The organism is Paenibacillus sp. CFBP13512 (genome assembly GCF_005233705.1).
GTDB classification, from domain to species: domain Bacteria; phylum Bacillota; class Bacilli; order Paenibacillales; family Paenibacillaceae; genus Saccharibacillus; species Saccharibacillus nuruki.
This window is the reverse complement of sequence record NZ_QGAD01000003.1, coordinates 57,672-115,342: the sequence shown is the minus strand read 5'-3', so window position 1 is coordinate 115,342 and position 57,671 is coordinate 57,672. Positions and strand designations below refer to the sequence as shown.

Annotated in this window: 53 protein-coding genes, 1 pseudogene and 1 riboswitch (1 of these 55 only partly in view); of the genes and pseudogenes, 7 read left to right on the top strand and 47 right to left on the bottom strand. The window is 38.8% G+C overall.

The genetic code is table 11. From position 1 onward, the window contains the following. Positions 1–152 precede the first annotated feature (152 nt). Entirely contained in the window at positions 153–1,337 is a 1,185-nt protein-coding gene (locus PaeCFBP13512_RS04970) for an MFS transporter (RefSeq protein WP_342671971.1), read from the bottom strand. A gap of 244 nt (positions 1,338–1,581) precedes the next feature. Between PaeCFBP13512_RS04970 and PaeCFBP13512_RS04965 the strand changes: the two genes are divergently transcribed. Then, positions 1,582–2,499, top strand: a complete 918-nt coding sequence (locus PaeCFBP13512_RS04965; protein ID WP_069325956.1) for a winged helix-turn-helix domain-containing protein — start codon at positions 1,582–1,584, stop codon at positions 2,497–2,499. A 12-nt stretch (positions 2,500–2,511) separates the two neighbouring features. Next, the gene (locus PaeCFBP13512_RS04960; RefSeq protein ID WP_069325957.1) at positions 2,512–3,279 is read left to right on the top strand and encodes an HAD family hydrolase; all 768 of its coding nucleotides are present in this window, start codon (positions 2,512–2,514) and stop codon (positions 3,277–3,279) included. 57 nt (positions 3,280–3,336) lie between these two features. On the opposite strand, the gene PaeCFBP13512_RS04955 is transcribed toward PaeCFBP13512_RS04960, so the two are convergent. The 10 genes from PaeCFBP13512_RS04955 to pdhA form a co-directional block, all read right to left on the bottom strand. Further along, entirely contained in the window at positions 3,337–5,667 is a 2,331-nt protein-coding gene (locus PaeCFBP13512_RS04955) for a type IA DNA topoisomerase (protein ID WP_137222008.1), read from the bottom strand. Between the two features lie 317 nt (positions 5,668–5,984). Beyond that, on the bottom strand, positions 5,985–7,472 hold the full coding sequence (locus PaeCFBP13512_RS04950) for a glutamate synthase subunit beta (protein ID WP_069325959.1): 1,488 nt from the start codon (positions 7,470–7,472) through the stop codon (positions 5,985–5,987). Between the two features lie 398 nt (positions 7,473–7,870). After that, entirely contained in the window at positions 7,871–8,359 is a 489-nt protein-coding gene (locus PaeCFBP13512_RS04945; protein ID WP_137221572.1) for a dihydrofolate reductase, read from the bottom strand. 369 nt (positions 8,360–8,728) lie between these two features. Then, positions 8,729–9,523: a thymidylate synthase gene (gene thyA, locus PaeCFBP13512_RS04940; protein WP_069325961.1), complete on the bottom strand. Its 795-nt coding sequence runs from the start codon at positions 9,521–9,523 to the stop codon at positions 8,729–8,731. Between the two features lie 302 nt (positions 9,524–9,825). Beyond that, complete coding sequence (gene rpmG, locus PaeCFBP13512_RS04935) at positions 9,826–9,975, bottom strand: 50S ribosomal protein L33 (RefSeq protein ID WP_083243303.1); 150 nt, start codon at positions 9,973–9,975, stop codon at positions 9,826–9,828. A gap of 272 nt (positions 9,976–10,247) precedes the next feature. Next, complete coding sequence (locus tag PaeCFBP13512_RS04930; protein ID WP_137221570.1) at positions 10,248–11,489, bottom strand: GTP-binding protein; 1,242 nt, start codon at positions 11,487–11,489, stop codon at positions 10,248–10,250. A gap of 249 nt (positions 11,490–11,738) precedes the next feature. After that, positions 11,739–13,163: a dihydrolipoyl dehydrogenase gene (lpdA, locus tag PaeCFBP13512_RS04925; RefSeq protein ID WP_069325963.1), complete on the bottom strand. Its 1,425-nt coding sequence runs from the start codon at positions 13,161–13,163 to the stop codon at positions 11,739–11,741. 3 nt (positions 13,164–13,166) lie between these two features. Beyond that, positions 13,167–14,507, bottom strand: a complete 1,341-nt coding sequence (locus PaeCFBP13512_RS04920) for a dihydrolipoamide acetyltransferase family protein (protein ID WP_069325964.1) — start codon at positions 14,505–14,507, stop codon at positions 13,167–13,169. A gap of 207 nt (positions 14,508–14,714) precedes the next feature. After that, the gene (locus PaeCFBP13512_RS04915) at positions 14,715–15,692 is read right to left on the bottom strand and encodes an alpha-ketoacid dehydrogenase subunit beta (RefSeq protein WP_069325965.1); all 978 of its coding nucleotides are present in this window, start codon (positions 15,690–15,692) and stop codon (positions 14,715–14,717) included. Between the two features lie 83 nt (positions 15,693–15,775). Beyond that, positions 15,776–16,843: a pyruvate dehydrogenase (acetyl-transferring) E1 component subunit alpha gene (gene pdhA / locus PaeCFBP13512_RS04910; RefSeq protein WP_069325966.1), complete on the bottom strand. Its 1,068-nt coding sequence runs from the start codon at positions 16,841–16,843 to the stop codon at positions 15,776–15,778. 253 nt (positions 16,844–17,096) lie between these two features. Here pdhA and PaeCFBP13512_RS04905 point away from each other — a divergent pair, with 253 nt between their 5' ends. Continuing rightward, the gene (locus PaeCFBP13512_RS04905) at positions 17,097–17,831 is read left to right on the top strand and encodes an alpha/beta hydrolase (protein ID WP_137222006.1); all 735 of its coding nucleotides are present in this window, start codon (positions 17,097–17,099) and stop codon (positions 17,829–17,831) included. A gap of 194 nt (positions 17,832–18,025) precedes the next feature. Further along, the gene (locus tag PaeCFBP13512_RS04900; RefSeq protein ID WP_069325968.1) at positions 18,026–18,673 is read left to right on the top strand and encodes a thiamine diphosphokinase; all 648 of its coding nucleotides are present in this window, start codon (positions 18,026–18,028) and stop codon (positions 18,671–18,673) included. A 203-nt stretch (positions 18,674–18,876) separates the two neighbouring features. Here the strand turns inward: PaeCFBP13512_RS04900 and PaeCFBP13512_RS04895 are convergent, their stop codons facing one another. From PaeCFBP13512_RS04895 to metH, 26 genes and pseudogenes are all read right to left on the bottom strand, one after another. Then, positions 18,877–19,425: a GrpB family protein gene (locus PaeCFBP13512_RS04895; RefSeq protein WP_241669284.1), complete on the bottom strand. Its 549-nt coding sequence runs from the start codon at positions 19,423–19,425 to the stop codon at positions 18,877–18,879. A 16-nt stretch (positions 19,426–19,441) separates the two neighbouring features. Beyond that, a complete protein-coding gene (locus PaeCFBP13512_RS04890; RefSeq protein WP_069326042.1) occupies positions 19,442–20,500 on the bottom strand; it encodes a MoeB/ThiF family adenylyltransferase in 1,059 nt (352 codons plus the stop codon). Positions 20,501–20,502: 2 nt separating this feature from the next. Beyond that, positions 20,503–21,270, bottom strand: a complete 768-nt coding sequence (locus PaeCFBP13512_RS04885) for a thiazole synthase (RefSeq protein ID WP_069325970.1) — start codon at positions 21,268–21,270, stop codon at positions 20,503–20,505. A gap of 1 nt (position 21,271) precedes the next feature. Then, a complete protein-coding gene (gene thiS / locus PaeCFBP13512_RS04880; RefSeq protein WP_137221568.1) occupies positions 21,272–21,475 on the bottom strand; it encodes a sulfur carrier protein ThiS in 204 nt (67 codons plus the stop codon). Next, a complete protein-coding gene (gene thiO, locus PaeCFBP13512_RS04875; protein WP_137221566.1) occupies positions 21,466–22,638 on the bottom strand; it encodes a glycine oxidase ThiO in 1,173 nt (390 codons plus the stop codon). The genes thiS and thiO overlap by 10 nt, the downstream gene beginning before the upstream one ends. An 8-nt stretch (positions 22,639–22,646) precedes the next feature. Beyond that, positions 22,647–23,282 carry a thiamine phosphate synthase gene (locus PaeCFBP13512_RS04870; RefSeq protein ID WP_137221564.1) on the bottom strand — a complete coding sequence of 212 codons (636 nt, stop codon included), beginning with the start codon at positions 23,280–23,282 and terminating at the stop codon, positions 22,647–22,649. A gap of 243 nt (positions 23,283–23,525) precedes the next feature. Next, a riboswitch (TPP riboswitch) is annotated at positions 23,526–23,635 on the bottom strand. A 163-nt stretch (positions 23,636–23,798) separates the two neighbouring features. Continuing rightward, positions 23,799–24,692 carry an ATP-binding cassette domain-containing protein gene (locus PaeCFBP13512_RS23630; protein WP_425415563.1) on the bottom strand — a complete coding sequence of 298 codons (894 nt, stop codon included), beginning with the start codon at positions 24,690–24,692 and terminating at the stop codon, positions 23,799–23,801. A gap of 74 nt (positions 24,693–24,766) precedes the next feature. After that, positions 24,767–25,355, bottom strand: a pseudogene (locus PaeCFBP13512_RS23625) (ATP-binding cassette domain-containing protein); the annotation flags it as partial. 296 nt (positions 25,356–25,651) lie between these two features. Then, entirely contained in the window at positions 25,652–26,644 is a 993-nt protein-coding gene (locus PaeCFBP13512_RS04860) for a hypothetical protein (protein WP_137221562.1), read from the bottom strand. After that, a complete protein-coding gene (locus PaeCFBP13512_RS04855; protein WP_137221560.1) occupies positions 26,631–27,182 on the bottom strand; it encodes a hypothetical protein in 552 nt (183 codons plus the stop codon). Before PaeCFBP13512_RS04855 ends, PaeCFBP13512_RS04860 begins: the two co-directional genes overlap by 14 nt. A 20-nt stretch (positions 27,183–27,202) precedes the next feature. Beyond that, positions 27,203–27,583, bottom strand: a complete 381-nt coding sequence (locus tag PaeCFBP13512_RS04850; protein ID WP_137221558.1) for a hypothetical protein — start codon at positions 27,581–27,583, stop codon at positions 27,203–27,205. 10 nt (positions 27,584–27,593) lie between these two features. Continuing rightward, positions 27,594–28,079 carry an ABC transporter permease gene (locus PaeCFBP13512_RS04845; RefSeq protein WP_069325978.1) on the bottom strand — a complete coding sequence of 162 codons (486 nt, stop codon included), beginning with the start codon at positions 28,077–28,079 and terminating at the stop codon, positions 27,594–27,596. Positions 28,080–28,134: 55 nt separating this feature from the next. After that, positions 28,135–30,204 carry a hypothetical protein gene (locus PaeCFBP13512_RS04840; protein ID WP_137221557.1) on the bottom strand — a complete coding sequence of 690 codons (2,070 nt, stop codon included), beginning with the start codon at positions 30,202–30,204 and terminating at the stop codon, positions 28,135–28,137. Then, the gene (locus tag PaeCFBP13512_RS04835) at positions 30,201–32,018 is read right to left on the bottom strand and encodes an ATPase, T2SS/T4P/T4SS family (RefSeq protein ID WP_137221555.1); all 1,818 of its coding nucleotides are present in this window, start codon (positions 32,016–32,018) and stop codon (positions 30,201–30,203) included. Before PaeCFBP13512_RS04835 ends, PaeCFBP13512_RS04840 begins: the two co-directional genes overlap by 4 nt. After that, the gene (locus PaeCFBP13512_RS04830) at positions 32,008–32,847 is read right to left on the bottom strand and encodes a hypothetical protein (protein ID WP_137221553.1); all 840 of its coding nucleotides are present in this window, start codon (positions 32,845–32,847) and stop codon (positions 32,008–32,010) included. Before PaeCFBP13512_RS04830 ends, PaeCFBP13512_RS04835 begins: the two co-directional genes overlap by 11 nt. After that, entirely contained in the window at positions 32,844–33,569 is a 726-nt protein-coding gene (locus PaeCFBP13512_RS04825; RefSeq protein ID WP_137221551.1) for a hypothetical protein, read from the bottom strand. Before PaeCFBP13512_RS04825 ends, PaeCFBP13512_RS04830 begins: the two co-directional genes overlap by 4 nt. 48 nt (positions 33,570–33,617) lie before the next feature. Beyond that, on the bottom strand, positions 33,618–34,640 hold the full coding sequence (locus tag PaeCFBP13512_RS04820; protein WP_161594214.1) for an SAF domain-containing protein: 1,023 nt from the start codon (positions 34,638–34,640) through the stop codon (positions 33,618–33,620). Between the two features lie 27 nt (positions 34,641–34,667). Beyond that, entirely contained in the window at positions 34,668–36,149 is a 1,482-nt protein-coding gene (locus tag PaeCFBP13512_RS04815; RefSeq protein ID WP_137221547.1) for a serine/threonine protein kinase, read from the bottom strand. A gap of 236 nt (positions 36,150–36,385) precedes the next feature. Further along, complete coding sequence (locus tag PaeCFBP13512_RS04810) at positions 36,386–36,856, bottom strand: DinB family protein (RefSeq protein WP_137221545.1); 471 nt, start codon at positions 36,854–36,856, stop codon at positions 36,386–36,388. Between the two features lie 68 nt (positions 36,857–36,924). Then, positions 36,925–37,995, bottom strand: a complete 1,071-nt coding sequence (locus PaeCFBP13512_RS04805; RefSeq protein WP_137221543.1) for an SAM-dependent methyltransferase — start codon at positions 37,993–37,995, stop codon at positions 36,925–36,927. A 25-nt stretch (positions 37,996–38,020) separates the two neighbouring features. Continuing rightward, positions 38,021–38,344: a thioredoxin family protein gene (locus tag PaeCFBP13512_RS04800; protein WP_161594213.1), complete on the bottom strand. Its 324-nt coding sequence runs from the start codon at positions 38,342–38,344 to the stop codon at positions 38,021–38,023. 5 nt (positions 38,345–38,349) lie between these two features. Then, positions 38,350–38,700, bottom strand: a complete 351-nt coding sequence (locus PaeCFBP13512_RS04795) for a cyclic-phosphate processing receiver domain-containing protein (protein WP_069325987.1) — start codon at positions 38,698–38,700, stop codon at positions 38,350–38,352. Between the two features lie 33 nt (positions 38,701–38,733). Then, positions 38,734–39,558 carry an Fpg/Nei family DNA glycosylase gene (locus PaeCFBP13512_RS04790; protein WP_137221539.1) on the bottom strand — a complete coding sequence of 275 codons (825 nt, stop codon included), beginning with the start codon at positions 39,556–39,558 and terminating at the stop codon, positions 38,734–38,736. A 26-nt stretch (positions 39,559–39,584) separates the two neighbouring features. Then, entirely contained in the window at positions 39,585–40,391 is an 807-nt protein-coding gene (locus PaeCFBP13512_RS04785) for a TIGR01457 family HAD-type hydrolase (protein WP_137221537.1), read from the bottom strand. A 93-nt stretch (positions 40,392–40,484) separates the two neighbouring features. Further along, the gene (gene rnz, locus PaeCFBP13512_RS04780; protein ID WP_069325990.1) at positions 40,485–41,417 is read right to left on the bottom strand and encodes a ribonuclease Z; all 933 of its coding nucleotides are present in this window, start codon (positions 41,415–41,417) and stop codon (positions 40,485–40,487) included. A gap of 103 nt (positions 41,418–41,520) precedes the next feature. After that, positions 41,521–44,961 (bottom strand): methionine synthase, encoded by a 3,441-nt coding sequence (metH, locus tag PaeCFBP13512_RS04775; protein WP_137221535.1) that lies wholly within the window; start codon positions 44,959–44,961, stop codon positions 41,521–41,523. A gap of 213 nt (positions 44,962–45,174) precedes the next feature. Here metH and PaeCFBP13512_RS04770 point away from each other — a divergent pair, with 213 nt between their 5' ends. After that, positions 45,175–45,714 carry a cupin domain-containing protein gene (locus PaeCFBP13512_RS04770; RefSeq protein ID WP_069325992.1) on the top strand — a complete coding sequence of 180 codons (540 nt, stop codon included), beginning with the start codon at positions 45,175–45,177 and terminating at the stop codon, positions 45,712–45,714. Positions 45,715–45,804: 90 nt separating this feature from the next. On the opposite strand, the gene PaeCFBP13512_RS04765 is transcribed toward PaeCFBP13512_RS04770, so the two are convergent. The 4 genes from PaeCFBP13512_RS04765 to yneA form a co-directional block, all read right to left on the bottom strand. Then, on the bottom strand, positions 45,805–46,599 hold the full coding sequence (locus PaeCFBP13512_RS04765; RefSeq protein ID WP_069325993.1) for an HAD family hydrolase: 795 nt from the start codon (positions 46,597–46,599) through the stop codon (positions 45,805–45,807). 99 nt (positions 46,600–46,698) lie between these two features. Further along, positions 46,699–47,220: a hypothetical protein gene (locus PaeCFBP13512_RS04760; protein ID WP_069325994.1), complete on the bottom strand. Its 522-nt coding sequence runs from the start codon at positions 47,218–47,220 to the stop codon at positions 46,699–46,701. Between the two features lie 183 nt (positions 47,221–47,403). Continuing rightward, the gene (locus PaeCFBP13512_RS04755; protein ID WP_137221533.1) at positions 47,404–47,613 is read right to left on the bottom strand and encodes a DUF896 domain-containing protein; all 210 of its coding nucleotides are present in this window, start codon (positions 47,611–47,613) and stop codon (positions 47,404–47,406) included. Positions 47,614–47,821: 208 nt separating this feature from the next. Then, a complete protein-coding gene (gene yneA, locus PaeCFBP13512_RS04750) occupies positions 47,822–48,382 on the bottom strand; it encodes a cell division suppressor protein YneA (RefSeq protein ID WP_161594212.1) in 561 nt (186 codons plus the stop codon). A 266-nt stretch (positions 48,383–48,648) separates the two neighbouring features. On the opposite strand from yneA, the gene lexA reads away from it, so the two are divergent. After that, a complete protein-coding gene (gene lexA / locus PaeCFBP13512_RS04745; RefSeq protein ID WP_069325997.1) occupies positions 48,649–49,275 on the top strand; it encodes a transcriptional repressor LexA in 627 nt (208 codons plus the stop codon). Between the two features lie 75 nt (positions 49,276–49,350). Here the strand turns inward: lexA and PaeCFBP13512_RS04740 are convergent, their stop codons facing one another. From PaeCFBP13512_RS04740 to PaeCFBP13512_RS04725, 4 genes are all read right to left on the bottom strand, one after another. Further along, on the bottom strand, positions 49,351–49,824 hold the full coding sequence (locus tag PaeCFBP13512_RS04740) for a hypothetical protein (RefSeq protein WP_137221530.1): 474 nt from the start codon (positions 49,822–49,824) through the stop codon (positions 49,351–49,353). Positions 49,825–49,939: 115 nt separating this feature from the next. Beyond that, complete coding sequence (locus tag PaeCFBP13512_RS04735; protein WP_069325999.1) at positions 49,940–50,176, bottom strand: hypothetical protein; 237 nt, start codon at positions 50,174–50,176, stop codon at positions 49,940–49,942. A gap of 26 nt (positions 50,177–50,202) precedes the next feature. Next, positions 50,203–52,179, bottom strand: a complete 1,977-nt coding sequence (locus tag PaeCFBP13512_RS04730) for a glycoside hydrolase family 127 protein (RefSeq protein ID WP_137221528.1) — start codon at positions 52,177–52,179, stop codon at positions 50,203–50,205. Positions 52,180–52,240: 61 nt separating this feature from the next. Beyond that, entirely contained in the window at positions 52,241–53,629 is a 1,389-nt protein-coding gene (locus PaeCFBP13512_RS04725) for an MFS transporter (RefSeq protein ID WP_137221526.1), read from the bottom strand. Positions 53,630–53,890: 261 nt separating this feature from the next. Here PaeCFBP13512_RS04725 and PaeCFBP13512_RS04720 point away from each other — a divergent pair, with 261 nt between their 5' ends. Next, positions 53,891–54,844, top strand: coding sequence for an AraC family transcriptional regulator (locus PaeCFBP13512_RS04720; protein ID WP_137221524.1), 954 nt, complete (start codon positions 53,891–53,893; stop codon positions 54,842–54,844). 83 nt (positions 54,845–54,927) lie between these two features. Here the strand turns inward: PaeCFBP13512_RS04720 and PaeCFBP13512_RS04715 are convergent, their stop codons facing one another. Both PaeCFBP13512_RS04715 and glnA read right to left on the bottom strand, forming a co-directional pair. Further along, positions 54,928–57,039 (bottom strand): CBM35 domain-containing protein, encoded by a 2,112-nt coding sequence (locus tag PaeCFBP13512_RS04715; RefSeq protein WP_161594211.1) that lies wholly within the window; start codon positions 57,037–57,039, stop codon positions 54,928–54,930. Positions 57,040–57,347: 308 nt separating this feature from the next. After that, positions 57,348–57,671 carry the 3' portion of a type I glutamate--ammonia ligase gene (glnA, locus tag PaeCFBP13512_RS04710; protein ID WP_069326003.1) on the bottom strand. 1,014 nt of this gene lie beyond the right edge of the window, so only the last 324 of its 1,338 coding nucleotides appear in the window; its start codon lies off the right edge, out of view; its stop codon occupies positions 57,348–57,350.

Sequence of the window (57,671 nt, the reverse complement as noted above, 5' to 3'; positions counted from 1 at the left end):
TATGAGCCGCCCTTCTCTATCTAGTGATTGCTTAAGACTTATTCGTGTTTACGATCATCTGTATATACGTGAATACTGTTTGAGTGTTGAGGTGTAGCCATCACTTATTAGTTTAGGGGAAAAAGCACAGAAATGCCATCTACGGCACCGGATTATTTCGATTTTTCTTTAAATATAAAACCTGTTGCTGCAAAAATCATATAACAACCACCCAAAACCCAAAATAAACTAGCTGTTGAGCCCATCTCGATTCCTTTTCCGCCTAGCGCCGGTCCAATAATACTTCCTGCATTAAAATGGAACGAAGCTAAGACATTAGCTGCCGGCAAATACATTTTGGGTAACATATCTGCGGCATAAGCAAGTCCAAGTGAAAAGAAAGAACCGATCAGACCTCCAGCCAATGCAAAAATAGCTGCAATAGCGATCATATTTGTTTCTGCCATCGGAACGAATAAGAACAACAATCCGCCTAGCCCTCCACAGATCATAAGCATTTTTTTGCGTCCATAGCGATCGCTTAATATTCCCAAAGGAAGTTGAAGAATCAATCCTCCGATACCGATAAAAGGAAGTAAGAAGGCGATATCCCCTGTGGAAAAGCCGACTCGTAATCCATAGACAGGGAAATTGCTATTCATTGCCGCTTCCATATATCCGTATAGAAATGCTGGGATCAGTGCATACCATGCCCAGCTATAACTTTTAACAAAACGGCGTTGTGCAGGTTCGTTGGTTGCTGTTTTTTCAGGAGTTCCATTCGGTAACTTCCAGATCACCAGCATAACTACGATTAGAAATAATCCAGCAAGTAAAAGAAACGGTGCATAGATACCCCAATCTAACAATTTAATACCAAGTGGTCCAATACTGAATCCTATACCATACGACATCCCGTATATCGAAAGGTTACGTCCTCTATGTTCAGACGGCGTGACCATAAGTACCCATAATTGAGCAGAATAATGAACAGCACTATCTCCGATACCGACTAATAACCGAAGCACGAACCAGAAGGCGATACTTGGGTACACTGGAAATAGAGGCAAAGTGATAAGGACTAACAATAATCCTCCTAGCATTAACTTTTTAAATCCTAAAACGCCTAACAATCGTTCTGCAACCAGTGTCATACCGAATGAACCGATATACAATACTGCGGCATTCAATCCATTTAACGTGGAAGAAACGCCCATTTTTTCTAAAAAAATAGCCAGTACAGGTAATAACATTCCCTGACTAATCCCTGCTACTATAATAGCAATAATCAAAATAGCAAAATGAATTTTGGATACAGAATGAATCGATTGCGAATGTTGGGACGATGTTTTGAGCACGACGGTTCCTCCAATTATGTAATGAAACAAGATGTAAATGAATCATAAAATCTTTTTTTTGCGAAATACCATCCGAACATTATAGTAGACAATGTATAAGTAAACAAGCCATAATAACAGGACGATAACCGATGGTATAACTTGATATTAGACGTACAAACAGGTTATATTGTTACACTATGTTGAATCTAAAATCAGATTCATTTATTGTTGAATAGATACTATTTGGGAGGGTTCTGGTTTCATGAGCTATGACGTGAAAATAGATGTGTCTCCGATCTACGATTTACTAGGAAGTTTTATGGTCTATGTGACCAAAAAATGGATTCGTGATATCGATCTGGGTTCAGAATGGATCAGAGACATCGACAACCAACTAAGCCCTGGAGTACGCTCTGCTATATTGGAAGCTTCTTCGTGGCCTTTTGATGATTTTGATGTATTGTATGCCTGGGCAAGCTGTCGTCATGCCGACGGTTCTGTTCGTGATTTTTTAGATCATTTAGAAAATGCACCTGAAGATGAAATGTGGAATGAGATTCATGAACTGCTCCCGGCTATGACATTAATTGATACAAGACGGATCCAGACCAGTTATGCTCCACTATTAAAATTATGGTATGAGCATTATTTTCATCATATGGAAGCTGAAATTCTTGAATTGATCACAGAAGACGCTAAAGAGAAAAAAGGGTTGCTGGATAAAATGGACCCTACAGCTCTGATTGAATATGCTTCAGGCGGCTTAGTGGTAGATCCTTTCCCTGAACTGAACACGGTGATCTTATTCCCTACTGTACACAATCGTCCGATCAATACGTATTGCTTCTATGAAGGTGTATTATTGATTCAATATCCGGTTGATGTACCTGAACAAGACGAAGAAGATCCACCAAATGTGTTGCTCCGTATGACACGAGCATTATCTGATCCAGAACGTCTGCGTATGCTGCGCTATATTGGCGGTGAACCGCGTTCTCTGCAAGATATGGCTCACTATCTATTACAACCGCAAGAATCGCTTATGCATCATCTGATGATGCTTAGAGTGGCAGGCTTATTACGTATCCACCTCGGTAGAGGCGATATTGAACGTTTTAGTATTCGACAGGACGGTGCTTCTGAGCTTCAACTGTTCCTCGAATCGTATATCCGTATTTAAGGAGTGACTCACATGAAAGATATCAGACATCAGCACCTTATCTTTGATATGGATGATACGCTGATCCATTGTAACAAATATTTCAATCTTATTTTAGACGAATTTATTAGCTTATTATCAGAATGGTTTAACAATCACGACATCACTATGGAAGCGATTCGGCAAAAGCAGATCGAAATTGATGTAGCTGGCGTTCACAGAGTCGGATTTGCTAGTGAACATTTTCCCAAATCATTAGTCGAAACGTATCATCATTTCAGTGAATTATTTGGACGACCTATTAACGAAAAAGAAGAAACTCAATTGCGTTTACTCGGCAATAGCGTCTATGAGAAAGAAGTCGAACCTTATCCGGGTATGGTTGAAACGCTAGAGATTCTTCAACAAGCAGGACATACCTTATATCTTTATACTGGTGGCGAAACAGTGATTCAACAACGTAAGATTGATCAGATGAAATTAACCTCTTATTTCGAATCCCGTATCTTTATTCGTCAACACAAAAATATTCATGCGCTCGAAGAAATTATTAATTCTCATGTACTTCCACGTCAGGATACTTGGATGATCGGTAATTCTTTACGTTCTGATGTTCAGCCTGCTCTACATGCTTCATTGAATACGATCTATCTCAAACAATCTCATGAATGGGCTTATGACGTTGTTCAACTTCAGCATGAAGATGATCTTCCGTTCTATACCATATCGCAATTGATTGAAGTACCTCAAGTTATTCATGACAGCTTGACTCAACAGCAAAAGAAACGGACTTCGGGTTAACTCCCGGTCCGTTTTTTTATGTGTACATAGCTTATTCCTACAAAATAAATCTTAGATTTATTTCACAGCTTCTACAATTAATTTGCCTGATTCTTGATCCACTAACTTGATCCGTCCTTTATGTGTTTCATCGCCTTTTTTGAAAGCAAGTGCTTGAGTCTCACCTTTTTGCAATAACGTTTTGAGCATAGATACCGATATTTTTTTACCGGCAAATTCTTTCCAGATCACAAAAGTACATCCTTTTTTGAAATGCGAGCAACCGTACCCTTTGCGTCCTTCAATAATTTGTCCACCACAATTAGCATTAGGGCATGTCCCCAGTGCGGTATGTTCTCCAGCTGCTCCCATCGATACAGTTGCTGTCGCTGAACGTGCTGTTGATGGAACTTTATTAGACGCTGACTTGGTAGTGGCTTGGTTAGCAGCACTACTTTTACTACGATTGGTTGTACCTGTACTTCCTTTACTTGAAGCCGTCTTTGTCGATGTTGATGAACGTTTACCTTTACTGTTAGAACGGGAATCATCGCCAAACCGCCCAGCAATCGCAGGGGTCTGTGTTTTTACTTTTTCAATCACAGAAGCGGCAAATTTCTTAACACTTTCCAAAAACCGATCAGAATCTGCTTCTCCACGTGAAATCTGGTTCAGTCGACGTTCCCATTGACCTGTCATTTCTGGAGAAGTCAGTAGTTCCACTCCAGCAGCACGAATCAATTCAATAGCGGCTCGACCTTTCAATGTTAACTCCATCTTTTTGCCTTGTGTGTTGATATATCCAACTTGCTTTAATCGTTCAATCGTTGCCGCTCGCGTTGCGGGTGTACCCAGACCCGATTCTTTCATCGCATCACGCAATTCTTCATTTTCAATCTGCTTCCCCGCACTTTCCATCGCTTTGAGCAATGTACCTTCGGTATAGTGCTTGGGCGGTTGAGTTGCTTTCTCTTTCACTTCTGCTTTGCTACATTGCACAGATTGCTGATCATTGATGACAAATGGCTCTTGAACTTCTTCTTCAGGTTCTTCTTCTTTACCATTTTCACCTTTGCTTGCAGACTTGCTTGAAGATTTGGATTTATCTTTATCCGGCAATGTGGCTTTCCAACCTAGAAATAGTAGTTCTTTTACCGCCGTTTTGAATGTTTCCTGTTCTACCGTTGTCATTACAGTATGATGCTTGTATTCAGCAGGTGGATAAAATTGAGCTAGAAAACGACGTACAATCAGATCATACAATTGCTGTTCTTCTTTGCTAAGGGTGCCCGGCTTTTTTAATGTCGGCAAAATAGCATGGTGATCTTCCACTTTGGATGGATTACAGACTGCTTTATTGTTTATATGCACTCGTTTACCTTCTGCGCCTTCTGCTAATTGTTCATACGTTGTATTTTTGAGCATACCGAGCACTTTATGCATCCCATCAATATTCTGCTCTGTTACATAGTTAGAGTTGGTACGTGGATAGCTGATCACTTTATGTTTTTCATATAGAGCTTGCGCGGTATCCAATGTTTTTTTAGCAGAGTAACCAAACTTGGCATTCGCATCCCGTTGTAACAACGTTAGATCATACAATTTGTATGGGTACTCTTTACTTTCACGAATATCGTATTTGGTGATACGACCTTCTTTACCTTTTACTTTATCTACAATCGATTGTCCCTTAGCTTGATCGGTAATACGATCGCCTTGCCAGACTCCAGTGTAACTTTTATCTGCTTGCTTAAACGTAGCGCGTACTTCATAAAACGTTTGCGAATCAAACGCTTCGATTTCTTTTTGCCGATCATAGATTAGCGCTAATACAGGCGTCTGTACACGTCCAACAGATAATAGATTATTATGCTTAATCGTAAATGCACGTGAAGCATTCATGCCGATCAACCAGTCTGCTTCACTACGTGCTCTGGCTGCACGAGTTAAATTGTCAAACTCTTGTCCATCTTTTAATTCAACAAACCCTTTACGAATACTTTCTGGTGTCAGATCAGATATCCATAAGCGCTTGACAGGCTGTGTAAGCTTCAATTGACGCTGGATTAACGCAAATATATGTTGCCCTTCCCGTCCGGCATCACAGGCGTTTACAATGCGGTCACAGCGCTTGGCTAATTCTCCGATCGTATTCAATTGATCTTTGGTTCTTGGGTTAGGTACTATTTTGAATTGTTCTGGAATAATAGGCAGATCGCCGAAGTTCCACTTTTTATATTTGGGATCATACGCATCCGGTTCGGCTAGCCCTATTAAATGACCGATTGCCCATGTAATAATATATTGTTCCCCTTCCAGATATGTACGGTGATTGCGTGCTTTAGGCTCCATCACAGCAGCAATATTCCGTCCCATATCTGGTTTTTCTGCTACGATTAATATTTTCATTTCGTTCATTCCTTTCCGGGAATGGATTGCATCTTAGCGGCAAAAAGGGACCACACCCTGGAGTGTAGCCCCCTTGCCCACGTACTTGCTATTGCTATTTATTATACCATAGCCTTATTGAAATTTCGATTGAAGTTTTAGACTTCTCTTTTGAGCTTAGACCGATATTTGAAATCAAGATTGGCAAGTTAAATACAATAAAAGCTAGGGTACGCCAGCAATATCTTTGGCACACCCTAGCTTTTATTATGATCTATAACGAGGATATTAATCGATTGTGACCATGCTAATAGTACATATCACTTTATCGATTCTAATTAGACCAGAACTGTAGAACCCATCAAATATTTATCCACTTCACGTGCAGCTTCGCGTCCTTCATTGATCGCCCATACCACTAGACTTTGACCACGACGCATATCACCAGCAGCAAATACTTTCTCTACATTGGTATTGTATTTACCATAACGTGCTTTAACATTTGTCCAGCGATCTGTTGCCAGACCCAGCTGTTCAGGCAATGTTTGTTCAGGACCATCAAATCCGATAGCAATAAGCGCAAGTTCCGCAGGGAATACTTTTTCAGTACCCGGGATAGGTTGATAGATTTTGCGACCTGTTTCATCTACAATCCGTTGAATTTGAATCGTGTGTAACTCTTTCAAGTTACCATTTTCGTCTCCAACAAATTTAGTCGTCATGATTGAGAATTCGCGTGGATCACTACCAAATATCGCTTTTGCTTCTTCTTGTGCATAATCCAGTGTGTATACATTAGGGAACTGTGGCCAAGGATTGCTAATTGGATCACGTTCGAGTGGTGCTTTATCATGAGTACCGAACTGAGTTACTGTACTGCAACCATGACGGACAGAAGTAGCCACACAGTCAGAACCTGTATCACCACCACCGATTACAATCACGTTTTTATCTTGAGCGGATAAGTAATTACCATCTTCAAGATTGCTATCAAGGAAACTTTTGATTGAACCGTTTAGAAAATCCATTGCATAGACAACGCCATTGAGTTCGCTACCTTCAATATTGAATTCACGCGGTTTCGTTGCACCGCCGCAAAGTATCACTGCATCATACTCATCAACTAATTGTTGTGCAGGAATATCTTTCCCGATTTCAGTACCTGTAATAAATTCAATACCTTCTGCTATCAAGAGATCCACACGACGTTGAACAATACCTTTATCTAATTTCATCGTTGGAATACCATAAGTCAATAATCCACCGACACGATCAGAACGCTCATAGACGGTTACCGAATGACCTGCTTTGTTTAATTGTGCTGCACATGCCAGACCGGCTGGACCTGATCCGATAACCGCTACACGACGACCTGTACGTTTTTCAGGTGGTTGTGGAACAACCCAACCTTCTTCAAAACCTTTTTCGATAATCGCTTCTTCAATCGTTTTGATCGTTACCGGTTGTCCGATCAGACCTACCGTACAAGAGCCTTCGCACGGTGCTGGACAGATACGCCCTGTAAATTCAGGAAAATTATTTGTTTTGTGTAGACGCTCTAATGCTTCTCTCCACAATCCACGATACACCAAGTTATTCCATTCAGGAATCAAGTTATGAACCGGACAACCAAAAGTTCCACCTGCCATATCCATTCCTGTGTGACAGTAAGGTGTCCCACAATCCATACATCTAGCTCCTTGTGTACGAAGCTCATCTTCTGCCATATGTTTGTGGAACTCTTGCCAATCTTTTACGCGTTCAAGCGGATTGCGATCCGCGGGAATTTGTCTTTTGTATTCCATGAATCCAGTTGGTGTAGACATTTTAACATTTCCCCCATCCGTTCTGTCACTGCTGAGCCTGTGTTACAGATATTGTATGATATTCAAAGCTGGTTTCTTTCTGTATTTAGCTTACCTTGGATACATCTACAATCTTTGGAATGCTACATTTTACTTACAATAAGTTTATTTTCTAGATTATCATTCACACAAATGAATACCAAATGGATTATGCGCATGATTGTTTGTACTTTTTACATAGAGATTACACCGTGATGAAACATCTTGCAAGCATATTTCTGTTATTTTCCTACTTTTTCAAGCTTATATTTATACTGTTTGCTAACATTTAAGCTAAAAATAAGTACTCATTCCTATGCTATACGTATACTTGTAAAGATAACTGATTTTTATTTTCGCATAAATATCTCATAAAATGATTAAATATGCAAATATTCTTCAAATCGGTAATCGTAATCATTTTTCTCATCACGAATACCTTCAGTGATTGAGGCTTGTTGCCACTGAGACCAATCCACTTCTGGAAAATAAGTATCCCCTGCAAAATCATAATCAATTTTTGTCACCAGCAGACGATCTGCATACTGCAAAAACTGCTCATAGATCGTGGAGCCACCAATCACCATCAATTCATTGTCTTGTCCTGCCAGTTGTATCGCTTCTTCTACAGAATAAACTACTTCAGCATCTGTAGCTGTAAACTCCTGACTACGTGTAATAATAATATTGCGACGATTAGGTAACGGCTTTCCACCAAACGATTCCCACGTTTTACGACCCATAACGACTGTCTTATGCTGGGTTTGTTGTTTAAAATAAGCCATATCACGAGGCAATCGCCATGGCAAATCATTATCTTTTCCAATCACTCCGTTACTTGCTTGTGCCCATATCATTGTAATTGTCATCGCTTGTGCATCCTCCATTTATCCAGAATACTATTCAGACCAATTTATACTGTATCATATCATCAAAATGAATCATTGGCATCACATTATTATTCAATCCCGAACTATTCATTGGCTTCTATACTCAATCATTTGTAAAAAAGCAATATATAAAATGTTCTTTGGTTCCTTATTTATAAATTTGATCACTTATTTGATCACTTTGTACTCTTACCTAGAATTTTACGATAACCTTTTACAAATACACCCTTTATATACAAAAAACTCTTACTATCTTTTCTCGTTACAGAAAAGATAATAAGAGTTCTATTCAAACGATATATCGTCTTATAGATATCAAAAGCTCATCATTCTATAGCTGATCTACGCTTAAACCGAGATCGGTGCTTTGATACCTGGATGATATTCATAATTTTCAAAAACAAAATCATCAAAATGATAATCAAAAATTGACTCCGGCTTGCGAGCTAGACGAAGCTGTGGCAATGGATAAGGCTCTCTTGTCAGCTGTAATTTTGCTTGCTCCATATGATTAGCATAGATATGAACATCTCCGCCTGTCCATACTAGATCTCCAACTTCAAGATCACACTGCTGAGCCACCATATGAGTGAGAAGCGCATACGAAGCCAAATTGAACGGCAATCCAAGGAATGTATCGACCGAACGCATCTGGAACATACAAGATAATTTTCCATTCGCTACATAAAATTGGAAAGCATAATGACACGGGGGTAAAGCCATTGAATCCACTTCTGCCGCATTCCAAGCATTCACGATATGACGACGTGAGTCCGGGTTGTGCTTGATACTTTCGATCACCGATGTAATCTGATCAATCACTTCGCCACCCGGTCCACGCCATGTTCTCCATTGTGCTCCATATACGCGTCCTAGATTGCCTTCTGCATCTGCCCATTCATCCCAGATCGTAACGCCATTATCCTGTAAATATTTGATATTAGTACTACCACTGAGAAACCATAACAATTCATGTATAATCGAACGAGTATGTAACCTCTTCGTTGTTAATAAAGGGAATCCTTTTTGTAAATCGATACGCATTTGTCTACCAAAAACAGAAGTCGTTCCTGTTCCTGTGCGATCTGATTTCTCCACGCCTTCATCTAAAATATCTTGTAATAGCTCTAAATATGCTTTCATAATTCACCTCATTATAAGACTTCGCTAAACGTTCAATATAGAATATACTCATATCCGTATCTATTTAGCTTCTTATTATGATACCAAAATCAGATGATTATTCATATAGACATTTATACCAAGAAATGATGCTAAATATTCAATCTACGTTTATATGTAATACAATCTAATAACAAAAAATAAACTATAATCTCACCTTTATCCTAAAAATCCTAAAGCAAACTGCCATTAAAAAACATCTTCAAAAACACAAACACCCATCTGCATAAACAGATGGGCGAACGTTTAGACGTTAATAAATATTAACGAGTTTCACGATGGATCGTGTATTTTTTTAGACGTGGGCAATATTTTTTCAACTCAAGACGTTCTGGATGATTTCTTTTGTTCTTGGTTGTAGTATAATTACGGTCGCCAGTCTCTGTGCATGCCATAGTTACGATAACGCGCATGTGAATTCACCTCACTTCACTAATTAATAGACAAAAATATTCAACTATACTAATGTACCCTAATTGTGAGAAATGTTCAACTTCAATTTTCAGAAAAACACTATATTCACTAAATGATATGTTAAATCTTTTCTCAATCTGTTCAATAACCCACAGATTTGATGTCCAACAGCCTTTTCTATTATATCATAGATTGTTCAATATTTATATTGAGTACGCTTAATTTTTGAAAAGAAAATGCGTTGAATCTTTGAGTTACATTTCTACTACGATTACCCTAGTAAATGTTGTATCGCTTCATTCACATGATTCTCTTCCGGTTTTAACCATGGTAAAGGATTATAAAATGTTGACCAATCCTGTTGCATTTCATAATCAGTAAGTAGACATTGATCCAAATTAGACTCTATCTGTTTTTGATTTAATCCTATACCGATAAAAACAACTTCTGTCATACGATCTCCCCACTCTTGATCCCATTGTTCCAATAGTTCAGGTTCTTCCTCCAGAATCTGCTGGCGTTCTTGCTGAGGTAATGCTGCTACCCAATTGCCAGCGGGTCCAAATTGTACTGATGGGCCTGCTTGACCTAATGTAGCTGCAACATCTTCACCTGTAGCTAGCCAGACGAGACCTTTTGCCCGTACAATCTGTTCAGGCCATTCTTCCATAAAATCGTATAATCGTTGCGGTTCAAACGGACGTCTACGGCGATAAACAAATGATTGAATACCATATTCTTCACTTTCAGGAGTATGATGATCTTTTTGCAATTCCTGCATCCACCCTGCTGAAGTGGCTGCTTTTTCCATATCAAATAATTGAGTGTTTAGAATCTCTTTAGGATCAACCTCTCCTTTTGTTGTACGAATAATGCGTGCACTTGGTTGAAGCTTATGAATAACTGCTTCTAATTTATTTAACTCAGATTCGGTAACCAGATCACATTTATTCAAAATCAAAACATCACAAGTCTCTATCTGATCTATCAATAGATCTACCACATCGCGTGTATCGTCTTCACCTACAGCTTCTCCTCGTTCTAATAATGTTTCACTCGACTCATAATCATGCCAGAAGCGATTACTATCGACTACTGTAACTAAACAATCCAAACGTGTAAGTGTCGTTAAATCAAAAGCTAGCGAGTCATCTGCATAGCTAAATGTTTGAGCTATAGGAATAGGTTCACTAATTCCTGACGATTCAATAAGTATATAATCAAATCTTCCTTCTTCTGCTAACTGCTTCACTTCTAATAATAGATCATCTCGTAGTGTACAACAGATACATCCATTCGAAATTTCAACCAATTTTTCTTCGGTTCGTGATAATGTACTGCCTGACTTGATCAGGTTAGCATCAATATTCACTTCACTCATATCATTTACGATTACAGCTACTTTTAAACCTTCTCGATTATTAAGTATATGATTGAGAACGGTTGTTTTACCTGAACCTAAATAACCGCTTAATACAGTTACTGGAATTCTGGACTGTTGATTGTTTATCATTAAAATTTCCCCCATCACACTTTAATCGTAATAATTACTATTAAAGTATTATATACTGATGGATATACCTATTGTCAATTATTTTATAATCTATCTTTGATATACAAGTATTTATCAACAACAATACAGGATATTTATGAACAGCAAAAAGCCGCCAGAAGTATATTCTGACGGCTTGGAGTAACCACTCATGTTAGCACAATCCTATAGATAAACTTAATGATTATACATAACACTGATATTTATTTATTATTTTTTGCGTGGAGCGATAACATGGATAGGGTGACCCATAACCAATTCAGCAGCTTCCATCACGATTTCACCCAATGTTGGGTGCGCATGGATAGTCAATGCCAAATCTTCAAGAGTTGCGCCCATTTCGATTGCAAGACCCATTTCAGCGATCATGTTAGAAGCTTCCAAACCTACGATTTGAGAACCAAGAACAAGACCTGTTTCTTCGTCTGCTACGATTTTCACGAAACCTTCTGTGTTGTTCAAAGAAGTTGCGCGACCGTTACCTGCATAAGGGAATTTACCAGCAGATACTTTGTATCCTTTTTCTTTTGCTTCAGTCTCAGTGTAACCAACACTAGAGCATTCTGGATCTGTAAATACAACAGCCGGAACACATTTATAATCGATTACAGATGATTCACCAGCAATAACTTCAGCAACCACTTTAGCTTCATAAGAAGCTTTGTGTGCTAGAGCAGGACCAGCAACGATATCACCGATAGCAAAGATGTGAGGAATATTTGTACGTCCTTGGTGATCAATTTTGATCAATCCACGCTCGTCCAATTCCATTTCAATAAGATCTAGACCCAACTCACCATCAGTGTTAGGACGACGACCAACGGTTACTAGCAAGTAATCTGCTGTAACTTCTTTAGATTCGCCACCAACGCTGAATTTAACAGTTACGTCTTTATCTGTTTGCTCTGCGCTTTCCGCTTTCGCGTTCGTGAAGATTTCCATACCGGATTTCTTCATGTTTTTAGCAACAAGGCTAGTCATATCTTTATCGAAGCCTGGCAATACTGTATCCAGACCTTCAATGATTGTAATTTTAGTACCGAATTTAGCATACATTTGGCTAAGCTCAGCGCCGATGTAACCACCGCCGATAACAACCATGCTTTTCGGAATTTCAGGTAAATTCAATGCTTCCGTAGAAGAAAGAATGCGTCCACCGAATGGGAATGGTTTAAGTTCGATTGGACGAGAACCTGTTGCAATAATACAGTTTTTGAAACGGTAACGAGGAGATTCATGATCGTTGAATACACGTGCTTCATTTTGGTTAATGAACATGCACTCGCCTTGGAATACTTCCACTTTGTTACCTTTCAACAATCCAGCTACACCAGAAGTCATTTTTTTAACAACGCCTGATTTGAATTCTTGAGTTTTGGAGAAATCCACTTTAACATTTTCAGCTGTAATACCAAAAGCTTCGCCATGTTGTGCAGCTTCAAATTGATGAGCTGCGGAGATTAGCGCTTTAGAAGGAATACAACCACGGTTCAAACAGACGCCGCCTAGTTCGGATTTATCTACGATCAAAACTTTTTGACCCAATTGAGCTGCACGAATAGCAGCTACATATCCACCAGGTCCTGCACCAATAACTAAAGTATCAATATCGAGTGAAGCATCGCCTACTACCATTGATTACACCTCCATAACCAGCAACTCGGGATTAGCGAGAAGTGATTTGATAAAGTTCATAAAGTTCTGTGCTGTTGCACCATCGATAATACGGTGGTCAAAGCTTAGGGATAGAGCCATTACAGGTGCTGCTACGATTTCGCCATTTTTAACAACAGCTTTCTCGCTGATACGTCCAGTTCCCAAGATAGCAACTTCTGGGAAGTTGATGATTGGAGTAAAGAACATACCGCCAGCAGAACCAATGTTAGAGATTGAAATTGTGCTTCCACGCATTTCATTAGCAGACAATTTACCTTCGCGACCACGTACAGCCAAATCATTGATTGTGCTTGCGATCATGAAGATACTCTTACGATCTGCATCTTTAACAACAGGAACGATTAGACCGTTATCTGTGTCTGTAGCAATACCTACATCATAATGTTTTTTGTATACAATTTCGTTAGAAGCTTCGTCGATAGAAGCGTTCAATGCTGGGAATTCACGTGTAGCAGCAACTAGTGCTTTTACGATGAATGGCAAGTAAGTTACTTTGATGCCTTTTTTCTCAGCAAGTGGTTTCATACGCGTACGGAAAGCAACCAATTCTGTAACGTCTACTTCGTCCATAATCGTTACGTGTGGAGCTGTGTATGCAGATTTAACCATAGCGTTAGAGATCGCTTTACGAATACCTTTGAATGGTACGCGCTCTTCGTCTCCACCTGTTGCGATAGCTGTAGGAGCTGCCGCTGGTGCAACTGGAGCAGATGTTTTCTCTTCTGCTGCAACTTCTGCAGTTTGGGAAGAAACTTGTCCGCCACCTTGTTTGAAAGATTCTACATCTTCACGTGTAATTTTACCGTTGTTGCCAGTGCCACTAACTTGCGCTAGATCAACACCTTGCTCACGAGCAAATTTACGAACGCTTGGAGTAGCTAAAACATCTTTGTTAGGTGCTGCTGGTGTAGAAGCATTTGTTTCTTTGCCTTCTTTTGCATCAGCAGGGCTATCAGAAGCAGGAGAAGAAGTTGTGTCTACTCCGCCTTGAACGGATTCTTGTTCTTGACCGCTCTTTTGTTCTGGAGCTGTTTCTTCTTCGTCTTGATCTGGAATGTCACCTTCAGCTTCGATAATTGCTACCGTTTCGCCTACATGACAAACTTGACCATCTTTAGTCAATACTTCAAGTACTGTTCCGTCAACCGGACAAGGTACTTCAACTACTGCTTTATCATTTTGTACTTCCATAATGATGCTATCGTCTGTTACTTTATCACCTGGTTTGATATGCATTTTGATGATTTCGCCTTCATGCAAACCTTCACCAAGCTCTGGAAATTTATAAATAAATTTTGCCACTTGCAAAACCTCCCTATTTAGATTGCTGAACAATTGATTCCACTCCTATCATTCAGCAATATCTCTTTACATAATCTATTTAGTGCATATTTCAAAGCCAAAAGGCGTCCGCAAAATTATATTCTTCGATTTAACGAGTATCCAAAGGACGATCATCAAACTGAATGAATATGCTCATGTACCCGCCTTTTGACAATAAAAACTATTTTAGAATTGTACTACTTTTTTAACAGCATCGATCACGCGTTTAGGTGATGGCAACCAAGAATCTTCAATTTGTGCAAATGGATAAACAGTATCCGGTCCTGCTACACGCAGTACTGGAGCTTCCAAGTGCAAGATTGCTTTTTCATTGATTTGTGCAATAACTTCTGCTGCTACGCCAGCACTTTTTTGTGCTTCTTGAACAACGATTGCACGGTTTGTTTTTTGGATAGAAGCTACGATTGTATCAATATCAATCGGGCTTACTGTACGAAGGTCAATGATTTCTGCTTTGATTCCTTCTTCAGCCAATTGATCAGCCGCTTTAGTTGCTGTATGAACCATCATGCCGTAAGCGATGATTGTTACATCAGAACCTTCACGTACTACGTTTGCTTTACCCAATTCTACTGTATAAGCTTCTTCTGGTACTTCTGCACGGAATGCATGGTACAAGTTCAAATGTTCCATAAAGAAGACAGGATCATTATCACGGATAGAAGCAATCATAAGTCCTTTAGCATCATAAGGGTTAGACGGAATAACCACTTTGATACCAGGAGTTTGTGCAAGTAAACCTTCTAATGAATCAGTATGCAATTCTGCCGCTTTTACACCGCCACCGAAAGGTGTACGGAAAACGATTGGAGAATTGTATTTGCCACCAGAACGGAAACGCATACGAGCTGCTTGAACAACCATTTGGTCAAGTGCTTCAAAAATAAAACCTACGAATTGGATCTCAGCGATAGGACGGAATCCTTGGATACCCAAACCTACTGCCAAACCACCGATAGCTGACTCAGCAAGAGGTGTATCAAATACACGATCTTCACCAAATTCTGCTTGCAAACCTTCTGTTGCGCGGAATACGCCGCCAACATGACCTACGTCTTCTCCGAAAAGGATCACATTAGGATCATTTTTCAATTCAACGCGAAGCGCATCACGGATCGCTTCTTTCATATTCATTTGTGCCATTTGCTTCATTTCCTCCTTAAACATTTCACTGTTCATGTTCACGCATCAAGGATCTAGATTAACGCTCTATTGTTAGAAACCTCTTATTCGAAATCAGCTTTTTGCTCTTCCAAGTGTTGAGGTGTTTGTTCAAACATGCTATCAATCAAGCCAGAAACAGTCATTTTCTCTGTTTTCTCTGCTTTTTTGATTTCTTCATTTACTTTAGCTTTAGCTTCTTCTCTTACGCGCTCTGTATCTTCATCAGTCCAGAGACCTTTTTCAGCCAAGTATTTAGCAAGACGAGCGATTGGATCTTTTTCACTCCAGATACCTTCTTCGTCTTTAGTACGATATTTACTTGTATCATCTGACATGGAGTGAGGACGGAAACGATAAGTAACCGCTTCGATCAATGTAGCACCTTCACCATTACGTCCGCGTTCAGCAGCATCTTGGACCGCTTTGATAACAGCAAGAACGTCCATACCGTCTACTTTTACGCCTTTGATACCTGCTGCAACCGCTTTGTGAGCGATAGACAATGCAGCTGTTTGTTTTGCAAAAGGAGTTGTAATAGCATAACCATTGTTTTGTACAAAGAAAATAACAGGCAATTTGTATACACCAGCATAGTTAAGACCTTCATAGAAGTCACCTTCAGAAGAACCACCATCACCTGTGTAAGCAATAACAACTTGCTTTTGTTTTTTCAATTTGTAAGCCATAGCAATTCCCATTGCATGCAAGATTTGTGCACCAATGATGATTTGCGGCATCAAAACGTTAACGCCATCAGGAATTTGTCCACCGTGTTGATGTCCACGAGAGTACAAGAATGCTTGATAAAGTGGTAATCCGTGCCATACCAACTGAGGAATATCACGGTATCCCGGGCATACGAAATCTTCTTTTTGCAAAGCGAATTCGCTACCAACCATTGTAGCTTCTTGACCAGATACTGGTGCATAGAAACCAAGACGACCTTGACGACCTAAGTTAACTGCACGATCATCCCAACTACGTGTGAAGACCATACGATACATAATTTCTTTCAATTGATCATCGTTAAGATCAGGTAATAAATCTTTGTTGACGATTTTGCCTTCAGGAGAAAGAACGGAAAGAGCTTCCACGTCCTCCGTATAAACTTCATAAGGAACCTTGCTCATTTTATTCACCTCAATAAAAAATTTGAATATCATGTCCCGCTGTTATAGAATTATTATACACCTGTTCTACTCCATTCGTCAAAACATACATTGAAATTTAGTAGATATGTGTATTATTGTATGTATAACAGCAGGTTAATATTTGTATAACAGTTTTACGATCTTGGTATTCAAAGACTTCACGACCGCACGAAACAATCTTAACGCATTGTGATACGCAATGCAAAAAATATTCCCGAAAAAGGTGATCACTGTGACAGATTCCCGTTATCTTAAACGGACAATACTGAAAGAACAGATCGAAAGCAGCCATCTTGGTGAAAGTCGTACATTACGGATTTACTTGCCGCCAGGCTATAATGAAGTATTAAGTTACCCTGTCGTGTATTGTCAGGATGGTGAAGAGTTTTTCAACTTTGGTCGCATTGCTACGTATGCCAACCAATTAATCCTTGATGAAAATATCGAACCTTTTATTATTGTAGGTGTAGAAGTAAATACGAAGATTCGAACACAAGAATATGCTCCATTTGGTGATCGCTTCGAAAAATACACCGCTTGTTTTGCTGAAGAAATCATTCCTTATATTGAACAAAAATATCCTGTACGACGTACGCCAGATCAGCGTATTTTGGCAGGTGACTCCCTTGGCGGCAGCGTTTCGATCCATCTGTCCCTGTTATATCCTGAACTGTTCCAGCAGGTGATTAGTCTATCCGGTGCTTACTATAAGCAAAGTCAGGATATTATCGCACAAGCTCAAAATCTTACAGATTTGAATGTATATATGATTGTAGGTCTGCAAGAAACTGATTTTGAGAGCGATACAGGTATTTACGATTTTGTACAATTAAACCGTGAGACTCGTGACCTTTTACAAGAACGCGGAGCCACTGTACAATATAGCGAAAAAGATGGTAAACATTTGTGGGGCTTCTGGCAAAAAGAACTTCCTGCTGCATTAAAATACTTTTTACCAGAAATCTAAAATTTGTAGCTCTTTATTACTTACAGTAGAAATCGAACTTTCAAACGGGTTATATTGATGTTTACGCTTTCACATCCAAAAAAATCTATAATTCGTTTGATTGCTCGTCTTTTCTATTGTATCTGTGTGATAGAAAGTTATGCAACTACAATTTCAATATATCTTCTTTTATTTGATGAAACGAGGGCTGATTCATGTCGATGAAGCGTGCTATTATTTTCTCGGGTGGTCAATTACATCCTGATTTTGTACAACAGATTCAAGAAGACGATTTGATTATCGGTGCAGATCGTGGAGCCTTATTTTTAATTGAACACGGTATTCACCCTCATGTCGCTGTAGGGGATTTCGATTCATTGACCAATCGTGAACATGATCTAGAGAATATCAAAGCTAATAGTGATCAGTTGATTGTCTATGACTCGGTGGAAAAAGATTGGTCTGATACTGAAGCTGCCTTTGAAATTGCGATGGAACGTCATATTCGGGAAATTTTAATTTTGGGAGCGCTTGGTACACGATTTGATCATACGTTAGCCAATGTACAACTGCTAGTCCGTGCTGTTCAGCATCAAGTGAATTGCAGCATTATGGATATGAATAATTATATTTCACTTACTAGTACTCAAGCGGTTATCGAAAATCGTGGTTTTCCTTATATTTCATTGTTGCCTATTACTTCTGAGGTGACCGGTATTAATCTCACCGGATTTCAATATCCGTTAGAACATGCTACTTTACGTATGGGTCAATCCCGTGGTATTAGTAATCATTTGATTAATGAAGAAGGTACAGTGAGTATTGAAGGTGGTTTACTACTTATTATTCAAAGTAGAGATTAATCGCTCTATTTTAATCATATAGGTTGTAATCGTGCTTATGATCAGTTCATAGTATTACATACAAAAATCCATGTATGAAGAGAATATTCTCTTTGTACATGGATTTTTGTATACCTCTGTAAAGTTATTGATCGCTATAGAATCTGTTTAGTCATGATAAGCTTTCTTGTACGCATAATAAGATTAAGTTAATGAGACCGTTCTTAATGATGACCTAGTACTTTTTGTACAAAATCTGTTTTGGCTTGCGTATAGGCTTCTCGATCATCTTTGTTATCTACAGCCAACTTTTGCTTTAATTGAGCATATTGCTCTGCCCATTCTGGATGTGCGATTAAGCGATCACGAAACAACAGTTGATTTTTCCATTGTTCTCCTTGTTGCAATACGATATGCAAATGAGCAACACGCTTATCATTGATTACTTTCACAAAAAATCTACGATGTTCTTTACCATCCAATTCAGGCGGTACATAATTCCAGTTTTCTTTTTCCAATACAGAAATGATCGCTGGTAATGAATCAAAAGAATCTGTGATTGCCATCATATCAATAATAGGTTTGGCTGGTAGATGTGGTATCGCTGTACTACCAAAATGTTGAATATCATTTATCGCAAACGGAGTTAATAATATCGTTAATTCATTTTTGTACATCTGCCCCTGTTCTACCCATTGTGGATCAGGTTGAGCAATTTCAATAGCTTCTGTTGCCCAGACAGGCCAAGTTGATTCATTGTGAATATCAGTCAATATGATCCTCTCCTTTTTAACCAAAATATCTGTGATATAAAGTACGCGCTTCTGCAATATCTTTAGTACCGTGCACCATTACACGTCCATCACGGAAAATAACAAGACGTTGTCCACTTTGCATCGTCATAGATACCAAAAAAGGAGTAACACTGACTTGATGTTCTTCCAATTTAGCTAAGCGCTGAGCGGTTTCTTGCAAGTCTACGGTTACTTTTTGTGCAGGACGAATCTGTACCGTGTCTCGACCGCATAATACTTCGGTTTTACTTTGACCGGCTTTTGTCAAATAAGGATACGTGGGTTCACTGCCACAAGAAGGACAATGAGGTTTGCGTGCGCTGCTCATTTTGATCGAAACTTGTTCATTGTTCCATAGGTCAAACGATAACAATGTACCTCGCAATTGATCTACATTACCACTAAGTAACTTAATTGCTTCTGTACATTGATGAGCTACAACCATCTGCACAGCTGGAGGAATAATACCTGAAGTATCACATGTATCTCCGCCAAGTGGTGCAGATTCCATTAAGCATTGCAGACAAGGAGTAACTCCCGGAATAATCGTAAATGTAATACCATAGCTACCTACACAACCACCATATATCCACGGAATATTATATTTTTGTGAAATGTCATTAATCATAAGTCTTGTCTCAAAGTTATCGGTTGCATCCATAATAAGATCTACACCTTTAGCTAGATCTTTCATTTCATCAGCAGTAACATCTGCAATATGTGCCTGTATATCTACTTCAGAATTGATCTGTTGTAGACGACGTTGAGCAGCGATCGCTTTGGGCATACGCTCTTGAGCATCTTGCTCTGTAAAAAGTTGTTGCCGTTGCAAATTGCTCCATTCCACATAATCACGGTCTGCAATAATGACTTTACCTACGCCTGCTCGCACTAACGTTTCTGCTGAACTCGACCCTAAAGCTCCAGCGCCTACAATAAGTACAGTAGCTTCTGCTAAATGTTGCTGACCTTTTTGCCCTAATGGAGCAAATCGTTCTTGTCTGGAGTACCGATTTTGTTGTTCAGGTTGTTGCTCTATGTTGGTAGTATTCACGTTCAAGTGGTAATCATCCCTTCTGCTGGGCTACTTGCCACAGCATACTCACGTACAGGAATCATGCCTGCTTCCCTTCCTAATCGACCTGCTTCTACCCCCAGCTTCATTGCTGTTGCCATTTGGACAGGATTGGTTGCACCTGAGACTGCACTATTTAGCAGTACTGCATCCGCACCTAATTCCATTGCATAAGCAGCATCTTTAGGAGAACGTATACCTGCATCTACAATCACAGGTACAGTCGCTTGATCGATAATCCATTGTAAAGCAGATGGATTGAGTATTCCTTTACCCGAACCGATCGGTGAAGCACCCGGCATAATCGCATGTACACCAAGTTGCTGTAGACGTTTGGCTAACATGTAATCATCAGAGATATACGGCAGCACAATAAATCCTTCTGCTAGCAAGACTTCGCAAGCTTTTACAGTCTCCAAAGGATCAGGTAAAAGCAACGTATCATCTCCGATAACTTCTACTTTTATCATATCACATAATCCAGAAGCTTTTGCTAAGCGAGCGATACGGATCGCTTCTTCTGCTGTTTTGGCTCCTGCGGTATTTGGAAGTAATTTGTATTTTTTGAGATCTAACATTTCCAGAAAGTTCGGTTCATTCACTTGATCTAAATTCAATCGTCTGACAGCAAAAGTTAGCACTTCTGTACCTGAAGCTTCAACAGCTTGATTCTGAATCTGTAAATCTGTAAATTTCCCTGTTCCTAATAATAGCCGTGATGTAAATGTATGTGTACCTATCGTTAACAAATCAGCCACCTCCTACAAAATGTACAATCTCTAATATATCTTTGTCTGCCAGTGTAATATGCGGATGTTCTTCTTTTTGCAAAATTTGTTGATTATGCTCTACAATGACTGTTTTTTGACCAAGCGATAATGATTCTAGTAGTTTGGATACGGTATTGTATTCAGGTTCTACATATTTCCGATTGCCATTAATTATTAATTCCATATAGACACTCCTTCGATTGTAGATAAAGATTTAGTTGATAGAGATTTCGACTTTCGTAAAGCTCGTTCTGGTGAAAAACAATCGGGAATATGACCTGTATGATTGTTTATGAGTGCCTCTGCTATCCATTTTGCTGTGCCAGCAGCCAACAACATTCCATTGCGATAATGACCGGATGCTGTCCATAATCCAGCGAGCGGTTGAATTTGCCCCAAGTAAGGTAATTCATCCGGTGTTCCAGGTCGTATGCCTGACCAACAACGTTCAAACGTAGCTGATCCCACCGCAGGTAGAAATTGCTCCGCTCCAGACAACAACTGAGCAATTGCAGAAATATCTACTGTTGTATCTGTACGTTCTGGTTTACTCGTAGCTCCGATCCAGATTCGATGATCGCTTTTGGGAATCATATAAATGCCTTTTCCATAGATCGTATGTCCAAGATACTGAGAAGGCGTACTAACTTCGATTAATTCTCCTTTGACCGGCACAAAAGGCAAATGATACTGCTCTGTTGCTAACAATTGTTGTGTACACAAGCCTGTTGTTAAAACTACTTGTTCAGCATAGATCTCCCCTTGGTTAGTGATTACACCTGTAATATGATCTTTCTTTTGCGAATGTAGTAAGCGATATACTTCAGTCTCTGGATAAAAATCAACATGATATTGAATCGCTGCTTGAACAAGGGCTTGATTGAGCAAAGCTGGAATTAATTGCGGTTCATCTGGATTGTAGATCATGCCAGAAGGAGCATAAATATATGGCTCCACTTGTGCTAAATGTGAAGGACTCCACCACTCTTTGCGATCTACTTGGGAATCAGTATGTGTAGGAACAGCAGTCATGGGTAGCAAAAATCCTTCTGTTCGCAGTCCAATATCAATCCCTGTCTGCTCCAATAGATCAGTAGCCAGCTTGCTATAGAGCGATTGACTGTATAATGCCAATTGATACAACTCTTGATGAGCGAAATGTTCTGAATGAGCCGCTAACATTCCACCTGCTGCCCCTGACGCACCAGAAGCGGGTTGATTTTTTTCCAGCAAAGCGACTTTGACTCCTTGTTGTACCAGTTCATAAGCAAGCGCAGCACCGATAACGCCAGCGCCTACAACGATCACGTCATAATGATTAGTCTTACCATTCGATAGATGAACCATCCGCCGATTCACTTCTTTCCTAATGATTGTGATTGTAGATCGGTAAAAGTAACTTGTTGAATACTTTCGTTATATAACCGACAGACATGCTGTGGATGTTCCGCTTCAAAAATACCCGACATGACAGCTATTCCTGTAGCACCTGCTTGATGAATGTCTTGGCAATGTTCGGGTTGAATACCACCTATAGCAATCACAGGTATAGATACAGCATGACAAAGCTTTTCTAATTGATCTAATCCTCGTGGACTCAGATCTGGCTTAGAAGTAGTCGCATAAATATGTCCATAAAAAAGATAATCTACCCCTTCATCTTGAGCTTGTAATGCTTGCTCTATGCTATGAACAGATCGCCCGACTTTCCATCTTGAAAGAGGATCATCTGTAGTTATATAAGACATATGTTCACTTAAATGCACACCACCTATATTCAGATCCACTGCTAATTGAGATCGGCTATTGATCCTGATTTTGGATCGTGGCACTCCTGTATGAATCAACTGCTGGACAGCATCAATGATCTGAGAATCAGACCACTTTTTTTCACGAATATGAATAGCGGTTGTCCATGAATAGATCTGGGAAGCTATCTTTACAAGCTGATCGATCGATTGTTGACCTGTACTGATGGCATGAAGCTCCATAAGATATATGCTCTCCTTCCCTCAAAATATGTATAAGTGAACGCAAAAAAGCCACTTCTTATGAATAAAGAAGTGGCTAGTATAAACTTAGAAAATAATGATTCTTGTCTGAGATCAAACAAGATTATTATTAGAATAACGGACAACATATCGACAATCCTCATAAGCTAATTCTGTATAAAATAATTTCTGCTCCATACAGTCAATGACTTAATCGTACATGCAATATGATCTAACATTTCCGTAACTCTGCTACCACTTCCCTACGCTGGTATGATCCAGATCAGGTACAAAGGGTCCGAAAGCAATATCTACTTTCATCTCAGCCTCAAGCGGCCCCCCTAGTGCATTCAAGCTATTCGATTTGTTATTCATCTTAGCAAACAGATTTCGATAAAGCAAATCATTATAGAAATATAATATACAAATAATGTAAATCAAAAGCAAATATACATCCAAAATTATTATAAATAAATGATATTGTTAGCTTTATTTATAAAAATATTTATACATCTATTATTTTGCTTTAGCTTCAGACCATTGCTCAACATCCCAAATTTTAGTGACCCAATCTTCATAAAATTCAGGTTCATGAGAAACAAGCAAGATCGTACCTTTGTATGCTTTTAAAGCACGTTTCAGTTCGTTTTTAGCATGAACATCCAAGTGATTGGTAGGCTCATCGAAAAGTACCCAGTTGCTTTCACGTAATAAAAGTTTGCATAAGCGTACTTTCGCTTGCTCTCCACCACTTAACATACGCATAGGACGTGTAATATGCTCATTTTTCAATCCACAACGTGCTAGGTGACCTCGAACTTCATTTTGACTCAAATGAGAAAATTCATTCCATACTTCATCAATCGGTGTCAATTGATCCGGGCGTACTTCTTGCTCAAAATAAGCCGAATGTAAATAATCGCCAAGATACGTTTTACCACTAACCGGTTGAAGTTTACCTAGAATTGTTTTGAGCAAAGTTGATTTACCTACACCATTACAACCTACGATAGCAATTTTCTCGCCACGTTCAATATTCATAGTCATTTTAGGCAATAAAGCGTGAGTATAACCGATCTCGAAGTCTTTACCTTCAAATACCGTTTTACTACTTGCACGTGCTTCTTTGAAATTAAATGTCGGCTTTGCAAATTCTTCCGGTTTGTCGATTCGCTCGATCCGATTTAATTGCTTTTCACGACTTTTCGCACGTCCTGATGTCGATGCACGTGCTTTATTTTTTTGAATAAATTCTTCTTGTTTTTTGATAAAATCTTGCTGTTTTTCAAACGCTTCAATATGTTGATGCTTTTGAATATCTGCCATTTCCAAAAACTTAGCATAATCAGCTGTATACCTATTTAATTTGGCAAATTCCAAATGATAAATAACATTAACAACTTGATTCATGAAATCCGTATCATGCGAAATCAATACAAAAGCATGTGGATAGTCTTGTAGATAACGTGTTAACCATTGAATGTGTTCTACATCCAGATAGTTGGTAGGCTCATCTAATAACAATACATTAGGCTTTTCAAGTAGTAATTTGGCAAGTAATACTTTGGTACGTTGTCCACCACTTAATGCTGTTACATCTTTATCAAGTCCGATTACATTCAGACCCAGACCATAAGCCATATCTTCAACTTTGGTATCTAGTAAATAGAAATCTCCAATTTCCAGTTGTTCTTGGATATCACCCATTTGCTCTAACAATACTTCCAATTGTTCAGGTGAAGCATCTGCCATCTGGTTAGTGACTTCGTTTAGTTGTTGTTCTAATTCCAGTAAAGGAAGAAAAGCATCTTTAAGTACATCGCGTACTGTTTTTCCTTCAGTTAGCTTCGTATGTTGATCCAAATAACCATAACGTACACGCGGAGCCCATTCGACTTTACCGCTATCTTTTAACAGTTTACCTGTCATAATATTCATTAGTGTTGATTTGCCAGCGCCATTCGCACCGACTAAGCCTACATGCTCTCCAGCAAGCAGACGAAAAGATACATCCCGAAATAATGTCCGGTCTCCAAAATTATGCGTTACATTTTCTACTGATAACAAACTCATGTTAAATAATGCTCCTGTCTATATTAAATATCTCTTTTTTAAATATGCACCGTTACAAAATTGCTACAGAGTGTATTGTAACATAAGCAGAAGCTGTCTAGAACTGAAAATTTTCATTTTTTTACATTCATTTTCTGATCAAGCAAATATATTTACTACTTTTTGAATAAATTTGAACACCGTTGTAAGTGAATTTATTACGAACAAATGAATAAAAACGATTAATAAAGCTTGTAAATAGGTAGCCATTCGCTTGAGCGATTCTTATTTATTGTCGCTCTCCAATTAGTAAATGATTAATGTATTAAAGGATTACGACAATCATGTAGAAAATATCCTGATTTCGCTGCTTCTTTGGCATCGGTGAATAAATCTTGAGCAGGCGCAGGTAACTTACAGCCATTAGGATATGCATATTTAATACCTGAATCAGGATCGACTGTTCCTAACCAAGAAGTCTTTTTCACTAATCGTCCTCCACCTAGAGCATAATTGTTGTAGTAACCGCTACCTGTAGGAATCCCCTGTAAAAAAGATAAAATACCGATATCATTGATACTATTATTCCATTCCTCTTGCGAGATCGTTGGCAACGTAAATGTATAAGAAATCCCGTAACGAGAAGCATATTCATTATGCTTGTTAATATAATAAGCCAAATCTTTTTGTATCGAACTCACGATAGCTGTACGTCTAACTTGCTCAAAGGTATCCATTTGGTCTAAAAGTGCGATATCTGTCTCATTAGCTAACTGCTCTGCTTGTCCATCTAATACTTTGCCGGTATTTGCTTCTGTCACATGAACAGTATGATCTAATGTAAATTGTATACTGTTACCTTGCGCATCTGAATACGCATACGGCTTTTTGGGATGCCATGTATGTCTGGCATTGGATGATCCATCTGCACCTATGTAATTTTCGGTGGCATAAATATAATACCCATCATAATCTATCACAACAATAGCAGGAATATAATGCAAAAGGTTTTGCTGAGCCGATTCATCACCACGAATACCAAAGTTCAAATAAAGTGTATTCAGAAATGTCTGTAAAGCTAGTTCTTTGTCTGCTCGAAAAAACTTCTCAGAAGAATATCCTGCTTCATATTGTTGCTGTTCATTAGTACTCATAACCTGACCTGCGTCTTGAGAAGCGGTCCGAAGTGCTGTAGTGTACGAAATTTGTAGACTGGATGCTTGTGACTGTTCATCGGTATGTAGTCCACTTAGCCAAAATAATGGAAAGAAAATAATTACGAATAAAATTGCAAAATCAGTAATCTTCATTGAGCACCATGCCTCCATAACGTGCAAGTACAGCAGAACGATTCTGATTTCCTTCAATTCCCAGCATCCCACGTAAGATCGCTGCCATGGTTCGATTGGTACTTTCTACTTTTACGGTGAAATAATCACCATTTTGTAAACGATATTGTCTGCTTGGATCATCTTTAGCCATACTATTTTCTGGATACAATACAGGGAGTATCGCATTCTCATAATACCCTTCATATACAGTAGTAAATTTATTTTTAAACGTATTCGGATTCGCAGAATCTGTATATTCAGGATGATACGTTTTGTGCAAATGTTCTAATTGAATAGTGTACTGATTCCCTGTAGCGTTCATTTCACGTGTAAAATCATTGTACATTGTTGGAGTCACATATCCTTTGGTACGTACAGCATCGGTAAATTGAACAACTGCATTATAAACCATCATCTGAGAAAGATCGTCTTGCCGCTCTGCCGCCTGCATCGTCGGAAATACATATAATAAAGCTACCGCAAGAAAAGCGGCAAATACTTTGGACATCGAATTCATAGCGTTCTCCTTGATCCTTCTTAGCTAAATTGAATAGTCACTATATTCCCTTGCTGATCGGTCTGGTAAGTGACCTGATACGTACGCTGTACGTCTATTTTCAGTAATGTAGATGGTTCAGGTTGTATATGATGAGGATAAAGAGAATGATCTATTTGCATATCGACACCGATCTCTTGAATCTGAGCTATCGACTGCCTGACCTGTGCGCCTGTATATGTCAGCGGTTCTGAAATGCCAATATACTGCTGAACACTTTGTTTTTGACCCTGCATCACGGGTTCTGATAATTGAGTGACTTTCTGCATTCCACCGCTCAAGTAAAGCGCCGCTAGGCAAGCTGTTCCAAACAAAAATAATTGAACAGCCAGCCATAGCATACTTTTTGTACTATTATCCATAGATCATTCCTTACTGTTGTGTGAAAACAAGACCGCGAACTACATTAGAACGATCTTTGATAATCGCTGCTTTGAATTTACCACTTGGATTAACATACTCGGCACTTGATTCGGCCATTGTATTATTCATATCCCCATTAGCTTTAGCGGTTACGGATCCATACGAATCTGAAGTTAATTCTCCGCTTGTATTTAACGTATTGCCATACCATTGTCCGTTAGACCCTTTGTTTTTACCCGTTGTTACCTGAACACCAAACTGTTCTTTGCCGCTGAACTTACGTAAAGCATTCGTTACTTGAGAACCACTAATAGTTGTACCATCATATACAGTGTAAGAAGCTTGAGATAATTCAGTTTGGATATCCGCAAAGTTATTTTGTGCAGTTTTGGTAGCTTCTTGAGCAGAAATAAATAAAATAACAACTATCGTAATCAAAGCAATCGTTAAAAATATTCCTGCGGCTACTTTCAAAGCAGTTGAAGCATTATTCATTGTAAAATCCCCCGTTATTGGTTTTGTAGTTTATACGTTAATAGTTTATGAATAGCTATATTTTCTGAATCTGATCATAATACACTTCCATCTGGCTAAAGCTCATACCGATTAACGGTAATACCAGATAAAGGAATATCAAAGCATACATAGGCGTAAAGCCAATCATTTTTCCCCATGTTGCTTTCGTTTCGATCATTTTTTCATATTCTTGACGACGCTGTTCAAAGTAATAAGACATATCACTTTCTAGATCATCAAATGCTTGTGGAATCGGAATTTTATCTACGGCTAGATGAAGTTTGTCGACTAGCTTACCGAATTCAGGAAAAGAGACTTCATCTTTGAGCTGTTCCAATGCATCTTCAGGTCCATGTTCATAATGAAGTAAGCATTTCTGTAACGGTAATTTGAAGATAACGGCGAATCGATTCATCCATTCCAAAATCACTTCGACAGACATACGATCCATTCCACTGAGCATGGAGATCACGGTATGAAATTGATATACTTCGTGCTTCATATCCATACTTCGTGCTTTTTTCTGGAAATACAGCATCCATACAGGGACTTGATAAGCAATCAAAGCCATCATAAGGGCAATCAGCAACTCCCACCAGCGAAAATATTCACTATCATATGCTTTGAGCTTGAGCAAAATGCGATCCGTTGTGGTATTGATCTGCTCTTGATCTCGAAACTTGCCAGAGTTGTTCACCTGTATTGCAATCTGCTCATAAGTCACTTGACTAGACAATCCGACAGAAAGCATAATTTGACGATCCAAATCAGCTAATTCCTGTGCGTTTTTTTGTTCATCTATAGACATAGAGCCAAATAACATATCGTTTTTGACAGGTGCATATAGAATCATTTCTTTGGATTGATGATGTAGAATCATTCCTGCTGATAAAGTAACGACGAAACATAAAATGCAAAGTACTAATCTGCGTACTTGTAACCACTCCACTGTAATTCTGGCATTTGCATCATTCAATAATTTGTCTAAACGATACTTATGAAGTGGATTTTCTCCTGCTGATGCTAGAAAAACAATTTTGCTAAACCATTTCCATTTCAACAATGCTTGTTCCCAGGAACGATAATCTTTCCCAGCTCGATACGTTGTCTCATCGTAAGTTTGTAATTTTTGAAGTAACAGATAACTAATGAGAATCAAGATGAAAATAAAAATACGTGCGATAAATCCTAATTTACTGGTATAAAAATCATCCATTGCTGGAAAATTACTACGTGCCCATTGTTCGATTGGATTGGTAAAAAAGATCGGCACAAGCACAATAATGTTTAGACTTTTAAGCAGATAATCCAGCTTATCTCTTCGTAAAATCTCTAAATGAATCTCTTTAGTGAGATTACTGAGTCCTCTAAGATACATAGAACCATCTTGTCTTACTTTATCCCCATATTCCATCACCATACCGGATATACCGGCAAAAGCCTTCAGAAAGCGGTTAGGAGCTGTCTCATAATACTGTTCTAATCGTTCTTCTGGATGTTGGTCGGTTAATGCTTCTACGATCAAGTTCGCATGGAGCGCAATCTCAGGAGCGGCATATTCTGACGCTTCATATAGAGATTCATCCACCATTCCATGACGGTGATAATGATGTCTGACATCTGCTAGCAAATCGACCATTTGACGCAGCAATCTTCGTTCTAATCGACCGGCATAAGCTTCGATAAACATGCTATTGAGTACTACAGCAGCAATACAAAGCATAATAAAGAACAAAGGGTCAGGATTACGGATCATAAGGATCACTATCGATCCACCTAGTATGCCTATAATCATCCATGTTACTGCCATCGTACGACGACGTAATTCCCATTCTTCATAAGCATGAATACTGGTAAGCCGTTTGCGGATCCGAAGCACATAACTTCCTAATAATGGAACTTTCATTGCTACCATATACGATTGCTGTAGCGTCTGATAATGCCATGCTTGCCATCGTTTGCGCAGATCATGATTTTTCTCAGAAGGCATCATTGCTGTTAAATGACGACTACGATTATGCTGTATCCGGTAAAGTATGATAACAACTGCCATTCCAACTGCACATATAATCAATACAGCGATAAGCAAATGCTTGATACTCATACCGCTTGCCCCCAATACGTATGTACAAAACGTTCAAACGAAACACGATCTTGTGTTGTCATTTGCTCTTGCATTTCGATCTGATTTTTTGTAGATAACGGATGAACAGCTACATATACACCATCATGGTATTCAATAATATTACGTGCAATAAACGTATAACGCTGGTTATGACCTTCTTCTTCACTTAGATCTGCTACAGGTACACATTCAGTGATACGTTCAATATAACGTTGTCCTTCTGCATCTCTTTTCAAATGAATATCAAAGTTAATGACACTAACGACTTGCTCTTCAGCAATCACTTCATTTTGGAAAACCCCTGTTTTGAGCAATGAGTTACGAAGCGAATAGATCAGATCACGAAATGTTTTGGCATGATGAGTGAAAATAGTGAATAAGCTGGCCACCTGTGCCATCTGAATCATCCATGCAGCGACTTCATCGGTAGCAACTTCTCCCAGAATATTAACTGTTCCATCGGTTTTTTTCTGCACATCTAGACCTTGTTGACCAGATACATTTTCAGTTTCACGGAAGCTCAAAATATTACGTCGACTATAGATTTCACGCAAATGAAGTTCTGACGCCATTTCTTGTACACGCAATGTATATGAAGCGTAGATATGCTTCACCAGTGCCATCAACAATGTTGTTTTACCAGAACCTTGAGCACCTGTTATCGATGTGATGCGTGCTCCTTTCATCAAGTAAACCAGCATTTCAATCACCATTGCCGATTGATCGCCACGAATCAATTGTTCTAAAGTAGCATTTTGCACATCAAATTTACGTACAAAAAATGCCCATGATTCTGCAAAAGGAGGACGTACAACGACGATCCGTGAACCATCTTTCATTTCATTTACTTTGTATCCATTAGCTTCAGACAATTGCCCTGGATGATTGTATTTATAGATATTTTGACAGACCCGTTTTAATTCGCGCACAGACCCAAAGCTTAAAAAAGATAAGTGAATAGATTTACCTTTATAAAATAGCCATACGCTTTCCCATCCTTTAGCAGGTGGTTCAACAACTTCATCTTTAGGATTAGGCATATACCGTGGTGTCAGTTGCCCTGAGTCTTCCAATACACCACTGACCCCGCCACTTACTCCATCCACTCGTTGATCTCTAATTTCATCAATAACAGAAAATCCTTTATAATGCTGATAGACTTTTTGCGTTACAATATCTAACTTTTCTTCAAAAGTTAAAGGACGATATTCCTGTCTAAAAATCTGCTGAATATCATGATCTGTTATAGCATAAGATAAGCTATCTCCATCGGTTTCGATTAATTTAGGCGCTGCTAGATCATATGTATCAATCAGCATCGATAATCCATCACGTCCATATTCGCGAATATAGCGATATAACAAAATATCGAACTGTTCACCTGTTGTTAATCGTTCTTCTTGATCAAACGGAATAATCTGATTGATATTGGTTTCATTTAGCCCGTATCCTTTGTGTAAAAGACCTGCAATAAAATCTTTGACATAGCGCTTATCCATTACATCTCCAGAAATACAGCCTTTTAACGCTTGACGTAATTCGGTACGCTTTGCAATTCTACGTCTATACTCTTCTTCATTCAGACCATAATCTGATAAACGACTATGGCTCATATCATGCAATTGATCTTTAACATATTGAATCAATGCAGACAATGTATGCTCCTGACTATGATTGATAGCGATATCATTACCTGCAAGGGCTGCACGACGATGGCGTGCAAACAAAAGTACACCCAGAATCAGCAGAACGATAATAATCAAAGTCATATTGATTCCATTTTCAAATAGCATGAAGCTTCCCCTCTCCAAGCCGCTTATGATCATGTCCCTCATTTAACTGTTCGAGTACATGTTCTGTTAACATAGTCGCTTGCTTAAAGAGTTCCACATATTTACGCGGCTGAGCCACTCCCAGATTCCGACGAACAAAAGGAAGCAGTGTCTGTACATTCCATGCATCTCTAAATTGAGCATCATTTTCAATAGCGAATATATTTTGCTTCAAACTGTATTTGCGACGAATATTGGATATCGTGCATTTGGAATCTGGATCATAAGCACCCAATACAGTTGTCCATGGTTGCTGATGAATCGATGCCCATTGCTTGCTAGTAGTAAAAAAGGATTCTAAATGATTGATATTCTGGCTCATATTGACGACTACACCATCTGCATACTTCAACAATTCCACTTTATCCATACCTGAACCTATATCTACCATCACAAGATCATAATACTCATTCGCAATATTCAAAATATCATGCCAATCTGAATCTTTATCTGGCACTGTCTGGTTGGATTGAATCATTGTGCCCGGTAGTAGGTCTAATCGATCTTTTAATAAAGGAATCGTGTAATCAGATATATTATTTTTGTTCAGCTTGCGTGAAGATAACAATCGACGCACACTATCAATACCAATATCTGATTCCTGATAAGCGGTAGATACGAGAGTACCATGAGCCATTAATCCGCTCTCTATACTTTCGCCTTGAGCTTGATTATGGCAGACCAATATGCGTAAGCGATATTGTAGTGCTGCTGTTAATGTAACTAATGCGGTATGTGAAGATGTTTTACCATGACCTGCTTGCGGACTCCAAAACATTACTGTACTCATGCTCTTTTCCTTTCTGCTTGTTTAAGCGCTTTTTTAATTTCTTTATTTTCCATTCCGCTGATCTGACCTGTAAGTTCACACAATCCTTTTTTGAACAAACGGGATAATGGACGAATACGTAACTTTTCTGCATATTCATTTTCTAACTTCAGAGCCATATCCGATTCTGTCCATGGAATAGTAACAATCTCTGTATTCCAAGCAATCGGTAAATGATCTAAATGACTGCGGATATATTGCGATTCTAATGAACAATCTATTGTATGAATAAACGTTAAATGAAATGAAGGGACAAAAGTGGCTTTATCTTGAGCTTGCATCTGTTGATACCACTGTTCGAACCAGTTAATACTTTTGTCGATTGTCAGTCGATCATAATCGCTTACCCAGACATGTTCCTCGGCACTAATCCATTGCTCACGATTATAAAAAGTAGTCTGTTCTACATCACAAAGAATATAATCGTAGTGCATACAATCTTCACCTGTATGGGATAACTGTGTATTAATATGTTCAAAAGCTTCAAACCCTGTCGCTAAATCAAATCCGGCAAATTCAGTAATAGTCTTTCTATAATCCGAATTGCCACTGTAGTAGCGATAACGATATTCTAAAGTCGCATCGATTAATAATACTTTTTGCCCGGCTGAGGTCATCAAAGCACAAAGGGATAACATTAAATCTCGCTTATCGCACAATCCTGTAAATATCCAGGTTTTCAAACTGCTCAATCCTTTCTTTTTGTAAAGGGTATCGTTTCTATTTTCGATCTATTGAGATGTAAAGGCTTCAGATGCGTTGTTTTTATATATTGAATTCTCAGTATTGGTAGAACTATTATCTGTAGTTGTCTGTTCGTTGTTAGATGTATTGTTTTCCTGATTAGAATTGTTGTTATATGAACTTGCTCCACCTGACTGATTATAGGATTGTCTTGTAGATACAGCGGATTCTGCTGCCGATTGAGCAGACTGCGCAATATTGAGTCGTTGTTCATCGGATAGAGCTTTAAGATCTAATTCTAATTGCTTCCGTACATTGTCTAATAAATAACGTTCTGCTGTGCCTACGATATTAGGATCTGCTTTCATTAAATTTAATACTTCAGCGTTAGAAGGGTACGTAGGAATAGCTTCTTTTTGTAATTCTGGTTCTACATAACTAACAGCGTACAATGATGCTTTATGCAATAACGCATCTACGGTTGCACTGGATAATGCTAACATTTCGTCTTCTTTTAAAGTGGTCCATATGGTTGGATAATCTAAATTATTTAATTTCTTTTTGGTTAACACAATATAATCTTGCCCGGTAGGAAATTGAATCCTAATATCAATCGTATCTCCTTTTTTGATATCTGTAGGCATTAAGATGGTGTTTAGTTCACGATTACGCATATCATCTGTAGTCGGCTGTTCTTCATAGATCATCGAAGTGGTGATCGGCATATTACGGGTTAAATTAATTTTAGTTGTTTTACCGACTAACTCATTGACTGTAGGTAAGAGATGATCTGGCAAAGATTGCTTAGGCAAATTGATGCTAACTAGATCTTTTTTAGTGATTTCTTTGCCTGCTGTTACTTCTTGTGAAGGTACAAATACAGTTACACGTTCTGTGCCTTCTTCTAATGTGCGTATCTGCTGTTCATAGCGTGCTCTAAGTTCATTCTGATCATGCTTGAACTGAATACTAGAGTAAATCACATATCCTGCAAAACAAAGACCAATCGCCCCTGCTCCGCATAAACCTGCATATATTAAATGCTTGGTGCGTTGTCTGATTTTAGACAATGTTATAATCTCCTTCATTTCTGCTTTTTAACGTAGACTAAAGCGAAATTTTTTTCTTTTGATAGGTGCTGGGATAATACTATTGAAAATAGTTTGTAGAGCGGTATCCATCTGCGCATGTTGATCAAAAGGATCAGGTTGCCATGGTAACGCATAGACTTGCTGAGTCTCCATCTCTTTGCTTATCCGCTGTGTCACTTCTTGTGTAGCCAAAGGTAAACAATAATGCCATTTGTTTTGCGGATGACGTTGCAATTGTTCTGCAAACTTCAAAATATCTTGATAACGCCATTCAGCTCCCGATCCTACTACAATCGGAATATCGGCTCTTAAAAACTCTTCTAAGCGCTCATTGTCTTTGTAGCAACCGAGATCAAGTACGAGAAAGCGATAACTTCCACCCAACAAATTCACTACTTCTGCACGTGCTGATTCTCGCCAATAATCTACATGTTGTATTTGAAATTTACGATCAAGCGGGTTGGAGCTTCCTCCTGCAACCGATTGAATTCTTGCAAATGTTCCAGGTACTCCATTCATTTCTGCTAGGGCAACGCCGCCTCCATGACGGGCAAGATAATGGGCGATTGCTATAGCTGTATGTGTTGTTCCTGTACCTGATGCTGTGCCAATTACAGCCACTACCATCGTCGCTTGTTGCATATTTACAGCGCTAGAAAGTGAATTCGGATAGATAGACGCTGTATTTTCTTGCACCGCTCTTCGTATTGCTTCACGAGCTTCAGTAGCATTTTGAAAACGATCGATTGGACGATGCTGTAACATTTTGCGTAATACAGGGATAATTCCACGAGGAAGATCGCTACGAATAAATTTCTCCATACCGGGCATCCATTCGCTATAATGACCTCCTGTAGCTAGATACAGAATTAATGCTCCTAATCCATACAAATCAGAACGACTATCCGTTTGTCCACTACCATATTGTTCGGGTGCAGCGAATCCAACCGTTCCTAATTTCACTGTATCTTCTGTTTCTTCTGGCTTAAAGTTGCGTGCAATTCCGAAATCGATCAACCTCATATCTTGCATCGGTGTGACCATCACATTAGAAGGCTTCATATCTCGAAAAACAATCGGTGGTTCACGATCATGTAAATACTCTAGTACTTCGCACAATTGATCTGCACAGCGCATAATAAAAGATGCTGTAATATATTCAGGATGTTTTTTGAATTGTTGATCCAATGTAATACCTTCAATATAATCCATAACTAAGTATGTAAATCCTTCAGCATCAGGCTCAAAAAAATCTACAATTCTTGGTAAAGAAGGATGACTCAATGTAATTAACATCTGTGCTTCATCGGCTACATTTACAAATTGTGATGGCGCAGAGACACTTTCTTTGATCGCCCACGATCGTCCGGGTAACTTCAAGTCATGAGCTAGATAGACATGACTCATACCACCACTGCCTAACTTTTGCTCAATCCGATAGCGATCTCCTAGTACCATGCCATATGCTAATTTGGATGAGTAAATCATAGATATACCTCCTTGATTACAGTTTGTTATTCAGTCATATCGTCTCCATATCAAAAAATGCAACAAAAAAGGGAAAGCTACCGTCACACTGAAAATAACCCTGTTAGGATTAGTTGTTTCAGTGGACGGGATGCTTTCCCTGTCCGTTGCACTTCAATTTGAATTTATTATAAATGATAAAGTCGGGATTTGTAAAGAGTTTTTATAAGACTATTTTCCTACATAGTTCAATATGATCATTTTTGAGCAGCATAAGCGTCTCGATTACGTTGCACTTGTTTGACATGCAATTCTAAATGAGATACACAAAGTTTCTCTGCAATCATACGTGCAGACAGTGTTCCATCTTCTGTATGCTCACCTGTACGTTCCCAATCTTCATCACGAATCTGCTCCAAAACAGGTGCAAAAGCCCTACGCATTGCGATCAATGCTTGCAGGTGATGTTCCATATTAAGTGAACTATACTTTAGATTTTGTGCCCATAGATCTTGATCAAATGCTCTAATCACAGGATTTTCTTCAGCCAAGACTGATTTCAATCGGGATTGAAGCATAATTTCTACATCAAATAGATGAACAACGATCTCATGAATGCTCCATGCTTCTGGTGCTGGTTTAAAATCAATTTCTGCTTCAGGAATCGCGCGAATCTGTTCTACAAAATGCTCCATATCCGGTAAATAACGATAAATTGCGTTTTGCATAAGTACACATCCTTCTCCACATTGATCTTTATATTGATATATCCAATGATCTGATCAACTCTATTTTATCAGTATTTGACCATATAGAGCGTAATCTCGTCACGGTTATGAAATAATTGCTTCGCACGTTGAACCTGCATACGCGCTTCTTCAAAGGTGCTGATGACTTCTTTGATCAAAGCCAGTGGCTTTTTGTTCATTAACTTCACTGTAACAATCACAGTTCCGCCCGGCACAACAGCATCTAACATACCAATAACCAATTTAGCTGTTAACTTAGGGCTCCAACTCATATCACAAACCAGTAGATCGAATTCATTCGGTTTGAATTTGACATCAGCTGCATTTTTTTTGACTACTTTAAGATTAGGAATATTTTGTAGAGAAGGATCCATTTTAGCTGGATCTACTGCTGTCACTTGCAATCCTTTATCCAGTAGAAAAGAAGTCCAGCCTCCCGGCGCAGCACCTACATCAACCGCAGAACGAAACGCAGTAAAGTCGATTCCAAATACACGTTCTGCTTCAAGTAATTTGAATTTGGCACGTGAAATCTGACCTTCTTCTCGTTGGAAACGAACGGCTCCACCATTCCAATCCGACAGATTATCTGTTGGTACAGAAATACCTGCATACAGCCGTTCTGCTGTCCAAAATACAGAGACTACTTTGTCTGCATCCTGTACTGCAAAATCAGACTGCAAGCCCATTAGACGTTGTTCAAGCAGATGCCGTAATTCAGACGCATTTTCTTCTGGTGCAGCATCAGCTGTTTTGCGAATATGCACAGCTAGACGAATACCTTTCAATTCATCACGTTTCAATAGTAAATCGGCTAATACATCAAATGGATGTTGCGCTGCATCGATCTGATCCAATACCAGATCATAATGAACCGGTTGAATATGACGTAAGAACATAGGCGGTTCTGCTAATAAACGTTGTACCACTTGCTCACTAGCTACAGGTAAAGTTAATAAAAGCACTTCAGAAGCAACTAAAACAGAACTTTTTACAGCTCCGAAAGTCCTTTTTAATTCTTCTTGTGCATAAGGAGCAAAACCGTGATTAGCTGTTCCGATCCAGCGAGAATCGCTTTGTTGCTCTTGTTCTTGCGTATTGTTTTCTTGGTCATTCATGAGTTAATGTTCAGCCTCCAATAATTTATGCGATTGCACTACGGATATGTTCAAGTATACGTGGAACAGATTCCATACGGTATAAAAAACGTGGAGTTTTTTCTCTCCACGCTTCAAATACAATCAGACACGGTATACTGCTAATTTCGTAAGCTTGTACAAATGTAGGTGCAAAGTTAACATTTAAAGCATATACCGTTTGTTCTGGTAAAAGAGGTAACGTAATTTCTAACATCCGTCGCCCCATTTTACAAGTACCACAAAGCGGTGTATACGCATATATAGCTACTGCTTGTCCTGATGTGGTCGCCATAGCTAGCGCTTGTTGTTCTGTCAGTTCTTCGATCATAACCATCACCCTTGCCCTTGTGAAGCTTGGTTAGCGATATCACTCAGAAGTTCCGCAGGCATAGCACCATCATGCAGAATCACATGTTCAGGTTTTGCTTGATATAAGAGTTCGTACATTCGCTTGCGACCTGACATACTTGAAGTATGCAAATAAATTTCATTAGCAAATAGACCTTCATGCACCATCGCTTTGACTACATCTGTTCCATCCATTTGCCCAAAACCAAGCTCATGATCTAGCGAAAGAATATGGACTTCACTCTCTCTGAGCATCATCAGACATTCTTCTCCGTCTCTCGCTAGAGCAAAACCTTTGGGGCAAGGACGATAATCATCCAAATAAAGATTGATCATAAATACTGCCTCCTCGGTTCCTATGGCTTGATTTTATTTTTCAAATTGTGTAGCTGGACAATAATATGCTTTTTTACCTGAGACTTCGGTTTTGACAATTAAGTCTTTCGCAGAACGTACAGAAGGTTCACCTTCACGCTCATATACACGACGAAGTTCATGGAATCCACCTGTTAACGAATCCGTTACTGTTAACGGTTGACCTGCAAGATGTCCACCTGTTTGAATCGCTTCTTCTAGTACAGTCTGCATAGCGACATAAAGACGAGATAATGCTTCATCTTCTAGTTCTTGTACTTTGGCAGATGGTAATAATCCAGCTGTAAATGCGATCTCATCCGCGTAGTAGCTTCCAATACCTGCTACTAGATTTTGATTGGTCAATGCCGTTTTAAGAGAACTCCGACGACCTTTATATAGTTTGATGAACTGTTCTTCCGTTAATTTGCGATCCGTTGCTTCAGGACCTAAATCTTTTAATTTAGCGCCTGCTTCTTTGGCAGTATACACATAGAACATCCCTTGACGTGCACCGGTAAAGTAAAGAGAATTGTGATCTTCGAATTGAATTTCAACATCAGATACACGATCTGCATTGTCTTGTGTTTTGCCATAAAATAAAGAACCACCTGTTGCAATACTTAAAAGCAGACGTTGTCCATTATTAGTATGCAAATTTAAATATTTACCGCGACGTTCGATAAAAGCAATTCGTTCGCCTACGATTTGACGATTTACTTGTTCGGATTCGAGATTAACAGCTTTGGCACGCTTAACCTCAATTTGAGTAATCGGTACATTTAAAATGTAATTGCTTAATTGCACTTTATAGTTTTCTAATTCTGGCAATTCTGGCATAAGAATTCTTCCTCTCTCTATATCAATTAATGGGATAATGACTGGAATCCAAGTGCCGCACTGACTTCGGCAAGATTCTGACATATGATATCTGCTTTGACCCCTGCTTTGGCTTCATGTATAGACATATTCGCTGTTGTTGTAATACCGCTTAAGACCAGTACTGTTACACAACCGGCTGCCGCACCAGCAGCAATATCTGTTAATAGATTATCACCTACTACAATCGCATCGCTTGCAGGTAGTCCTAAGCGTTCTAATGCATATTCCATCAAGATAGCTGATGGTTTACCTATCACAACAGGTTCTACACCTGTAGCGGCAGCAATGGATGCGCCAATCGTACCTGCTCCTGGCAACAAACCATCATGTGAAGGAAGCTGAAGATCGGGGTTCGTCAGAATAAACTGAGCTCCACTTGCGATCAGGCGTAATGCCTTGGTCAGCTTTTCATATGTAAATTGACGATCGATCCCTTGAAGGACATAATCCGGTTGTTCCTCTGTTAATTGTAATCCGTGTGCTGTTACGGCTTGCTTCAATCCATCTTCTCCAATGACATATACACTGGAATCAGGTGACTGCTCTGCAATATAATGAGCAGCTGCCATAGCCGAAGTACATACTTGTTCAGCACTAGCAGGTATGCCTAGATGAGTCAGATGATCTGCGACTCCTTGCGGCGTACGTGAAGAGTTATTGGTAACAAATAAATAAGGAATCTGCTTCGACTTTAAATCTTCTATCCAAGCACTTGCTCCTTCGATCACGGTATCACCATGATACAATGTACCATCCAGATCAATTAGCAATCCTTTACGATTTGTTGTCATATAGACACCCTTTCTATCACTCACAATCTTCATTGTAAAAAAAGTTGCGGCATAAGGCAAACGGTATCCTTATATTGCCGCAACAAAAATACTTCAAACCGACTTAGAAGTGATCGGAAATAGTACATGTTCTTCTGCTAACAAAGTATTTTCAAACACGCTTTTGGCTTCTTGAAGCAAAGGCTCAAGCTGCTCACGATCTTTATAACGGGAGCTGAAATGAGTCAAAATCAATTCGTGTGCATTCGCTTCTTTAGCTGCATGTGCTGCTTGTAATGTAGTGCTGTGATAATAATTATGAGCAGTTTCTTCCATATCTTGCAAGAAAGTAGCTTCATGCACCAATACATCTGCATCTTGCGCCAGCAGACTTACATTAGGACAAGGTCTTGTATCTCCTAGAATCGTAATTATTTTTCCTTTTTTCGGTTTACCTACGACTTGATGAGAGTGTAATGTTTGTCCATCTGCTAACTGGATACTTCCTCCGTTTTTCAACTGCCCGTAGAGAGGTCCTGGCTTAATTCCATGATGTTTTAATATTTCAAAATTCAATTGTCCCGGGCGATCTTTTTCAATAATACGATACCCGTAACTATCAATACGATGCTCTAATAATGCAGACTCTACGCGAAACATTTCGTCTTCAAAGACTACGCCGCCTTCGTGTTCCACAATATTCAACTCATATTCAATACGTGATTGACTGAGTTCGAGTGTGGTGCGAATATATCGCTCTAATCCTACAGGACCATACACTGTCAGCGGAGTCACTCCTCCTTGATAAGCACGACTGGATAATAATCCTGGAAGACCGAATAAATGATCACCATGTAAATGAGTAATAAAAATCTTTTCTAATTTACTTAATTTGAGTAAAGAACGTAATACTTGATGCTGAGTACCTTCTCCACAATCAAATAACCATAAGGCACGACGTTCTTCATACATTCGCAATCCAATAGAGGTCACATTACGTTGAAGTGTAGGGACCCCTGCATTGGTTCCCAAAAAATACAATTCCATCTCTCTCTACCTTCCTTCTGTGTTCGCCAAGTTCCGTAACAAAAATCCCCCGATGGGTCGGAGGATTCTGCAATAATAACAGATGATACAACTCAATCTATAGTTACGCCTTATCGACATTAAAATAACGAGCCTGTGGATGGCTGAATACCATCGCTGATACTGAAGCTTCTGGCTCCATCATAAATCCTTCGGTTAATTCAACACCGATATCTTCAGGTTTTAATAAAGCAAATAAAGGACCTTGATCTTCCAAATCAGGGCACGCCGGATAACCAAACGATACCCGAATCCCTTGATAACGTGCGCCTAAGCGTTGCTTCATCGTCATGGTGGCTGGATCAGAGAATCCCCAACTATCACGCATCATATGATGAACACGTTCTGCAAGTCCTTCTGCGGTCTCTAGAGCTACAGCCTGAAGAACATGGGAACGTAGATAATCGCCTTTGTCTTTCCACTCTGAAGCAAGTGCACTAATCCCCTGACCGGCAGTGACTACCATAAATCCTACATAATCCATCATACCACTTTCTACAGACTTCAAAAAGTCAGCGAGACAGAGATAAGGTTCTACTTGTTGGCGAGGGAAAGTAAATGTATGCAAGATTCGGCTGTGATCTTCTGGATCATAGACGATGACATCATTTCCACTGGATTGAGCAGGAAAAAAGCGATACATACCGTGAGCCTGAATAATATGCTCGGTCAATGCTTTTTGCAATATTTCGTCTACTACCGATTTGAGCTGTACTGCTTTCGGATCTTCCTTCGCTAACAATTGCTCTACAGAACCTTTAAGCCCTAAATGATGTCCTAGAAGCATCTGCATATTCACATACGGCAAAATGTGACCAAGCGGATAATTACGCAATACATGACGATCTAGATCAGGCGGAATATAGATCTGTACATTAGGATCAATATCTGATTTTACCGCACGAGTCAGTACAGGTAATGGCGCAACTTCTACCGCTACTGCTGTATCAATCTCATTTTCAGCGGCAACTTCAGCTTCGATCACTGCCCGTTTTTCAGGATTCATCAGACGGTTGGCTATATCAAGACCATCCATTGCATCTTTGGCGTATAATACCAATCCATCGTATTCAGGTCGTATACGGTTTTTGGTAAATTTACGAGTTAAAGCAGCTCCACCGACTAGAATCGGAATCGCAATACCTGCACTACGCAGATCTTGAGCTGTCGTGATCATTTGTTGAGCTGATTTGACCAATAGCCCTGATAACCCGATAGCATCTGCTTTTTCATTACGGTATGCTTCGATAATACGTTCAGGTGGTACTTTAATGCCTAGATTAATAATTTTATAACCATTATTGGATAAAATGATCTCTACTAAATTTTTACCGATATCATGTACATCGCCTTTAACAGTTGCCAGCAAAATCTTACCTTTTACAGACGATTCATTTTTCTCCATAAACTGTTCAAGATAAGCAACAGACGCTTTCATCACTTCAGCACTTTGCAACACTTCAGCTACAATCAGTTCATTGTTATTGAACAATCGTCCGACTTCTTCCATCCCAGCCATAAGCGGGCCATTGATAACTTCTAACGAGGAATACTTTTGAAGTGCCTTTTCCAAATCTGGAAGTAAGCCTTCTTTGGTTCCTTCAACTACATAAGAAGCCAATCGTTCTTCAACAGTAAGATTAGAATCGAGAACTTTCTTTTCTACCTTCTTATTCCGAAAAGCAGCAACAAATTCAGCCAGTGTTGCATCATTGGTATTGTAAAGTAATTCTTCTGCAAGATGACGCTCATGATCAGGAATAGAAGCATACCGCTCTAATTTCTCCGTATTCACAATCGCATAATCTAATCCTGCTTTGGTACATTCATATAAAAATACAGAATTCAATACTTCCCGTCCTGCTTCAGGTAATCCGAACGATATATTACTGATACCTAGAATCGTATGACAGCCTGGAACCTGTTGCTTAATTAAGCGAATCCCATCAATCGTTTCTTTAGCAGAGCCGATATATTGTTCGTCTCCTGTACCCACTGGAAAAACAAGCGGATCGAAAATTAAATCTTCTGTTTTGAGCCCATATTTATCAACAAGCAATTGTTGTGAACGCTTAGCCACTTCTAATTTGTCTTGCGCGGTTATTGCCTGTCCTCGTTCGTCAATTGTACCTACCACTACAGCAGCACCGTATTTATGAATCAGTGGTGTGACATCTTCGAACTTTTCTTCACCATCTTCTAAATTGATCGAATTGATAATCGCTTTACCTTGCGAATAACGAAGAGCAATATCAATCACCGCAACATCGGTTGTATCGATCATTAATGGAGCTTTTACTTTTTTGACAACCAAATCTAAAAATTTCTCCATATCATAGGTTTCATCTCGATCGGGATCCTGTACACAAATATCTATCACTTGTGCACCATTTTTAACTTGAGCACGAGCAATCTCAGAAGCTTCTTCGTATTTGCCTTCTACAATCAGTCGTTTGAACTTACGTGACCCCAGCACATTGGTACGCTCACCAACCATATAAGGACGATTATCTTGTTCAATATAAACAGGTTCGATTCCAGATAAAGCAGGAGGATGTGTACCGATCATAGGACGAGGTGGATACTGGGATAATAATTCATCCATCACTCGAATATGTTCTGGTGTTGTTCCGCAACAGCCACCTGCGATATTGAGCCAACCTTGTTCAGCAAAAGCTGCCATTTTGCGTCCTAGTGATTCTGGAGATTCATGATAATTCCCATTTTCATCCGGCAAACCCGCATTAGGATAACAACTTACTGCGGCTCCTGCAATTTCAGATAAAGAACGAATATGATCACGCATAAATTCAGGCCCTGTCGCACAATTTAGCCCTACTGAAATCGGATTCAAATGTTCTAAAGAAATATAAAAAGATTCTATATTCTGTCCGGCAAGTGTCGTACCCATGGGCTCAATTGTACCGGATATCATTAGAGGGAGATGAATACCGGTCTGTTCAAACGCATTACGGATACCGATACTCCCTGCTTTCACGTTCAATGTATCTTGCGAGGTTTCTAATAGAAGTACATCTGAACCGCCTTCTATCAAAGCAACAGCCTGTTCCTGATAACTATCCACCAGCTCATCAAAAGTCACTCCGCCAGTAACCGATAATGTTTTGGTAGTGGGCCCCATAGCGCCTACAACATAGCGTGGGCGTTCAGCAGTGCTGTATTTATCAACAGCAGCTTTGGCAAGCTTTACTGCTGCTAGATTCAATTCTCGTGCTTGATCCTGAATATCATATTCAGCTAAAACGACTGATGTTGCACCAAATGTATTCGTTTCGATCAAATCTGCACCTGCAGCTAAATATTGTTCATGGATTTCTTGAATAACATCGGGACGTGTTAAAACCAATATTTCATTACAACCGTCCAGATCATCGCTCCCAAAATCATCAGCTGTTAGATCTCTTTGTTGAATCATAGTACCCATAGCGCCATCCAAAATCAGAATACGCTGTTCAAGTCTTTCTTGTAGGTCAGGCTTCTTCATCTATTCGATCCTCCCCGCAAAACGTTAGGCTTTAGTTTAACAGAAACCTTTTAACTAGAAAAGAATCTTATTTGTCATGTATCGATATAGTATGCTTATAATGAGAGGGAACAACTTTATCTACACACAGGATGAAGTTTCTATGAAAGTATCGACAAAAAATGCTTTTTCTTTTATAATACAACATAAAAACATTGAAAGAAGGGTAATCCGATGGCTGAAATCAGAATTAGAAATACCAACGAACGAATTGCTGGAGATGACAAGGTTCTGGAGTTTTTGAACAAACATGAAGTGGTATATGAAAAATGGGATGCTTCCAAATTAGCTCCTGAATTGCAAGATAACTTCACTTTAACAGATGAGCAAAAACAAGCGGTTTTGGATACGTATGCTGAAGAAATCAAAGACCTTTCAGCACGTCGTGGTTACCGTACTTGGGACGTGATTACATTATCTGAGTCTACACCTGATCTTGAAGCAAAGTTAGCTAAATTCGAAGAGATTCATACACATACAGAAGATGAAATTCGTGCGATCGTATCGGGGAACGGTATTTTTATTATCAAAAGCCCTGAGCATGGATATTTCGATGTTGAGTTAGAACCAGGCGATGTTATTTCTGTACCTGAGAATACACCTCACTTCTTTACACTTGTTGACAATCGTAAAATTGTAGCTGTTCGTTTGTTTGTCGAAACAGACGGTTGGATTGCTGTTCCGTTTGAAGATAGCTCTTTCCAAAAAGCATAAGTATACACATACAAAATCCCTTACCGCTTTGATCGGGTAAGGGATTTTTGTGATGTGTTTGATACTATTGGTACGTAACCGATCAGTCTATTACACCAACTGAGCTGTAATCTGATGGATCTCAGTTAAGCTTTTAATTTCATAATCAGGCTTGATCTCACTATCATTGACTTTACCATTACGATTCACCCAGACAGACTTAATACCTGCTGCAAGTGCGCCTTTGATATCTGTAGTAAGCTTATCCCCGATCATCAGTGCATGCTCAGGTTGTACTTCCAACAAACCAAGCGCATGCTCAAAGATCTCAGCATTCGGTTTCCCTTTGCCAAATGCACCCGATACAACCACCTGATCAAAATAAGGAGCTAATTTGGGCACACCGTCTAACTTTTCTTGTTGCAAAGCAGGGCAACCGTTGGTCAGTAACAATAGCTTCACTTTACCTTGTAATTCATCCAAAATCTGAAATGTTTCTTCATAGATATGAGGACGGTTACGTCGTTCTTGAACGAATCGATCAGACAGTTGTAGTGCCAAAGCTTCATCTTCGATCCCCATTGCACTTAGACCGTTACGCCATGATTCTTTGCGATAAGTCGGTGCAATTGCTTGCAATTGACGGAATTCTGGTTGTTCACCTGCGGAAAATTGAGCCCACAAGCCTTCAAACGGATTAATTCCTATCCATTGTGTAAATGGAAAAGTCTCATAGGATTCATAAAGTGCTCTTGCTTCTCTACGTACAGCTTCTTCCAAAGCGATAGGATCTACCCCTGTCGCTTCCTGAGCCACACGGCAAGTCTCTGCAAAAGCTTCTTCTATACTGCGTTCATCCCATAATAACGTATCATCTAGATCAAACAACACGGCTTCAATACTCACTGCCTGTACCTCCTCAACGATAATGATTACTTTGACTATACTAGAACTAGAATGCTTGCTCAGATATAGATGCTATATGCCAATCATTCTCCAAAAAGCTTACGCTTTTTCTTGAATCGTAATTTTGTGTTGTGCTGCAAATGTACGCAAATGCTCGCTCATTGCATCTGTATCATAACGGTTTAGAGTACGAGAGAATACCCAGCTTCCACCTTTGGAGCTATGTTCAATAACAACATATCCTTTTTGAAGACGGATACTTTTCACTTGAGATGAAGAAATCAGACGATCACGATTAAATTTGGTTGTAATCAGTGAATCTCTACCAATTTTCAAGTACGGTTTGCGGAAATAAAGCATAACACCCAGTAAGATATACAATGCGACAGTAATGATAAAGATCGCACTAAATCCATCAGCTGTTGGATACATAATACCCATAACAGCATAAATAATTCCCAATATCACTAGAGCAGCTGGAAAAACAATATTTCTTCCTTTATATGCCGTATATTCGGAAATACTGGTTTTGCCACCGATAGAAGTCTGACCTTGTTTTCTACGTGTAGCATTGACTTGCTTTGAGTTACGTCGAACTTGCCTTTCCCAGGAACGGGACATACTTTGTTTCCCCCTAATAGATAATGTAAGCCTTACAATAAAAGCAGAAGACTTCCTTCTATCTTATCATGCCAGAACAAGCCCCAAATTTCTATAGCAAAATAGGATGCTCTGTTCTAGATCGGCCAGAGCACCCTTATTATCGTTCATTTTTCTTTTGTGGATTGAAGCTATTATATGTTCTTATTTCTGACTATTTTTGGTGTTATCCGATGATTCAGTATCTTCTACAAATTCAATTGTATCTAATTGTTGACGGAAATTACTGCGAATATTATTCAAATAAACAGCACGTAATTCATCACGTTCTATCGTTTCTTCTGCTGTAAGACCTGAACTTTTCTTTTTACGAGCTAATTCATTGATGCGTGTAATCAGTGTATCGATATCCATAATTAACCTCCATGTGATCGGTGTGCTTTTTGCCCCACTAACTTTGACATGTAAAAAAAAGCTTGTCAAGATCTATAGATCTCAACAAACTTTGACGATATTGATCGTTCGATCACAATATTCCTAACCGGATGACATTATCCCATACACAAACTACCTGCGATACATGTATCCATAAGTCATGTATATTTAAGTTCAGTATAGTGTATTAATCGTAAGGAATAACCAACACATCTCCTGCTTGGATTTCGCTTGAATCCAATTGATTCTCACTACGAATCTGAGCAATATAATCTCGCGTATCTGTCTGTACAGATTTGTATTCTTTCGCAATACTCCATAGACTGTCTCCTGCATGTACCACTACTTTTTGTGTAGGGCCTTCTACCTTGTCTGCAACTACGAAATTATGAATGACTCCACCGTATAACAATACGCCTGCAAAAACAAAACATACCATCAAACGTCCGCCTGATTTCCATTTTACTTTTTGCGCTGTGCTTTGGATAAGATGAAGTGTTTTTTGACGTAACGTCTTTTTGCCTTTTGGTTGAATCGGCTTGCGGATCTTCTGTACGGTAGGTACGTAAGTCCACTCATCCACAACTACATCTTTGTCCGCCCGTGTAGCATGAATAGCTTCTTGTTGTGCTTGCTTTTCCGAATAACCTGTTGATGTATGATGTATATCTGATCCTGATGTATCAATCTGTTGTTCATCCTCTTCAGACTGATTGTGGATGCTACGATATGTAGTATATTTTAACATTTTCATCACGCTCCAAACATTTGTTCTTGTTTTCTCAAATTCACTATAACACGAACATATGTTTTACTCAATAGTTTTTTACGAACTTTCGTTCGTGTTTTTTATCGCAACTTTTGGACTATAGATAATGCTATTTAGATGATGAATAGACTACGAAAATAAGCAAATAACAAATAAATATACAAATTTTAGAACTTATGTTTGTACGAACGGTAGTTCTATGTTATAATTTTGCCAAACGTTACTAGCATTGGGGTTGATAAGGTATGTCAAAAGTTTCAAGTCGCCAACAGGCCATTTTGGAATTTATCCGAAATGAAGTCAAACTTAAAGGTTACCCGCCATCTGTACGTGAAATTGGTGAAGCTGTAGGTCTTGCTTCTAGTTCTACTGTACATGGTCATCTGGATCGTTTGGAGAAAAAAGGACTGATTCGACGCGACCCGACCAAACCTCGTGCCATCGAGTTGTTGGGTCAAGAAGAGTCTGAAAGTAATATTCTTTTCGCTCAAACGGTATCTCGTGTTCCTATTATTGGAAAAGTAACCGCCGGTGTTCCGATTACAGCTACAGAACATATTGAAGATTACTTCCCTCTACCACAGAATTTTACAGGTGAAGGACAAGTATTTATGCTTTCTGTAGTTGGAGACAGTATGATTGAAGCAGGAATTTATAATGGTGATTACGTGATCGTACGTCAACAACAAACCGCTGATAATGGCGATATTGTTGTCGCTATGACAGAAGACGATGAAGCAACGGTCAAAACTTTTTATAAAGAAAAAGACCATATTCGTCTACAACCTGAAAATCCTATGTATCAGCCACTACGTCTGACGCATGTTACGATTTTGGGTAAAGTTGTAGGTTTGTTCCGTAATCTGCACTAAATCATATGTATCATAAGAAAAGACCACTATCTTAATCGATAGTGGTCTTTTTTGTAGTTTATTACTATTACATATTTATTGTATATATTTCCATAGAGCTGTTTTAATAACATCTTCAGCTTCGATCTCACTAAAAGGAACATCTACTTCTTTTCCATTCTGCTCCATTTTATACATCCACACAGGATGATCGATTGGATTTAAATATAATGATTCTACAGCAAGTTGAGGTTTTCCTGGATTGTGTGAGCAACTATATTCTATATAAGCTTCTCCATGATAGTGCTCAGTCAGATTTTTTTTAACAGCATTGATCGTAATAACAACGAGAGCGATTGTAATGACTAATTGAGTTCCATCTTTTTTTTGAACACTACAATCTTCTTTGAAATTTTCTTGGATCTCTTCTAAAATCGTAGAAAACTTCATCCATAAATCTTCGCAGTGTTCTAAAAAATGTTCGTGGATTTCTAAAGAATAGGTATGAGCTTTTTCCTTCTCTACTTTCTCTTCTCGCGCACGTATTGCCGCAGACTCAATCCAACCCATAACCTCACCTCTCTCATAAGTTAAATTACCCTTTCATCATAACCTAATCTGAGAGAATGAATACCTTTTATTTCCTCTTACTATTATATTTTTTCAACTAATATCTTGTTCTACCTTATCCAAAAAGCTTAGTATCCATTAATTTAGCTAATAATGCTTTGAAATCTTTACTTTCTGCTTTTTCTGCTAATTGAGATTCTAATATATTGAATTTTTCTGCTACAAAATAAGCATTCAAAAATACGCTCAGATGATCTTTGGCAATCGCTTCTGCATTCTCTTTATCTGATGAATAACTTGAAATCACAGTGTATGCAAATTTTTGGGGATCAATTTTCATTTTGGATTTCATTGTGTATTCTCCTTTCTGAATGTTTATTAAGCTTTATTAAGCCATACACGCATTTCGCCTATTTGTCGGTTCGCCCAGCAGTAATAAGGAATTAGACGTAACGCTGTAGACGTATACGTTTGAGGAGCTTTAGAAGCATATAATACATCTTCCCACTCTGGTTCTATATTTCTTTTTCGAGCTTCTACTTTAATCGTGCCTACTCCACCTAATAATTGTTCATCAAATTCATACTCATATGTCTGATCTTGCGTTAACTGAACCAAATGCAAATGCTCTCCATTATCAACCTCTTCTGCACAATATATAAATGGCCCTCGACCTATAGCAACTTTGCCTATATCCGCCCGTACTAATGGATGAGCGGTATATTCTTTAATCTCCATCGGTAACTTCAATTCTAGCTTGTCATTACTATGCCAGATTCGATCAATGTGTATATATCCGTTGATGGGGTCTGCATCTATAGGATTACCATTTAACAATAAAGAATAATGTTCAGCCCAGTATGGCAATCTAATGGCTAATGTAAACGAAGTGGATTGCTTCATCTGTGTGACTATAGAAACATCACCTTCCCATGGCAAATTAGTAATTTGCTCCAATTGCACAGGATGATCATTGATCTCTAACTCTGTTGTATGGGTCATAAATAAATGAGTGTATATCGTATTTGTGTCTGCTTGAACAGTATAAATATATTTGTGAAGTGATGTTAATAAGCGAGCTAGATTCGGCGGACAACAAGCACAACCGAACCATTCTGGTCTTGTAAATTTCACATGACTTTTCCCCGGATCATGACGGCTACTTTCTGGATGCACTTCTAGCGGATTGACATAAAAGAAATGCTTACCATCCAGCGCCATACCACCAATAGCAGTATTGTATAAGGCACGTTCTAGCACATCTGCATATTCAGATCTCGCTTCATTTTTGAGCATATTAAAGGCAAAAAAGATTAATCCGATCGAAGCACAAGTCTCACAATACATCGTATCATTAGGTAAATCATAATCGAGTGTAAATGCTTCTCCATCTACTGTTGATCCTATTCCTCCTGTAATATACATGCGTTTGTTGATTATATTTTTCCAAAGACGACGACAAGCTTCTAACATCGCGTTATCCCCTGCTAATAAAGCAACATCTGCCATAGCAGTACACATATAGACTAATCTTACGGCATGACCTTCTGCGGTCTGCTGTTCTAAAATAGGTTGATGTGCTTGATAGTACTCCAAAGGACGATGATTCATACCTTCAATTACAGCTTTGTGACCATTATCTGCTGCTTGTTGTCTGGCAAAAAATGTTGTATCCGTTCCACGCTCATACAGAAAATAACGGCTAAGCTCCAGATAACGTTGCTCTCCAGTCAATGAATACAGTTTGGTTAATGCTAGCTCTATTTCTTCATGACCATCATAGCCTTGAATCTGGTGTTCTTCTTTGCCAAAATGAACATCTATACAGTCTGCTAATCGACAAGCGATCGTTAATGCTTTTTCATTGTGAGTCGATTCATAATAAGCAACAGCTGCTTCAATAAAATGACCTGCACAATACAATTCATGACTTTCTGCTAATTTTTTAAATCTACGCTCTGGTTCTTCGATTGAGAAATACGTATTGAGGTATCCATCTTCCTCTTGTGCTAAAGCAATCAGATCTATCACGCCATCTGCTAATTCTTGTAACTCTGTATCCGCATGAATCGATAAAGAGTAAGCAACCGCTTCAAGCCATTTGTACACATCACTATCTTGGAAAACCCAACCATAATGATTACCCTGCTTCAATCCAGCAGCAATTTTGAAATTCTCTATTGCATGACTTTTTTCAGAAGGAATACTATTATCGTTTCTTTCTTTTTCAATCGTAATATTCGCATTATCGTTCAATACATTCCATTGATAAGGAATCATTTCTGTACGTACAAGTTCTCGATAATGAGCCCAGAATGGATCAGTAATCGTAAGTGATTTTAATTGTAAAGACATCGTATGTCTCCTCTCATGTTGTACATTATTGATAGTGATCGACCTATCCATCATTTTGTATTTAAGTATTAGTATGATGTTCTTTAATTAATAATTGTCTGCGGATATAACCTTCATTTTTTTCAAAGCGTCGGTAAAATAACATCGGAATAATACCTAAAGCAAATACGATAGCGGGTAACCAGATAAAGACGAACTGAATACCGGATAATGATTGTGTACTTTGAGCAACATTCGGTACATACCCAAACGAGGACATAAATTGTGTAGGAATAAATCCACCTAGCCCTGAGCCAGCTTTGATACAAAAAGCACTACCTATCGCTGTCAATATGCCACTTCCACGTAGACCTGATTTCCACTCGCCATAATCTACTGTGTCTGACAACATAGCAAACGGCATAGAACAAGCAATTCCTGAACCTATACAAGCTACAATCCAGCCTACAATCAATATGCTAATATGATCCCCTGCAAAAAAGAGAACCACTTGTCCGCAGACTGCTAATATAAATCCAAAAATCATCGTTGAATATTTATTCGAAACCTTTACAATAAACGGAATCATAATCATACCAATCACTTGAATAATCGAAATTCCGTTGATCAAAGGAACCAAATCTTTATGACCAATATTGTATTCAAAATAATAAACCAGTGTAGATGTACGAATCGTTAATGCAATCCAAAACAATAGATTAGCAATCACTAAAATAATCCATGGCCAGTTGCCTTTCATTGCTTTAAAGCTTGATTTGAAAGGAATCGTTTTGATTTTTTCCGTATTTATTTCTTTGAGATCCGCAAAAGCGATCAAAAACATAATAATAGAAACGATTCCAAATACACACAGCGTCCAAAAAAACCCTTTCTGATCATTACCTGCTCCGAAAAAAGCCACTAACGGTAAAGTAAATGTTACGGCTGCAAAGTTACCTACATTTCCGCCCACCATTCGAAACGAATTCAAAACAACTCGTTCATCTGGATTTCTACTTAAGTTAGGCAAAATAGAAGTGATCGGCGTTGAAATTCCGGTATAGGCTATCCCTGCTAAAATATAAGTGACTGCCGCATAGATCACTTTCGATGTTCCATCCAGATTAGGCGTTGTAAACGTCAATATGGTAAACACAGCAAATGGGAAACATAACCACAAAAAGTAAGGTCGACTTTGTCCATATTTGGATTTTGTTCGGTCTACGATAATGCCCCAAAGCGGAGCATCTACCGCATCGACTAACCGAGTAACTAATAATAATGTTCCTGCTATGCCTACAGATAAACCAAACACATCGGTATAGAAATAAAGTAAGTAGGCACCTATAATGCTGTACAACAAATTACCGCCTGTATCTGTGAGCGCATAACTGATTCTACGATGAAAAGGAACTTTATCATCTAGAAGAGTAGACTGATGCTCTGGCGAAGATTGGGAAGTAGATTCCATAATATAGCCTCCTGAGTCAAATCAAATAACAACGATTTCCTTCTCTAATAGTAAGCGCTTACGTATGTAAGATAAACTTATGATTTCGTAGGAAAGGTATCTATTTCCGACTTTATATTATATTTTAAAAATTAGGTATTTGTATACATAGTTGTGCTATACTACCCTAAAAGTACAAAGTATTTAGTAAACACATGAAATAAGTATACAAATCCGACTTTTAATATCCAAAACTGACTTTTGAATAAGGAGTGTTTACATATGTTAGTAAAACCGATCTCCAAAATAAATATTGAACGGCCGCTTGCTTATTTTAAATGTGGGCAGTTTGTAAGCGATGAAGGTTGGAAACATAAACGAATGAAGCTAGAAAAAGATTATGAAGTGATTATTGGCTTAAAAGAAGTGATCTACCTTCAAGTAGGAGACACACAGTATGAAATCAAGCACGGCGATGTATTACTTATTAAGCCTGACGTGGAATACTTTGGTTATACCGCTTCCAAAGCAGGGGCTAGCTTCTTCTGGCTACATTTCTTCCCTCGTGATCTAACTCAAACAGAATCAGGCGATGAGTTTATCAGTCATCTATTTAGTACCCTACTGACAGAACAGAAAAATGAGATTAATCGTTATGTATGCTTACCTGATTTCTTCTCACTACCGTATCTCGATAAACCTATTATCTTGATGAAGCAGATTTTGGATACGTCTAACACTTCTTACTACAGCACGTACGCAGTAGATTATCTAGTAACTGAACTGATGATTGAACTGACTGACAAGTACTTGCAACCTCTTATTCATAATGAGCTTCTACACAAAGAATACAATCAGAAATTTATGCAGATTTTAGAATGGATTCGAGTCAATATTTATCATGATCTTACTGTACAGAAAGTAGCAGATACATTTTGTTTTAACGCCGATCATTTAACTCGTTTATTTAAGAAAAATCTAGGAATGAGTACGATCCGTTATATTAATACACTCAAGTTAAGTCTGGTCAAAGAGTTATTATGCACCAGCAATGCGTCGATCAAAGAGATTGCGTATCAATTGCATTTTCGGGATGAAAAGTACTTGATGAAGTTGTTTAAAAATTATGTTGGGATGACGCCTACTCAGTTCCGTGACACTTATACTAATACCTACATGAATACTGTAACCGTAGACCCTGATATTCCTATTCCAAAGCATCTTTTAACAGAATAAATATAACTTACAGACAAAAACGTGCTCACCCTTATTCTACATTCGAATATGGGAAGCACGTTTTTTATGAATGTAAGATTAGACTATTTAACTTCAATATAATCTAGTTCTGCATATCCTGTACCTTTATTGAATGCAATTGTATTTTCGCCTTGTTTCAACGTTACAGGAACAGTGATAATTTTGCGTGTTCCTATATTCGGAATATTAGCGATCCATCCTCCTGTTTTTGGATACGTAATGGTAGTGGATGCTTGATTATTAACAGATATATTTTGCGTAGAATCGCCTGTTGTTCCATTACCATAACCTACTTCCATCTTATACGTTCCACCTTTTGGAGCATATACAGAGAAAGTCACCGAACTATTTGGATTATCTATATTTCCTACAAACTGGCGATTAGAAGCAAAGGAACTTCTTGCCACTCTAGCATCATTGATTTTGGCATCTTCTGCTTCTACTCTTACTTTAAAATCGCCTACAGGCTGTAATTGAATATAATCTAGCTCCGCAGAACCTACTGTGCCTTTATTGAGTTTCAATACATTACTTCCTGCTTGCAAAGAAACTTGAGTCTGAGCTGTATTACTATTTCCTTCAGATAACCAACCACCTGTTGTTGGATATTGAACAGTTGTGTTCGCTTGATTATTTACAGTTAATTGCTGCGTGGATACAGCTTGAGTTCCGTTGGCATACCCAATATTCAGGCGATAATTACCTGCTGCTGGAACATTTACTTTAAATTGAACATAGCTATCCGGGTTGTCTATTTGACCTACATATTTGCTATCTGAAGCATTAACATTATTAAATACATTGGCTCCATGAACATCTGCATTTTCAGCTTCATATCGGCTAATAGAAGATTGATTTCCTGGAGTAATCACCAATCGATAAGCAGAAGATTCTTTCAAATTGCTTACGGGTACCGAGATCTGACCATTTTTGATCGTAAAGTTACCTTCAAATTCATTTGTTGGTTGACTTACTGCGGTATCTACTCCATACCACGGTGTACTTTCTACTTTGACATGAGCTGTACCTGAGAAGTAAGGGAGCGCTTGGAATCCTTTAACAACTACATTACGATTGCCATTTCCCCCACCCAATACTACATCTGCTTCTTGCTTCGTATGATCTACACTGGCAATACCATCCAAATCTAAAGCTGTTGGATTAGCAGGTGTAGTCATCGCCATCTGACCAGACATATCACCATACCATTTATACATCCACCATGCTCCATTGGCAGCACCTGTATCTGTAATTAGGTTACTGAGACGACCTGGACGGAACCAAAATGCAATATTAGCTGTATCTACATCAGAACGTTCAAATTCAGCGATATACCGCAACATATTGCCTGGAACTGCTTGTTCTGAAACTACACCATATTCATTAATGCTAATAGGCACATGCTTAATCCCTAGCTCTGTTTCCAAAGCACGATAAGCTTTCATATGATTCGAAATGTACTGTGGTGCAGGTCCATCTAGATATTCGCCTTCAGGTGCTCCCAATTCATGCCAAGATATAATATCTGGTAATACATTGTTATCTCGTGCATAAGTTAAAAAGTCTCTCAGCCAACTTTCATTATAATTAGTAATACTTGGCCCTATAATTTTGGTGTTTTTGTCTTTAGCTTTGACGCGTAGATATGTTTTTTTCCAACCTTCATTAAATGATCCTGCGGCTGCTGTATTCCATGTTCCATCTGGTTCATTCCATAATTCATAGCCGTATATGTTCTTCGCACCTGACTTCAATCTAGCATCTACGATACTATCTACTTTCTTATACCAATCGTCCCAACCTACCCATTTATAAGGGAAATTCGGATAAATATCTGGCATTCGTATCGTCACTTGTGCTCCATTCCGTTCAGCGATCGGAGCGACTTTTAAGGCATCACCGATAGGTGTTGTTTCTCCATTCGGCAATTGTCCTCCATTTGGAGCCATTTGTGTAAACATTTTAGGCTTTGTGGGAGCAATAAGATGATCAGCCGGTCTACCTTCTTCTGCTAATCCATACAATGAACCCGAAGCCACATGGGTCACCGGTCTATATTGATTAGCCAAATCTACAGTAAATGATGCAGGTACGGCAGCAGTAGCTGGCGCAGGGGTAACAGGAAAAACAGTAAGTAATAATGCTCCACTCAATAAAACAGCTAACTTTTTCAAATGTCATCACCTTTTCTAGTTGTATTTTGAAATCTAGTCATCAAATAGAGCGCTTTCAAAATACGGTGGCCACCGTGGTATCGTTTTGATACAAGTTATAACTTATACTCTAAGGTTATTGGTTTTCCACAAATGAGTAAACTCAAAAAAACGTAGGAAGAGTGTCAATTACCGACTTGTTGAGTGAGGTGAGACCTATCATTTTGTGGGTGTTTTGTGGGCATTGCTCGAAAATGGTTAACATAATTTTATTCTTCCACAAAATAAAAAAAGCCCTTAACGCTTAGAGCGCCAAGGGCTTACTTATCTTAATACATCGTCAAGTATTGGTCACGTTCCCATTGGTGCACTTGAGTCCGATACATATCCCATTCAATTTCTTTTAATTCATAGAAATGAGCAAGAGCATGTTCGCCTAGTGCAGAGACAACGATCTCGTCACGTAATAATTCGTGTAATGCTTCTTTCAAGTCGCCTGGAAGACTAGGAATACCTTCGTCAATACGCTCGTCTTCAGACATTACATAGATATTACGATCTACTGGCTTCGGCAAGTTCAACTTACGCTCGATACCATCAAGACCTGCTTTCAACATTACCGCTAATACTAGGTAAGGGTTAGCTGTTGGATC

What these genes read in the sequence shown, in the direction of transcription:
- PaeCFBP13512_RS04965 (WP_069325956.1), top strand. Translation starts at nt 1,582, where the DNA reads ATGAGCTATGACGTGAAAATAGATGTGTCTCCGATCTACGATTTACTA.
- PaeCFBP13512_RS04960 (WP_069325957.1), top strand. Translation starts at nt 2,512, where the DNA reads ATGAAAGATATCAGACATCAGCACCTTATCTTTGATATGGATGATACG.
- PaeCFBP13512_RS04955 (WP_137222008.1), bottom strand. Translation starts at nt 5,667, where the DNA reads ATGAAAATATTAATCGTAGCAGAAAAACCAGATATGGGACGGAATATT.
- PaeCFBP13512_RS04950 (WP_069325959.1), bottom strand. Translation starts at nt 7,472, where the DNA reads ATGTCTACACCAACTGGATTCATGGAATACAAAAGACAAATTCCCGCG.
- PaeCFBP13512_RS04945 (WP_137221572.1), bottom strand. Translation starts at nt 8,359, where the DNA reads ATGACAATTACAATGATATGGGCACAAGCAAGTAACGGAGTGATTGGA.
- thyA (WP_069325961.1), bottom strand. Translation starts at nt 9,523, where the DNA reads ATGAAAGCATATTTAGAGCTATTACAAGATATTTTAGATGAAGGCGTG.
- rpmG (WP_083243303.1), bottom strand. Translation starts at nt 9,975, where the DNA reads ATGCGCGTTATCGTAACTATGGCATGCACAGAGACTGGCGACCGTAAT.
- PaeCFBP13512_RS04930 (WP_137221570.1), bottom strand. Translation starts at nt 11,489, where the DNA reads ATGATAAACAATCAACAGTCCAGAATTCCAGTAACTGTATTAAGCGGT.
- lpdA (WP_069325963.1), bottom strand. Translation starts at nt 13,163, where the DNA reads ATGGTAGTAGGCGATGCTTCACTCGATATTGATACTTTAGTTATTGGT.
- PaeCFBP13512_RS04915 (WP_069325965.1), bottom strand. Translation starts at nt 15,692, where the DNA reads ATGGCACAAATGAATATGAAAGAAGCGATCCGTGATGCGCTTCGCGTT.
- pdhA (WP_069325966.1), bottom strand. Translation starts at nt 16,843, where the DNA reads ATGAGCAAGGTTCCTTATGAAGTTTATACGGAGGACGTGGAAGCTCTT.
- PaeCFBP13512_RS04900 (WP_069325968.1), top strand. Translation starts at nt 18,026, where the DNA reads ATGTCGATGAAGCGTGCTATTATTTTCTCGGGTGGTCAATTACATCCT.
- thiS (WP_137221568.1), bottom strand. Translation starts at nt 21,475, where the DNA reads ATGGAATTAATAATTAATGGCAATCGGAAATATGTAGAACCTGAATAC.
- thiO (WP_137221566.1), bottom strand. Translation starts at nt 22,638, where the DNA reads ATGGTTCATCTATCGAATGGTAAGACTAATCATTATGACGTGATCGTT.
- PaeCFBP13512_RS04870 (WP_137221564.1), bottom strand. Translation starts at nt 23,282, where the DNA reads ATGGAGCTTCATGCCATCAGTACAGGTCAACAATCGATCGATCAGCTT.
- PaeCFBP13512_RS23630 (WP_425415563.1), bottom strand. Translation starts at nt 24,692, where the DNA reads ATGAATCAAGTTGTTAATGTTATTTATCATTTGGAATTTGCCAAATTA.
- PaeCFBP13512_RS04860 (WP_137221562.1), bottom strand. Translation starts at nt 26,644, where the DNA reads ATGAAGATTACTGATTTTGCAATTTTATTCGTAATTATTTTCTTTCCA.
- PaeCFBP13512_RS04855 (WP_137221560.1), bottom strand. Translation starts at nt 27,182, where the DNA reads ATGAATTCGATGTCCAAAGTATTTGCCGCTTTTCTTGCGGTAGCTTTA.
- PaeCFBP13512_RS04850 (WP_137221558.1), bottom strand. Translation starts at nt 27,583, where the DNA reads ATGGATAATAGTACAAAAAGTATGCTATGGCTGGCTGTTCAATTATTT.
- PaeCFBP13512_RS04845 (WP_069325978.1), bottom strand. Translation starts at nt 28,079, where the DNA reads ATGAATAATGCTTCAACTGCTTTGAAAGTAGCCGCAGGAATATTTTTA.
- PaeCFBP13512_RS04840 (WP_137221557.1), bottom strand. Translation starts at nt 30,204, where the DNA reads ATGAGTATCAAGCATTTGCTTATCGCTGTATTGATTATATGTGCAGTT.
- PaeCFBP13512_RS04835 (WP_137221555.1), bottom strand. Translation starts at nt 32,018, where the DNA reads ATGCTATTTGAAAATGGAATCAATATGACTTTGATTATTATCGTTCTG.
- PaeCFBP13512_RS04830 (WP_137221553.1), bottom strand. Translation starts at nt 32,847, where the DNA reads ATGAGTACAGTAATGTTTTGGAGTCCGCAAGCAGGTCATGGTAAAACA.
- PaeCFBP13512_RS04815 (WP_137221547.1), bottom strand. Translation starts at nt 36,149, where the DNA reads ATGATTTACTCATCCAAATTAGCATATGGCATGGTACTAGGAGATCGC.
- PaeCFBP13512_RS04810 (WP_137221545.1), bottom strand. Translation starts at nt 36,856, where the DNA reads ATGCAAAACGCAATTTATCGTTATTTACCGGATATGGAGCATTTTGTA.
- PaeCFBP13512_RS04805 (WP_137221543.1), bottom strand. Translation starts at nt 37,995, where the DNA reads ATGAATGACCAAGAAAACAATACGCAAGAACAAGAGCAACAAAGCGAT.
- PaeCFBP13512_RS04800 (WP_161594213.1), bottom strand. Translation starts at nt 38,344, where the DNA reads ATGATCGAAGAACTGACAGAACAACAAGCGCTAGCTATGGCGACCACA.
- PaeCFBP13512_RS04795 (WP_069325987.1), bottom strand. Translation starts at nt 38,700, where the DNA reads ATGATCAATCTTTATTTGGATGATTATCGTCCTTGCCCCAAAGGTTTT.
- PaeCFBP13512_RS04790 (WP_137221539.1), bottom strand. Translation starts at nt 39,558, where the DNA reads ATGCCAGAATTGCCAGAATTAGAAAACTATAAAGTGCAATTAAGCAAT.
- PaeCFBP13512_RS04785 (WP_137221537.1), bottom strand. Translation starts at nt 40,391, where the DNA reads ATGACAACAAATCGTAAAGGATTGCTAATTGATCTGGATGGTACATTG.
- rnz (WP_069325990.1), bottom strand. Translation starts at nt 41,417, where the DNA reads ATGGAATTGTATTTTTTGGGAACCAATGCAGGGGTCCCTACACTTCAA.
- metH (WP_137221535.1), bottom strand. Translation starts at nt 44,961, where the DNA reads ATGAAGAAGCCTGACCTACAAGAAAGACTTGAACAGCGTATTCTGATT.
- PaeCFBP13512_RS04770 (WP_069325992.1), top strand. Translation starts at nt 45,175, where the DNA reads ATGGCTGAAATCAGAATTAGAAATACCAACGAACGAATTGCTGGAGAT.
- PaeCFBP13512_RS04760 (WP_069325994.1), bottom strand. Translation starts at nt 47,220, where the DNA reads ATGTCCCGTTCCTGGGAAAGGCAAGTTCGACGTAACTCAAAGCAAGTC.
- PaeCFBP13512_RS04755 (WP_137221533.1), bottom strand. Translation starts at nt 47,613, where the DNA reads ATGGATATCGATACACTGATTACACGCATCAATGAATTAGCTCGTAAA.
- yneA (WP_161594212.1), bottom strand. Translation starts at nt 48,382, where the DNA reads ATGTTAAAATATACTACATATCGTAGCATCCACAATCAGTCTGAAGAG.
- lexA (WP_069325997.1), top strand. Translation starts at nt 48,649, where the DNA reads ATGTCAAAAGTTTCAAGTCGCCAACAGGCCATTTTGGAATTTATCCGA.
- PaeCFBP13512_RS04740 (WP_137221530.1), bottom strand. Translation starts at nt 49,824, where the DNA reads ATGGGTTGGATTGAGTCTGCGGCAATACGTGCGCGAGAAGAGAAAGTA.
- PaeCFBP13512_RS04735 (WP_069325999.1), bottom strand. Translation starts at nt 50,176, where the DNA reads ATGAAATCCAAAATGAAAATTGATCCCCAAAAATTTGCATACACTGTG.
- PaeCFBP13512_RS04730 (WP_137221528.1), bottom strand. Translation starts at nt 52,179, where the DNA reads ATGTCTTTACAATTAAAATCACTTACGATTACTGATCCATTCTGGGCT.
- PaeCFBP13512_RS04725 (WP_137221526.1), bottom strand. Translation starts at nt 53,629, where the DNA reads ATGGAATCTACTTCCCAATCTTCGCCAGAGCATCAGTCTACTCTTCTA.
- PaeCFBP13512_RS04720 (WP_137221524.1), top strand. Translation starts at nt 53,891, where the DNA reads ATGTTAGTAAAACCGATCTCCAAAATAAATATTGAACGGCCGCTTGCT.